Below are 57,671 nucleotides of genomic sequence, written 5' to 3' on the forward strand. Positions count from 1 at the left end.
CGGCAGCAATACCACCTTCTGATACTACTTTGAATAAACCAATATCACCCGTATTTTTTGCGTGAATACCGCCACAAAGTTCAGTAGAAAATTCGCCCATACTCAGCACGCGTACTTCTTCATCATATTTTTCGCCAAACAACGCCATAGCGCCTTTCTGTTTAGCTGATTCAATATCTGTGACATTTGTTTCTATCACATGGTTAACACGCACTTGGCTATTCACCAAACGTTCGACTTCACGCAACTCTTGAGGCTTAACCGCTTCAAGGTGTGAGAAATCAAAACGTAGGCTCTCAGCTCGAACCAATGAACCTTTCTGTGTAACGTGGTCACCTAATACTTGACGCAATGCTGCATGCAATAAATGTGTTGCTGAATGGTTGAGAGTGATCGCAGTACGGCGTTCAGAATCAACCTGAGCAGAAACCGCATCTTCTTTCGCGAATACACCTTCAACAAGCTCACCATGATGAGCAATGGCGCCGCCAAGTTTTTGAGTATCTTCAACCTTGAATAGGCCAGAAGCAACCTTCAAATAACCAGCATCTCCACACTGACCACCTGATTCTGCGTAAAATGGTGTCTGATCTAAAACGATGATCGCTTTATCACCAGCAGAAAGTGACTCTACTCCATCACCCTCAACGAACATTGCCACTACGTTTGACTGTCCGTTTGTTCCACCATAGCCAAGAAATTCAGTTGTAGCATCAACCTTTATCACTTGATTATAATCAGTTTTAAACTGACCCGCTTCACGAGCTCGCTTACGCTGCGCTTCCATCGCTTTATTAAAGCCAACTTCATCGATTGTGTACTCACGTTCACGTGCAACGTCGTTAGTCAGATCCGCTGGAAAACCATAGGTGTCATATAGTTTAAATACGGTTTCACCGTCGAGTTCTTTTCCTTCAAGCGTATTCAACGCATCATTCAATATTGCCATACCGCGCTCAAGAGTACGGCTAAAGTTCTCTTCTTCGATTCGAAGTACTTTCTCTACCAACGCTTGTTGTTTCTTAAGTTCGGTACCCGCGGTTCCCATAACGTCGGCGAGAACACCCACAAGCTTATAGAAAAATACACCTTGCGCGCCGAGTTTATTGCCGTGGCGAACCGCGCGACGAATAATACGACGAAGAACATAGCCACGGCCTTCATTCGATGGCATAACGCCATCAACAATCAAAAAGGCACAAGAACGAATATGGTCTGCAACAACACGTAAAGATTGGTTCGATAGATCTTTATATCCAATCACTTCACTAGACGCTTTGATTAGTGTCTGAAAGATATCCGTTTCATAATTTGAGTGAACACCTTGCATGATTGCCGCAATACGTTCGATACCCATACCAGTATCAACAGAAGGCTTAGGTAAAGGCTCCATAGTCCCGTCGCTCTGACGGTTAAACTGCATGAATACGTTGTTCCAGATCTCGATGAAGCGGTCACCATCTTCTTCAGGGGTGCCTGGTCGACCACCCCAGATATGTTCACCATGGTCATAGAAAATTTCAGTACATGGTCCACAAGGACCTGTATCACCCATTTGCCAAAAGTTATCGGACTCGTAAGGCTTACCACCTTTCTTGTCGCCAATTCGAACAATACGATCAGCAGGTATGCCGATATCTTTATTCCAAATCTCGAATGCTTCATCGTCAGTTTCATAGACAGTAACGAGCAGTTTTTCTTGAGGTAACTGAAGCACTACCGTTAGGAATTCCCACGCGTAACCGATGGCGTCATTTTTGAAATAGTCTCCGAAACTAAAGTTCCCTAACATTTCAAAAAAGGTATGGTGACGGGCAGTAAAACCGACATTCTCTAGGTCATTATGTTTACCACCAGCACGAACACATCGTTGTGCACTTGTCGCTCGCGTATAGGCACGTTTGTCGATACCTAAGAAACAATCTTTAAACTGGTTCATTCCAGCATTGTTAAACAGCAATGTTGGATCATTTGCTGGTACCAATGATGAACTTTCTACAATCTGATGTCCTTTGCTTTCAAAGAACTCTAGAAACGCACGGCGTATCTCGTCGGTGCTCATAAACATGCGACTCTTCCTGAAACTTTCGATATGAATTTAGGACAAATATTGCCCACTAACAGATATTTGGCGAGTATTGTAAATCAAGGTTAGGATTTCGCCTAGTTTTCTTCATCAAAAGAATAACGCAAATCCTACTCAGTATCTGGTCAAATCAAATGTGCTCATCATGCAAAAGTTAATCGGTACCAAGCTCATAATTGAGCCTACTTAGGAACCGAGCGCTTGCTACAACATCGAGTAGGTTTAAAATACATGATTTATATGAACGATATAATATCAAATTTACCAAATTTTTGAATAATGGAGACATGATTACGCTAATCTTAATGATATTTGCCAGCGATAGTCTTTAGGTTTGATTAATGTAAGGCAGATAAGAATCTAAATCGACGATATAGGGACGGAAGTTTTTAATGAGTACACGGGTATGAATTGGTTTTCCATATTGGCACTTTGTGCCTCTGCAAACTCACCTACAGCAGTAGATTGTGATGCAGTTCACCTTGTCTACAAAAATGAAATAGCTGGGATAGCGTTATCAGCGACAGATATTGATGCCATAACACGGACAGCCTATGCAGAGGCTTCTAATCAAGGTTCTATCGGGCTAAGCGCTGTCGTATTTGTCATTCTTAACCGTAAAATCAGTGGACAGTTCTCAAACTCTATTGAGACGATTGTCAATGCAAAAAATCAGTTCGAACCAGTGTCTAAAGTAGGGACTTGGCAGCAACTCCCTGAACCAAGTTCCGATCAATTCGCTCGCATCGAGACCATTTTAGATCTGGCCAAAAATGGTTATTTGTCCGATCCTACCAATGGTGCGCTCTACTTTCAGAATTCTAAAGTCGTATCGGAAAGAGCGCGAAAAGGTAGTGTGTCAAAAGAACTTATTCATTTTGGCAATGCGCCTATTTCCGCTACTATCGATGACCACACTTTCTACGCCTTGATGTGCAATACAACGAAAATGCCCGAAAAGTCAGATGAAAAGCCATCGACATTACGTCAGTGGGAAAATCCGATCCAAAAAGGAATTAAACAGTTACGAGGAGGCACTCAAGATAAAGATTAAATGAAGATCTCTGATTTCTCCATGCTTCTCGGTATTATGTTGTCATACGTCACTTTAGTCTATGCTAGCTCGCCTCAATAATGGATGTCAGCACGATATTGAACTGCTCGTTCAAATTCGATTACTCATAAGCATAACCTTCCGCTTTAATCTGTCACTCTCACTCATAATAAAGCCTCGCATTAGCGAGGCTTTATTCATGATACTTATAGCGTTTAGTTACTTTTACAATTCTTCTTGAGGAACTTGCTTTTCTACGACTTCCTCAACAACTGGCGCTAAAAGAAGTTCTCGTAGTCTAGTATCAATTTCTAGTGCAGTCGCAGGGTTCTCACGCATGTATTTACCTGCGTTAGCCTTACCTTGACCAATTTTATCGCCTTTATAGCTGTACCAAGCTCCTGCTTTTTCAACAATTTTGCTCTTAACACCTAAATCAATCAATTCACCTTCACGGTTGAAACCCTTACCGTAAAGAATCTGTGTTTCAGCTTGTTTGAATGGTGCTGCAATTTTGTTTTTAACAACCTTGATACGTGTTTCATTACCAATAACTTCATCACCATCTTTAATGGCGCCAGTACGGCGGATATCGAGGCGAACAGAGGCATAAAATTTAAGAGCATTACCGCCCGTTGTCGTCTCTGGAGAGCCAAACATAACACCGATCTTCATACGGATTTGGTTGATGAAGATACACATGCAATTTGACTGTTTAAGGTTACCCGTTAACTTACGCATTGCTTGAGAAAGCATACGAGCCTGAAGACCCATGTGGCTGTCACCCATCTCACCTTCAATTTCAGCTTTAGGTGTCAACGCCGCAACGGAATCGACAACAACAACATCAACCGCACCAGAACGAGCCAGTGCATCAACGATTTCTAAGGCTTGCTCACCAGTATCTGGTTGCGACACAAGTAACTCATCAATATTTACACCTAACGCCTTAGCGTAGATTGGGTCTAGGGCATGTTCAGCGTCAATAAATGCACAAGTTTTACCTTGTTTTTGCGCCGCAGAAATTGCTTCGAGTGTTAAGGTTGTTTTTCCTGATGATTCAGGACCATAGACTTCTACGATACGCCCCATAGGAAGCCCACCAGCGCCTAGCGCTATATCCAGAGCTAGAGAACCTGTTGAGATGGTTTCTACGTCCATAGTGCGGTTATCGCCAAGACGCATAATTGAACCTTTACCAAATTGTTTTTCAATCTGACCTAGAGCCGCTGCAAGCGCCTTCTTTTTGTTCTCATCCATTACTTTCTCCGCACTATTTGATTATTCGCGTGTTACTTCTTAATTAAAGCCAATTATACTGTAGATTCATACAGTGTCTATAGCTATGTGAAAGTTTTTTCCTAATTCTATCGTAACTCATGCTCTAATAAAGATGTGCAATAGAACATTAAGGAAACAGATGGATATGGATATTACTTTTCACCAAGTTACGCTTCAAACTACAGGTACCTATTTAGAAATAGAAGATTGGCATATATTTTCTAACCAATCATGGGGCATATTTAGTACTGAAGGTGATATAGGTTCAATACTTGGTGATTTACTCTGCCAAGAACGGCTTGCGGGTACGGGGACTATAGAGGGATTATCACGAAGAATTGCTCAGGTATCACTTGTCGAACAACAACGTTTGTTAGAATCCGAACTCGCCGATGACGATACGGATTTTATAGACAAGATAGACACCGGCACGTCTGTTTATTCTCTTATTTATCAACAATGTCATGATGATGAACAAACCCTTGGACTCATGTTTGAACTTGACCTGACCCATTTAAAAGACACTGGCTTTCGAGTTTTGTCTACCGGAGAAACCCGCCGATTAATGTTGGCGCGCGTTCTTGCGTCTAAACCGGCACTACTTCTGCTCGATGAACCTTATGCTGGCTTAGATGTTGAACACAGAAAGCACCTCACTCGCTATCTTGAGCACCTGAGCACATCAATACAGCTGATTATCGTCGTATCACGAGAAGATGAGATGCCCACTTGGATTGATGAAATGGCTTTATTTTCTTCGGGTAAGCTCTGTGAGATTATGAGTAAGTCAGAATGGGACCGTCACCCCATTATAAGTCAGATAACCGCTCAATCACAAAAACAGAGTGAACAAGTCATAGCACTGATACACAAACACCAACATACTAGTTATTTTGACAACCCACTCTTTGAGCTAGAAGGTGGAAAGGTCGCTTACAGTGATTCTGTCATTTTTACTGATGTAAATTGGCGCATTAATAACGGCGAACATTGGCAAATAAGAGGCCCTAACGGATGCGGGAAGAGCACTTTACTAGGCCTGATTTTTGGTGACCACCCTCAATGTTATAGCAACCTAATTCATATTTTTGGTAAAAAACGAGGATCGGGAGAAACTATCTGGGAGATAAAACAAAACATCGGCATGGTTTCATCTGCACTCCACCTTCAATATCGAGTAGGTTGCACCGCTTTAGAGGTCGTTTTGTCTGGATTCTATGACTCAATTGGCCTGTATAGCCAACCATCAAGAAAGCAGATTGAGATAGCAAAAGAGTGGCTTGAAATTCTACACATGACCACGTTCATTAAGACGCCGTTTAAGCAGTTGGAATATGGGCAACAGCGACTACTATTGATCGCAAGAGCATTAGTAAAACAACCTGCCCTCCTTATTCTCGATGAACCATACCAAGGTTTAGATAATCTTGGGCGAAGACTGGTCATGAATACCTTAGATATGATAGCAAAAGAGAATCTAAGCCAACTTTTGTACGTATCCCATTATCAACAAGACACATTAGAAAACATCCATAACTTCGTAGATTTTGTTCCTGACGAACAGAGTACTGGATATAAGGTTGTCATTACTCAACATTAAAAAGAGTCGCCGCAACGATCGTTACGGCGACTCTTTTTTCAGCTTTAACAGCGATCTATTGCATCTTTGTAAACGAATACACCTTTGTGAAATAGTTTACAAACGCGTTTAAGCTAAGCTTTCTTTTATCTTTGCATGTAACTCTTGTACAGAAGTGACCGTCTGACGGTCATCTGCCGTATGCGCCATACAAGTCGCAAACGCGGCATTAAGCGTGGTTGTGTAGTTTACTTTTTCTTGTAACGCGCCACGACGTAAGACCTTTGAGTCTTCAATCGCTTGGCGACCCGCAGCCGTATTGATGATATAGGTATATTCATTGTTCTTGATTCGGTCAAGAATATGAGGACGCCCTTCATGCACCTTATTTACTAAGCGTGGATTAATACCCGCTTCGCCAAGGATAACGGCTGTGCCGTGGGTCGCATCTAATTGATAACCAAGCTTTGTCAACTTAGAAGCAAGGTCTACAACACGCTGCTTATCATCATTACGTACAGAAAGTAGAGCTCGTCCACCTTCCGGATACTCCTTGCCACAGCCAAGCTCTGCTTTAGCAAACGCTTCGGCAAAGGAGGCACCAACGCCCATTACTTCACCGGTAGAACGCATCTCTGGTCCAAGTAGAGGATCAACACCTGGGAATTTATCAAACGGCAACACAACTTCTTTGACTGAATAATACGGTGGAATAATCTCTTTAGTAAAACCTTGTGATTCTAGAGATTGCCCGGCCATAACACGAGCGGCAATTTTAGCCAGTGGAGCTCCCGTTGCTTTAGATACAAATGGAACTGTTCGAGCCGCGCGAGGGTTTACCTCAATAAGGTAAACTTCGTTATCTTTCACCGCAAACTGGGTATTCATCAAACCACGAACGCCGAGTTCAAAGGCCAATTTCTCTACCTGTTCACGCATCACATCTTGTATTTCTTGGCTTAACGTATAAGCAGGTAATGAACATGCAGAATCACCAGAGTGAACACCCGCTTGCTCTATATGTTCCATAATACCGCCGATAACAACACGCTCACCATCACAAATGGCGTCAACATCGACTTCAACAGCATCATCTAAGAAGCGGTCTAAAAGAACTGGAGATTCATTTGAGACACTTACCGCTTCATTAAAATAACGTCGTAAGTCAATTTCATCGTAGACGATTTCCATTGCACGACCACCCAGTACATAAGACGGACGTACAACGAGTGGGAAACCGATATCTTTCGACTTCTCGATGGCATGTTCCATTGCCGTTACTGTGGCATTTTCAGGTTGCTTAAGCCCTAGACGGTCAACCGCCGTTTGGAAACGTTCACGGTCTTCCGCTCGGTCTATAGCATCAGGACTGGTGCCAATAATTGGCACACCTGCCGCTTCGAGAGCACGAGCAAGTTTCAGTGGCGTTTGACCACCATACTGAACAATGACACCTTTGGGCTTTTCGACACGAACGATTGCAAGCACATCTTCGAGGGTTATGGGTTCAAAGTAAAGTCGGTCTGACGTATCGTAATCGGTTGATACGGTTTCAGGGTTACAGTTAACCATAATGGTCTCATAACCATCTTCTCTAAGCGCAAGAGAAGCATGCACACAGCAGTAGTCAAACTCGATACCCTGACCAATACGGTTAGGACCACCGCCAATAATCATGATCTTTTCTTTATCCGTCGGTCTTGCCTCGCACTCTTCATCATACGTAGAGTACATATATGCGGTATCCGAAGAAAACTCAGCAGCGCAAGTATCGACACGTTTATACACTGGGTGTATATCATGTTGGTAACGTAATCGACGAATTTCGCTTTCAGCAACGCCAAGTAAAGCAGACAAACGAGCATCAGCGAAACCTTTGCGTTTCACTTTACGAAGTAAATCTTTATTCAGTCCAGCAAATCCACCAGCTTTAATTTGCTCTTCGATTTTAACCAACTCTTCAATCTGGGCTAAGAACCAGCGGTCAATCGACGTAAGATTAAATACGCCATCTACCGATAAACCAGCACGGAATGCATCGGCGATATACCAAATACGGTCGCAACCCGCTTCTTTCAATTCATGGCGAATAGTCGTGAGTGCATCAGGAGCATCAAGGTCAACCATTTCATCTAAGCCGTTCACACCAACTTCCAATCCACGAAGCGCTTTTTGCAAAGACTCTTGTTGGTTACGACCTATTGCCATTACCTCACCAACCGACTTCATTTGGGTGGTTAAGCGGTCGTTCGCGCCAGCAAATTTTTCAAAATTGAAACGAGGGATCTTCGTCACGACATAATCGATGGTTGGTTCGAAAGAAGCCGGAGTTGCTCCTCCCGTGATATCGTTCATTAACTCATCTAAGGTATAACCGATTGCAAGCTTAGCGGCTACTTTCGCGATTGGGAACCCCGTTGCTTTTGAAGCAAGAGCAGAAGAGCGAGATACACGAGGGTTCATTTCAATGATAACCATGCGGCCATCTTTAGGGTCAATACCAAACTGTACGTTAGAACCACCCGTTTCAACACCAATCTCACGAAGTACGGCTAAAGAAGCATTTCTCATTAACTGATACTCTTTATCCGTTAATGTCTGAGCCGGAGCAACGGTTATTGAGTCACCTGTATGAATACCCATTGGATCAATGTTCTCAATGGTACAAACAATGATACAGTTGTCATTCTTATCTCGAACCACTTCCATTTCGTATTCTTTCCAACCGATAAGAGATTCATCGATTAAGAGTTCGTTGGTTGGAGAGAGATCCAAACCACGACGGCAAATCTCCTCAAATTCTTCTTTATTATAAGCAATACCGCCGCCCGAACCACCCATGGTAAAAGAAGGGCGGATAATACATGGAAAACCAACCATTTCTTGGACTTTATGAGCTTCGTCCATCGTTTTAGCGGTATCAGCTCTTGGACATTCTAACCCAATAGATTTCATTGCTTTATCAAAGCGAGAACGGTCTTCTGCCTTATCAATCGCGTCAGCTGTCGCGCCTATCATCTCAACACCGAACTCCGCCAGAACTCCGTGTTTTTCTAAATCTAACGCACAGTTAAGTGCCGTCTGACCACCCATAGTAGGCAATACCGCATCTGGACGTTCTTTTTCAATAATGTTGCGAACGACTTCCCAATGAATCGGCTCAATATATGTTGCATCCGCCATGTCAGGGTCAGTCATTATTGTTGCAGGATTCGAGTTAACAAGAACAACTCGATAACCCTCTTCTCTTAGCGCTTTACAAGCTTGTGCGCCAGAATAATCAAATTCGCACGCCTGACCGATAACAATCGGCCCAGCACCTAGGATTAGAACACTTTTGATGTCATTACGTTTTGGCATTCTTCTCGACTCCGTTTATGCGCTGTGCTGCTCAATAAGTTCAATAAAGTGGTCAAACAATGGTGCAGCATCTGCTGGACCAGGGCTTGCTTCTGGGTGACCTTGAAAGCTAAATGCAGGTTTATCTGTACGATGTATACCCTGTAGAGAGCCATCAAAAAGCGAAACGTGTGTTGCTCTAAGGTTTTCAGGCAGTGTTGCTTCGTCAGCAGAAAAACCATGGTTTTGAGAGGTAATCATAACTACGTCTCTATCCAAATCTTTAACTGGATGGTTTGCACCATGGTGCCCAAACTTCATTTTCTTAGTCTTTGCACCTGACGCCAACGCAAGAATTTGATGCCCTAAACAGATACCAAATATTGGTAAACCCTTTTCAAGAAAAACCTTCGTCGCTTCTATCGCGTAAGTACACGGTTCAGGATCACCAGGACCGTTAGATAAGAAAATACCATCAGGATTCATGACTAACACTTCTTCAGCTGATGTTTGTGCAGGAACAACCGTTAAACGACAGCCTCTATCCACCAGCATTCTCAGTATGTTTCGTTTTGCCCCGAAATCGTATGCCACTACGTGGTAAGGAAGTTCACTATCATCTTTCGCTTCAGGTAACCCACCAATCAATTGCCAAGAGCCCTGCTTCCAAGAGAAAGGTTCTTTCGTTGTTACTTCTTTGGCTAAATCCATGCCTTTGAGGCCGGGAAACGCTTTTGCTTTCGCTAAAGCAAGTGACTCATCAAGACTGTCACCGGCAACGATACAACCATGTTGTGCACCTTTCTCTCGTAAAATACGCGTTAATTTACGCGTATCTATATCCGCGATGCCGACGATATTTTGTGATTTCAGATAATCAGACAGAGTCTGTTCACTACGAAAGTTAGAAACGATAAGAGGAAGGTCACGAATCACAAGGCCTTGTGCATGAATCAAAGAAGATTCTTCATCTTCTGAGTTAGTGCCAGTATTGCCAATGTGAGGATAAGTTAAGGTGACGATTTGTTGGGAATAGGAAGGATCAGTGAGGATTTCTTGATACCCCGTCATCGAGGTATTAAAAACGACTTCTCCGACTGCAGAACCTTCTGCCCCAATGGAAACTCCGTTAAAAATTGTCCCATCTTCTAGGACGAGCATTGCTGACTTACTCAAGACAACCTCCAGAATAAAAATGCATAAATTATGTATTAATTTGCAATTCTACCTTCCTTACCGCTGATTACAACAGCATTATGGAATTTAGACAAATTGGCGGTATTCTAGAGATCGGTGTGATATGTGTCAACAACATACCGACAACTACTCTGTCTTTTTTAAACCACATAAGGCAGAAGTTAGCCGGAAGCCTTAAAAAACCAAGTTAAGTCCATGTTTAAATACAAATACATTCGTCAACACTCAAACAAATACAAGTTCAACGCTAGTTTTACTAATTCGACATTTAATTAGAATAGCAAACGTTAACGCCATAGACTTAAGTGTGTTTTTTGGAAGGGATCGTCTATTTATGGACTAGAGACCCAAAAAGACATGGTCAAATCGATGATAAAGGTGAATTTATCATCAGCATAAAATTCAATCACAGGGAGGGAGTTTGAATTGCGCCAACCACTATTGGCGCATAATTATGTAATTAAAGCTCGTTTAGGCCGAGTACATCAGACATGGTATAAAAACCAGCTTGCTTTTGATTCAACCAGATTGCAGCTTTTACAGCACCATTGGCAAAAGTCATTCGATCTGTTGCTTTATGGGTAATCTCGACTCGTTCACCAATATCTGCAAACATAGCCGTATGCTCACCGATAATATCGCCAGCTCGAATAGTTGCGAAGCCGATTTCGTCTTTCGTTCGTTCGCCAGTTATCCCTTCACGTGCATAGACAGCAACATCGCTCAGCTTGTTATCCATAGCGCCCGCGATTGCTTCACCCATTCCAATAGCAGTACCAGAAGGTGCATCTATTTTAAATCGATGGTGAGCTTCCACTATTTCTATATCGCAGTAGTCTCCCATTACTTTTGCTGCTTTTTCTAGCAACTTAAAGACAAGATTGACGCCAACGCTGTAGTTAGGAGCCATAATGATTGAGATATGCTTAGCCGCTTCATCGATGATTTCTTTTTCTTCTTCAGTAAAACCCGTCGTACCAATAACCATCTTTTTATTGTGTCGCTTACAAAGTTCAATATTCGCTAGCGTACTTTTTGGCACGGTAAAGTCGACAATTACATCAAAATCAGATATCGATTTTTCAAGATTATCTACAAGAGAAATATCTAAATGCCCTTCGCCACATAACTCGCCAACATCAACGCCAACAAGTGAGGATTCTGGCCTCTCAGAGGCAGCACCAACTGATGAGTTTAAGTTATGGTGGGTAGCTTTCACTAAATTGCGGCCCATTCGACCCGCTGCTCCTGCAATCGCAATTCGAACCATTGCGTAAATCTCCGTACATTTGAGTGAAATCCAATTTAACTGAAATGAGTAATCGCTTCAAGGTATCTTAAAAATTGATTTTTAAAATCTTGTTTTTAAGGCGACAGTGGAATCATTCACCTTATGGGATACCTAAATTTTATTAATCGCACCTATTTACCCGTATTGTTTCATTACTTTTTTTAGAATAGAGATATTGGCTTCAGGAAAAGCATAATCTTCTAATAATCCTATTTCCACCCATTCTCCTTGCTGACCTTCTTTGCCGTAAGGTTCATTTTCAAATCCCGTCACCGTAAAAAAATCAAACTTCAGAGACTTGTCAGGATAATCATATTCCAAATGCTCAAAGAGTGATTGCTGGGTCACTTCAATGCCAATCTCTTCAAACAATTCTCTGCTCATTGCCTTCTCCGGGGTCTCATCTAACTCGACTTTACCGCCAGGAAACTCCCAAAACCCTCCTTTATGCGCATCTTTATGGCGCTTAGTAATAAAGATTTTATCTTTCTCACCGTTAAGAATGATTGCTGCAACTATGTGTAAGCGTTTCATATCTGACTCTTGTTTTCATTTTAAATATTTTGTGTATAAAAAAGGCCGCTTCACGCGACCTTTCTATCATTTTATAAATTTTTCACTCTATAAAATCAACCAATTTTACCGTGGCATTGCTTATATTTTTTACCTGAACCACATGGGCAAGGTTCATTTCTGCCTACTTTACGTTCTTCACGTACCATTGGTTGCTGCGTTCCGTCACCACCTTCGGAATCATCGCCTAATTGGTTTTCCGCTGACTGATGTTCAAACTGTTGTCTACGGGCAGATTCTTCTGCTTGAGCCTGACGTTGCGCTTCCATACGCTCAACTTCTTCTTGTTGTTGAACACGGACTTTACTCAAGATCATGATCACATCAACTTTAAGCATATCTAGCAAGTTTTCAAACAGTTCGAACGATTCACGTTTGTATTCTTGTTTAGGGTTCTTCTGTGCATAGCCACGCAAGTGAATACCTTGACGAAGATGATCCATTGCCGCAAGGTGTTCTTTCCATAGGTTATCAAGTGTCTGTAACATGACAGATTTTTCAAAGTTACGAAGGACTTGCTCACCCACCGTATCTTCTTTCGATCTATAAACTTCTACTGCTGTATTATGAATACGTTCACGAAGTGCTTCTTCGTAAAGCTTATCGTCTTCATCTAACCAAGTTTGAATTGGCAGATCAAGATCAAAGTCGTTTTTAAGACGATCTTGCAAGCCTTCTATATTCCACATATCTTCAAGTGATTGGTGTGGAATATATTCATCCATGACCGAATCAAATACATCTTGGCGGTTGTGGTCGATCATCTCACTGATATCGTCCACTTCCATAAGCTCGTCACGTAGTTCATAGACGACCTTACGTTGGTCATTGGCAACATCATCGTAGTCGAGAAGCTGCTTACGAATGTCAAAGTTACGGCCTTCTACTTTACGCTGAGCTTTTTCAATAGAACGAGAAAGCATACGACTTTCTATAGCTTCACCTTCATCCATACCGCTTTGTATCAAACCCGCCATACGATCAGAGGTGAAGATACGAAGGAGTGAATCTTCCATTGATAGATAAAAACGAGAAGAACCTGCATCACCTTGACGACCTGAACGGCCGCGCAATTGGTTATCGATACGACGAGATTCGTGACGCTCTGTACCAATGATGTGCAATCCTCCAGACGCAAGCACTTTGTCGTGCTCCATCTGCCAGTTTTCTTTTATTTTTTGAATCTGTTCTTCGCTTGGGTTTTCTATCTTATTCAATTCCGCTTGCCAGCTACCGCCCAATACGATATCTGTACCACGACCCGCCATGTTGGTAGCAATCGTCACGGCTTCAGGAGCCCCTGCAAAGGCAACGATATCCGCTTCTTGCTCGTGGAATTTGGCGTTCAAAACGTTGTGTTTGATTTTAGACTTTTTAAGAGCATTAGAAAGTAGTTCAGATTTCTCGATTGAAACAGTACCAACAAGTATCGGTTGGCCTTTTATCACTCGCTCTTTAATGTCTTCAATGATCGCAGCAAATTTTTCTTCTTCTGTGCGATACACCACATCCGGCATGTCATCACGAACCATAGGTTGATTCGTTGGAATAACAACGGTCTCTAAATTGTAAATAGATTGAAATTCAAACGCTTCTGTATCCGCAGTACCAGTCATACCTGACAGTTTTTCATACAAACGGAAATAGTTCTGGAAAGTAATTGAAGCTAATGTTTGGTTTTCATTCTGAATCTTAACGCCTTCTTTTGCTTCAACCGCCTGATGCAAACCTTCAGACCAGCGGCGTCCCGGCATGGTACGACCCGTATGTTCATCGACTATAATGACTTCATCATCTTTTACGATGTAATCGACATCTCTTTCGAACAATACATGGGCGCGAAGTGCTGCATTGACATGATGAAGTAGGCTAATATTGGTTGGAGAATAGAGGGTATCTCCCTCTTCCATCATGGCATTATTAACGAGAAGTTCTTCTACAAACTCTTGACCTGTTTCAGTCAGGTGAACCTGCTTAGATTTTTCATCAAGCGTGTAGTGACCATCCCCTCGATACTCTTCTGTATCTTCCTGATCTTGCAGTTTAAGAGAAGGAATTAGGGTATTGATTTTTGAATAGAGCTCTGAACTATCTTCAGCCGGACCTGAAATAATGAGTGGTGTACGTGCTTCATCAATAAGGATGGAGTCAACTTCATCGACAACCGCAAAGAAGCGATCTCTTTGTACGCGGTCTTCTTTGCGGAATGCCATGTTATCGCGAAGATAATCAAAGCCAAACTCATTGTTTGTTCCGTAAAGAATATCGCACTGATACGCTTGTTGTTTCTCTGGTGGTGCCATATTGGGAATGTTGACACCAACGGTCATACCTAAGAATTCAAAAAGAGCTCTGTTTGTTTCTGCATCACGGCTTGCAAGGTAATCGTTCACCGTTACGATATGAACGCCTCTTCCAGGTAACGCATTCAAATAGGCTGATAGGGTCGCAGTAAGTGTCTTACCTTCACCAGTACGCATCTCGGCAATCTGCCCTGAGTTGAGGACCATACCACCAATAAGCTGAACATCGAAATGACGCATGCCAAAAACACGTTTAGACGCTTCACGAACCGTCGCAAAAGCTTCCGGAAGGAGCTGGTCTAGTGATTCACCTTTTTCTAGACGCTCACGAAATTCAACGGTTTTAGCTTGTAGCTCTTCATCTGAAAAAGCTTCAAAATCTGGTTCAAAATTATTAATTTGTTTTACAATCTTTCGTAATCGACGCAGAGTTCGATCATTACGACTGCCAACAACTTTAGTCAGTATCTTACTTATCATTTTTTGCTTATCTCATGTTGTTTGGCTTTAAGCCTTTCCAATGCTTTTAGTCTCTTATAGACCGATGAGTCTTATTTAAAACAAGAAAACTGAAACAATACTATATTGTCAGATATTGTGGCTTACCTAATGAAATTCAAGTTATGTTTTAAAAGTTCTCAACATTTTAAGCGATAATTTTTTTTATTCCATTAGCATTTATATTATTTTGACCAAGATTGACTTTTTTGTCCCGTGATGGTCACTAAGCGAACAAGTGTACTGGTTCTTTCATATCAACGCGAATGTGATAGATCATCAAATATGGAAATTAAGATAACAAAAAATTGCCGTGCGGCAATTTTTGTCACTTTCGAAGCCGCCATAAGCTCGCAAAAAATAGAATAAGATCCGAAACACACGACTAAATTAAGATAAAAAAAAACCAGACTTCATGTCTGGTTTTTTCGAAACGAATAATTGTATTTTACTATGCTAGAACCATATTGGGTTCAGCAAATGCAACAGGTGAACCGGCTTCTTCTTCAAATGTCGCCCATTCCCACGCTTCTTGATCAGCAAGAACAGCGCGCAGCAATTGATTATTTAATGCATGACCTGATTTATAGGCACGAAGTTCACCGACAATGCTATGACCACACATATAAAGATCGCCAATAGCATCAAGAACTTTATGGGTGACAAATTCATTGTCAAATCGAAGGCCTTCTTCATTAAGAATACGGTATTCATCTAGCACTATTGCGCAATCGAAGCTGCCACCTAGGCATAAGTTCTGCGATTGCAAATATTCAATATCATGCATAAACCCGAATGTGCGAGCTCGTGAAATATCTTTAATAAATGCGTTTGAGGAAAAATCGAACAGAAGACGTTGTTCGTCAGCATCGATAGCAGGGTGTTCAAATTCAATTTCGAAATCCATACGGAAACCGTTATAAGGAACAAGCTCTGCCCATTTATCACCATCCTCAAAGCGCACGGGTTTCTTAATGCGTATGAATCTTTTTGGTGCATTCAGTGTTTCAATACCCGCTGATTGTAACAAGTACACAAAGGGACTCGCACTACCATCCATAATCGGTATTTCTGGGGCATCAACTTCTACGATGACATTATCGATTCCCATACCTGCTAAAGCAGCATTTAAGTGCTCAACAGTGGAAATTCGTACACCTTCGTCGTTTACAAGCGCAGTACAGAGCATGGTATCACGAACGGAGGCTGGATCTGCTGGGAAATCAACCGCAGGATCTAAATCGGTACGACGATAGATAACACCAGTGTTTGCTGCTGCTGGACGCAAGGTAAGCGTAACTTTACGCCCAGAGTGTAAACCAACTCCAGTCGTTTTTACGATCTCTTTCAGAGTACGTTGTCTGATCATCTACCTTGCCTCTAATTAGTGTTATTCATCACGGTCAGCGTTGAAACTGACCGCGGATACTATCATAAATAAGACTTCTGTCAAATTATGACTATTTCTTAATCGGCTTGACGACGAAGAAATGCTGGTATATCCAAATAGCCACTTTCTTTTTCCGTCTTAGGAGCCGTGCTTTGGTTTGAACTGCCTTGCGACTGACCACTATTTGACGGTGCTGTCGGTTGTGGCTTCACCCCTTCTTTCTTAAGCAAAGGTTGTGCCGTTTTTTCATCCACTTTTGCTGCAACGGGTTGTGAAACCGGTGTTGCCGCCATTGCTGGCTTCGGTTTTGCCGCAGAACCTGCAACTAATGTAATTTCAGGTTTCTTCTCTGCGCCAATGCCTGTTGCTACAACCGTTACGCGGAACTCTTCTGTCATATCTGGGTCTAGAGAGGTACCAATAACAACCGTTGCATTATCCGATGCAAATGCTTTAACTGTATTACCTACTGTTTCGAATTCATCCAGACGCATGTCTAAACCAGCAGTAATGTTAACCAATACTCCACGAGCACCCGCTAAGTCAATATCCTCTAAAAGTGGAGACGATATTGCTGCTTCTGCCGCTTCTTCTGCACGTTCTTCACCGCTTGCAACGCCACTACCCATCATCGCATGACCCATTTCAGACATAACTGTTCTTACATCTGCAAAGTCAACGTTGATCATACCTGGTCGCGTAATAAGCTCTGCGATACCTTGAACGGCATTCTTTAGAACATCGTTAGCATAACCAAACGCTTCTAGTAGTGTTACGCTTCTACCATATACTTTAAGCAATTTTTCATTTGGTATTGTTATCAAAGAGTCAACATGTTTAGAAAGCTCTTCAATACCTTGCTCAGCAAAAGCAAGACGCTTTTTGCCTTCAAAACCAAATGGCTTCGTTACTACGGCAACAGTTAGGATATTTAGTTCCTTTGCAACTTCAGCAATGACTGGTGCTGCACCTGTGCCCGTTCCACCACCCATACCAGCAGCGATAAATACCATATCGGCGCCACTAAGGATTTCTTTAAGTTTTTCTTTGTCTTCAATAGCTGAATCACGGCCAACTTGAGGGTTAGCACCTGCGCCTAGTCCTTTAGTAATGTCACCGCCAATTTGGATAACAGTACTCACACTAGCTTTGCGTAAGGCTTGAGCATCAGTATTAATACTAATAAACTCCACACCTTCGATGGATTCGCGAACCATGTGTTCTAATGCGTTACCGCCACCACCACCAACACCAACGACTTTAATTACAGCATCGTCAGACATTTCCATCATCGGTTCAAACATGTGTTGTCTCCGTTTTTCCTGCTATCAGGTTAAAACTCTTTTTGTATCCAATTACGCATTCTACTAAAGAATGAAGTAAATGAGGAACGTTTTGGTTCACTATATTCACCATCGTCATTCATTTGGCTATCTTTTGCGTAATGAAGTAATCCCACAGCCGTAGAATGATACGGCTCTTTAACATAGTCTGTAAGTCCGCTAACCTCTATAGGCTTACCGACTCTAACTCGATTTGCGCCAAAAATTCGTTCAGCGCATTCAACCAGACCTTCCATTTGCGAAGCACCACCGGTTAATACAATGCCTGCCGCTAGGTGATGCTTGATACCATCTTCTCTTAATTGAGCTTGAACGGTATTAACAGACTGATTGATGAAGCCCATTAATTCAGCATAACGTGCTTCAATAACGCCAGAAAGTTCCTGACGCTTTAAAATTCTTGATGGTCTTCCACCAACACTTGGTACGTTAACCGTGTCATCTTTGCTCACTAACTCGCTCAATGCACAGCCATATTTTACTTTAATCTCTTCAGCGTCGCCAACCGGCGTACCAAAAGCAAAAGCAATATCACTCGTTACTGAGTTACCCGCGTAAGAAAACACTTCAGTGTGTCTCAATGCGCCGCCAGTCCATATGGATACATCCATAGTACCAGCTCCGATATCAACAACACAGACGCCTAACTCTCTTTCGTCTTCAGTAATTACTGCATTACTTGACGCTAACCCAGAAAAAACCAGTTGATCAACCTTCAAGTCGCATCGCTCAACGGCTTTTATAATATTTCTTGCCATATCATTATGGCAAGAAATCAAGTGAACGCTAACTTCCATGCGTACACCAGACAAACCTAACGGGTTTTTAATCCCTTCTTGGTAGTCAATCGTAAACTCTTGAGGTATGACATGTAAAATTCGCTGTTCTTCACCAATTTTAATCGACTTAGCCGTATGAATTGCTCTGTCCATGTCATCTTGGGAAACCTCTTCATCAGCGATTGTCCCCATTCCTTTTTCTATCCGGCTGGCAATATGTCTGCCCGACAATGAGATAAATACGCTGCTAATTTTACACTCAGCCATAAGCTCGGCTTGGTCTACCGCTCTTTGTACTGACTTCACAACGGATTCTAGATCATTTACTCCGCCCTTATCCATTCCACGAGAAGGACTACTACCCGCACCTATAATGTTAACTTGACCGTCGGGTAATAATTCACCAACTAATGCAGATACGCTTGCAGTGCCAATATCTAGACCAACAATAATATTATCGTCTGCATTTTTAGTCATTTAATTTCTCTTGCTCTTCTTCTAATTCATTATCCGGAAACCAGCCAACTGCCGCTCCGGTATCATATCTAAGATCGACATAGCTTACGCGTTGCGACTCATTACCTAACCGATAATAAAGTGACGTAAAACGCGCCACCCGTTCAATCAATGATTCTTTGCCTAGTTCAAGGCGAATACCATTATCTAATATAATTTGCCAAGCATGACGATCGTTAAGCACCAAAGAGGTAATCTTGAGGCCCAAAGGTGCAAACATCGGGCTAACTTGTCGCCATGTATCCAGCACACCGCGGCTACTCCCTTGTGGACCATAGAGCTTGACTCTATCTTCTTTCAGCTCTGCAACGTCAGCATTAAATACATCACCAGACGTATTCAGTAGCGCATTACCATTCCATATAGCAGAAGCCTTGTGTTCTACTAAATATATTTTAACTAAATCCGGCCATTGTTTTCTAATTGACGCCTGAGCAACCCATGGAATTGCAACAATGACTTGTTGTAATACATCTACATCTTGCGACATAAATGTGCCCACATAATCCATACTTCGTAGCGCAAGCTGTACATCTTTACCTGAAACGTATTCAAGTTCACCCTGCAACACTAATTTTGATAAGGGGAGACGTTGTTCATCAAGCATCCAACTTATGGTTGATTGCAACAATAAGCCTAAGGAAAGCAATACTAACAGCAAGAACATGCCACCAACAGCATGCTTTTTTGTTTTACTTAATTGACTGGTGGTATTTAGACCCCCATAGTCAAGATCACTTACCGCTTTATTCATCAAATTTAATTCATTAGCTTTAATAAGTGATATCCATATCAATAGACCTAACTAATAATGCGTATAATTTAACTAACAAATTATACTTAGACTACCCAAAGTATCTACCCTTTGCAGAAGAATATTCGATCTTACTGCCTTAAAAAATAGCATTTGGAACAGATCTAAGACGACTTATTGCTTTGCATGTCGTTTATATCAAGTTTTAGTGCTGCCAAATTCTTGGCTACTTTGCCTACATCACCAGCACCTTGAGTTAAAATCAAATCTCCATCTTGCATTAAATTCGCTAATACCGACGGTAATGTATTCTGGTTTGCAACAAAAACAGGGTCGATTTTCCCTCTCGAACGAATCGTCCTACACAAGGCTCGGCTATCTGCACCGTTAATTGGTTTCTCACCAGCCGAATAAACATCAAGCATGATAAGAAGATCCACATTTTCCAAAACATTTGCAAAGTCGTCATATAGATCTCGGGTACGGCTATAGCGATGTGGCTGGAAAATCATAACCAATCGTTTATCTGTCCAGCCTGCTCGTGCAGCTTGAATCGTAACATCGACTTCACTTGGGTGATGACCATAATCATCAACTAGCATTACATTGCCGTTACCTGTGTTGAATTCACCTAAGTGTTCGAATCGACGACCCGTTCCTTCCGTATCAACCATCGCATTCATAATTGCTTCATCAGAAATATCATCTTCTGTTGCGACGGCAATCGCAGCTGACGCATTTAATGCGTTGTGTCTACCCGGCATATTCAGCGTGATATGCAAAGGCGCTTTTCCCTTGCGTTTTACCGTAAACTTGCCTTGTTGGCCTTCTTGGGAATAATTCTCTATACGGACATCAGCATCGTCAGAGAAACCATAGGTAATCACTTGGCGGCTAATCTGTGGAATAAGTTCGCGTACGACAGGATCATCAATACAAACAATCGCTTGTCCATAAAAGGGAAGATTGTGTAAAAAATCGATAAAGGTCTGTTTGAGGACCTCAAAGTCACCGCCATATGTGTCCATATGGTCAGCTTCTATGTTGGTCACAATACTGACCATTGGTTGAAGATAAAGAAAGGAAGCATCGCTTTCATCTGCTTCTGCAATCAAGATACGGCTTGAACCTAGACGAGCGTTAGTACCGGCACTTTTCACCAAGCCACCATTAACAAAAGTAGGGTCCATTCCTGCTTCAAAATATATCTGAGTAACCAACGCGGTTGTGGTTGTTTTTCCATGTGTACCCGCAACGGCAATACCATGTCGAAAGCGCATAAGTTCGGCAAGCATTTCCGCTCGCTGGACCACTGGTATACGCTTTTGCTTCGCGGCTACAAGTTCTGGATTGTCTTTTGTTATTGCAGTAGAAACAACGACAACACTCGCTTTTGCAATATTCGATTCGGAATGACCAAAGAAAATTTCCGCGCCTTTGCTACTTAATCTCTCAGTCACCTGATTGGCGGCTAGGTCAGAACCAGTAATTTGATAGCCTTCGTTAAGAAGAACTTCAGCAATACCACTCATCCCAGCTCCCCCGATGCCAACAAAATGAATACATTTCACTCTGCGCATTTCAGGGACAACGGCTCTAATTTTTGATAGGTCTTGAGTATGGTCTAGGGTCATTAAATCGTTCTCATTATTCAGTTAAGGCGACTATCGCCTTCGCAACGGTTTTATCTGCATTAAGCTTGGCAGCTCGTCTTGCATTTATTGCCATTGTTAATAGATCATTTCTGTCCAGATTTGATATAATTTCCGTTAAGCTACCAACGCTTAAGTCAGGTTGTTCTATCATTTTTGCCGCACCACACTCTATTAGGTGGTCAGCATTCAAAGCTTGTTGTCGGTCTTTATGCATAAAAGGGATGAAGATAGCACCAATGCCTGCAGCAGACACCTCTGAGACCGTCAAAGCCCCTGATCGACAAACAACAATGTCAGCCCATGCGTAAACAGCGGCAACATCATCAATAAACTCTGTAACCTCCGCTTGCCTTACGCCCATATCCCGATAAGATAACTGGACCTTCTCTTTATTGTTTTTACCTACTTGGTGGCAAATTGTATAGTCATTACCAAGCTTTTTCATTACTTCGGGTAGTGTCGTGTTGAGAATTTGTGCACCTTGACTGCCACCCATAACTAAGATTCTTAATGGTCCTGAACGTGCAGAAAACCGCTCTTCAGGGCTTTCTAGTTCAGTGACGTCTTCTCTTACTGGATTCCCAACTACTTCAGCGTGGCTAAATGCGCCCGGAAAGGCTTGAAATACTTTTTTGGCGATCTTGGATAGCCATTGATTTGTTAATCCGGCAACCGCATTTTGTTCATGCAGGACAACTGGGATGCCAGAAAGCCATGCCGCGATACCACCCGGCCCACTAACGTAACCACCCATACCTAACACAACATCAGGTTGCCATTTCTTAATATGACGTCTGGCTTGCATGATAGCATTCACGATCTGAAACGGCGCTTTGAGTAGCTTACCGACCCCTTGCCCTCGCAGACCTTTTACTTCAATAAAGTCAATCTCAATACCATGTTGAGGCACCAAGTCGGCCTCCATGCGATCAGCCGTACCTAACCAACGGATTTCCCAGCCTTGTTGCTGTAACTGTTTTGCAACCGCTAGCCCTGGAAAAACATGACCGCCAGTACCACCAGCCATAACAAGTAGTCGTTTATTATTCTTCTTCATTATTAATCTGTTCTTTATTCTGTGTGCCTAGCGCCGAGAGGCGACATTCGTGATCGATACGCAATAATATAGATACCGCGATAGACATAATAATTAGACTCGAACCACCGTAACTAATCAGTGGCAACGTTAATCCCTTAGTTGGAACGATTCCCGCTGAAGCACCCACATTAACCATAGATTGAAACGCAAACCAAACACCAATTCCAAAAGCAAGGTAGCCGCCAAATTGCTCATTCGCTTCTAGAGCTTTTTTACCAATTAAAATGGCTTTAACCACTAAAGCGAAAATCAATATTAGAATGATAGTAACACCAACAAATCCTAACTCTTCGGCTATAACTGCAAAAACAAAATCGGTATGAGCTTCCGGAAGATACTCCAACTTTTGAACAGAATTACCTAGTCCTTGTCCAAACCAATTACCACGCCCAAAGGCCATTAGTGATTGAGTTAGTTGGTAACCACTGCCAAACGGGTCATCCCACGGGTCCCAAAAAGAAGTGACTCGGCGCATTCGATAAGGCTCTATAAAAATAAGCAGTGCGACACCACCAATCCCAACCATCATTAACGCAATAAATTGCCATAACTTCGCTCCTGCTATAAATAACATTGCGAACAAAGTAACCAGCATAACAACGACGGTACCGAGATCCGGTTGTCCTAAGAGCAACACGGCAAGCACACCAAAAATGATAAGCGGTTTCATAAACCCGCTAAAAAAGGTGCGTCTTATCTCATCACCTTTTCGAACAAAATACCCAGCCATAAATATAAATAAAGAGAGTTTTGCTACCTCAGCTGGCTGTAAATTAAATATGCCAAGAGAAATCCATCTCGAGGCACCATTCACCGACTTTCCAGCTATTAATACGATAACCAAAAGCACAATTGAGGCGGAAAGCAACAGCGTGCTATACCTAAGCCATTTTTCTAAAGGGATCTGCAATACCACAGCGGAAACCGACAGCGCTAGGCAGAGAAAAACACCATGGCGGAACATAAAATGAAAAGGCTGCTCGGTCAAACGCGTGCTAATTGGAAATGACGCAGAGGTCACCATCACCAGTCCCACAAGCATTAAGCAAAGAGAAATCCAGACCAATTGACGATCAAATAAAACCTCAGGAGCGTTAGAGCGTCCTAAGTTTCTTATTTTCTCTCTAATAAACCTTAATTTCGACACCAATCACTCTTCCTAAGCGTATTGTTTCGCTAACTGGGTAAACGCATCCCCTCTAGCCATAAAATTCTTATACTGATCTAGGCTCGCGCAAGCAGGAGAGAGCATCACCATATCGCCACTCTCTAATTTCGGTACCATCGCCTCAATAATCTCATCGATACTATTCCAACGAGTAGCAGATGAATGTAACACCATCAATTGATCGCCATCTTGACCAAAACAGTAGAGTTTCACTTTCAACTTGGCTAATTCTGGAGCAAGCTCTGAAAAGTCCGCTCCCTTTCCAATGCCACCGACTAACAGATGAAGCGTCCCTTGAATATCTAACCCTGAAAGCGCAGCTAATGTGCTGGCAACGTTTGTTGCTTTAGAATCATTAACCCACTGAATATTTCGATTATCCATCACTACTTGGCATCTATGTGTCAAACCATTGTAAGACTTAAGTGCTGGTAACACTTTTTTATATTCAATACCTACACAGTCTAACAGGGCAAGAACAGTCAATACGTTCACCACGTTGTGTTTCCCGACCAAAGACAATTCACTCACAGGCATAATAGCAACTGAGCCGTTAGACAACCAATCAACGTCATCAATGGACAAGATAGTAAATCGCCCAGATTCCAGTCCAAAACTAATCAGATTTTGCTCTGGAACAAGATGATCTGGATACGTTTGACTATCACCTTCATTCACCACTAAATTCTTGGCATGATCAAATATTCTTAATTTTGCATCTCTGTACGAGGCCATACCTTCATAGCGATCCATATGATCCTCGGACAGATTAAGAAATGCAGCAGCAATAAGATCTAAATTAGAGGTCGTTTCTAACTGAAAGCTCGATAATTCAAGTATATATAAATCATATGGTTCATTAAGTAGATCTAAAGCTGGAACACCAATGTTGCCACCAACGCCGACCTTCATACCCGAGGCTTGTGCAAGCACACCCGCCAGATCTGTTACTGTACTTTTACCATTTGAACCTGTAATAGCAATAACTGGAGCTTCAACAGACCAAGCAAACAGTTCAATATCTCCAACGACTAGTATGCCTTTATTAATCACTTGCTGTATTTCAGGTGTCGACAACGCGATCCCAGGATTAACAACCACTAGCTCCGCAGCAAGTAACCAATCAATATTCCAACTTGCTGTATGCAGTTCAATATTGCGGGTAAGTTTATCTTTGCCTGGAGGGTTTATTCTTGTGTCTATTACCTTAATATTTAGAGCTTTATTCAGTTTCAATAGGTGCTTAACGACAGAGAGCCCGGTAATACCGAGCCCTACAACAACGACGTTTTTAATTCCTTTCCAACGATCCATTTTTTATCGAACCTTCAGTGTAGCCAAACCAACTAAAACTAAAACAATGGATATAATCCAAAAACGAACGATAACACGCGGCTCAGGCCAGCCTTTAAGTTCATAGTGATGATGTATTGGTGCCATTCTAAAGACTCTTTGACCACGTAATTTGTAGGAGCCAACTTGCAAAATAACAGACAAGGTTTCCATTACAAAAACGCCACCCATGATGACAAGGATGAACTCTTGGCGAACCAACACAGCAATGGTACCTAACGCCCCCCCTAATGCTAGTGAACCAACATCACCCATAAATACTTGTGCTGGGTAGGTATTGAACCAAAGAAAACCTAAACCAGCACCAACCATCGCTGTACATACTATGACTAACTCACTGGCTAATGGAATATGGGGTATATGTAAGTATTGAGAAAAATTAACATTACCTGTTGCCCAAGCGATGGCGGCAAATCCACCAGACACCAGCACCGTAGGCATAATTGCCAAGCCATCTAGACCATCAGTAAGGTTCACAGCATTACTGGTGCCAACAATCACGAAATAGGTCAAAACAATATAAAGCAACCCTAATTGAGGCATAACATCTTTAAAAAATGGAACAACAAGCTGGGTAGCAGATGTATCTTTGCCGTGCGCATAAAGTGCAAAAGCAACAACCAAAGCAATCGCAGATTGCCAAAAATACTTCCATCTCGCGATTAAACCTGCCGGGTCTTTCCTTACTACCTTGCGGTAATCGTCGACAAACCCTACCGCGCCATAACCTAAAAGTACTGATATCACAGCCCAAACATAGATATTGGAGAGATCGGCCCATAAAAGAACGGTGATGATAATGGAGGCCAAAATCATTATGCCGCCCATCGTTGGTGTACCACGTTTGCTGAAATGAGATTCAGGCCCATCATTTCTAACTATTTGACCTATCTGTAACAGCTGTAACCGCGTTATCAACCTAGGTCCCATCCACAAAGAGAGACTAAGGGCGGTGATGACACTTAAGATTGATCTAAACGATAGATATTCAAATAATCGAAAGAACGAGAAATATGGCTGTAGTAATTCTGCAAGCCAGATGATCATTTATGCTTCTCCTTTAAAGCTTCGGCCACAACACTCATATGTGCGCCGTTTGCTCCTTTTATCAACACAGTATGAACGTGCTTTGGTGTTTTGTGCAACTGCTGCCACATATAATCAATCAACTCACTGTGTGTAGAAAAATGTAGGCCTTGGCAAATATCGCTAATCGCTTTTGCTTCATCACCAAAGGTCAGCACATTCTCAAAATTAAATTGAGCTGCATATTCTCCGAGTTGACGATGAAATTCAAGACTTTCTTGACCTAATTCAGCCATATAACCGAGAACAAGCCAACGAGTGCCCGTATAGGAAGAAAGCAGCTTAACGGCGGCTCTCATCGCAGGAACACTCGCATTATAGCTATCATCAATTAACCTAATTGCATCACTTAGTTGGATGATTTCTACGCGGCCTTTCACGTTCACTACCGTCGCCAAACCCTTAGCCACATCGGTAAGTGAAGAGCCCAACTCCATCGCTAACGCTGTTGCGGCTAAAGCGTTGGGTACATTATGTTCACCAACAACCGAAAGCTGAACGTCAATCTCCCCCGCGGGAGTATGCATTGTAAAACTCGCATACCCTTGGCTGTTTAATTGACAGTTTTTCGCATAATAATTTGCCGAGATATTCGACATAGAAAAAGAGATAATACGCTTATTTGAGAGCACCTGTTCCCATAGTTTCTCTCCCTGACTATCTAAATTAACGATGGCGATATCACCAGCAGAAAGACCGTGATATATCTCGCCCTTCGCCTTCTTAACACCATCTATAGAACCAAAGCCTTCTAAATGCGCTGCAGCTACATTATTGACTAGTGCAACACTTGGCCTAACCAGCTCGGTGGTATAGGCAATTTCACCAAGATGATTGGCGCCTAATTCAATAACTGCATAGTCAAAATCTGGCTGAGAACGTAACAATGTCAATGGGACACCAATGTCGTTATTAAAGTTTCCAGCGGTAGCTAGAACCTTACCTTTTAAACTTAAGATGGAAGAAGCCATTTCCTTAACGGTCGTTTTTCCACAACTCCCTGTAATCGCAACGGTTTTAATGTCGCATTTTTTATGAACCCAAGACGCCAATCTACCTAACGCTAACCGGGTATCATGAACAATTATTTGAGGCAGTTCTACAGGTAGTTTTCTTTCCACTAAAAGCGCGCTGGCTCCGCTCTCCTTTGCTTTCTGACAAAAATTATGTGCATCAAAATTTTCACCCATTAATGCAATAAATAACGATCCTGGATGAATGGTTCTAGTATCCGTAGATACAGAATTTATGAGCGTATCTCCCCCTATTACTTCTGTATTTAGGGCTTCAGCAATGGCACTTAATGAGATAGCAATCATTGATTTATTCCTAATATCTTCAAAGCAGATTCACGATCAGAATAATGTATGGTTTCATTCTCGAGCACTTGATAATCTTCATGCCCTTTACCTGCTAAAAGAATGATGTCGTTATTATTGGCGTCGTCACTTGCCAATAGCAACGCCTGATATCGATCATGCTCTGTCTGAACAAGACGAGGGGTGATTAGCCCAGCTAGCATGTCTTTAAATATACTTTTAGGATCTTCATTACGTGGATTATCGTCAGTTAAAATCACATGGTCGGCTAAACGTTCCGCTATCTCGGCCATCATAGGTCGCTTGCCAATATCTCTATCTCCACCACAACCAAAAATAACCCATAGTTGGCCTACACAGTGCACTCGAAGCGCCATCAATGCCTTTTCTAAGGCATCTGGAGTATGTGCATAATCAACCACTATTTTGGCTTTATTTTCAGCTTGAAAAAGCTCCATCCTTCCAATGACGGGTTGCAGCTCTTTAGCACAATCTAATAACGTTTGCTTGTCAAAACCCAACGACAATAATGTGGCTAAACTGAGTAATACATTAGAGGCGTTGAACTCACCTATCAATGGTACGGTAAACTCACCGTCACCCCAGCTACCATCAATAGATAATCGGATCCCAGAGTCAGAATACTCAACACTTTTCGCCCATAAAGAAAGCGTATGATGTGGCTGATTTTCAATAGAAACGGCAACGGCTTGCGGAAGTTGAGTCAACCAATGAGCGCCAACTTTGTCGTCAGCATTGATGATTGCTTTGTTACAATGGTGTTGTGTGAAAAGCGCCAGTTTAGCCTCTGCGTACGCTTCCATCGTCCCATGGTAATCGAGATGGTCCCTACTTAGATTGGTAAAGACGCCAGCTGAAAAAGGTAAGGCCTTTACTCGTCCTTGAACCAATCCATGGGAGGAGACTTCAAGTGCAACATAATCGGCTCCTACTTCGGAAAGTTGCGCTAATGTTCTTTGGATATCAATCGCACTGCCTGTCGTATTTTCTGATACTTGCAGGTTTTCTAGAAAACCATTCCCCGTCGTACCCATCACCGCCGCACGTTTTTCTACTAATTCGATCCACTGGGCAATAAGCTGAGTAATGGTTGTTTTCCCATTCGTCCCAGTCACAGCAATCAGTTTTGAATTACACAAATAAATCCGGCTAGATAATTCAGATAAATGAAGATTAAGTTGTTTAATGTAGATAACTGGACAATCGTTATGATACTCCACCGTACCATGAACATGCTCTTGGCAAGCCTGAGCGATCACAGCATTAGCGCCTTTTTCGACCGCTTTATCAATAAACGCTCTACCGTCGATTGCATGCCCTAAGATCGCAACAAAGGTATCACCTTTGCAGATTTTACGACTATCTAACACCAAGTTGACAACTTCTATTTCTTGCAGAAAGTTATTCTTATCATCTAACACTTTACTCGCTGACTCTTTATTCTCTTCCTCATGACTCTCTAACCAAGGAGATAAAAGCGACAGTAAACTTTGCTTGTTAAGCATAAAGTTTGTCCTTCAATATTTAGTCTAAATTTTACAACGAAACCCTACCGCTTATTTGGCATCCGGAGCCACGTTTAGAATTTGCAGCGTTGACCTCATTACATCCGAGAACACTGGTCCTGCAACAGTACCACCATAGTATTGATCGCCCTGAGGTTCATTAACGACAACAACCATGGCAACTCTGGGGTTACTGACAGGAGCGACACCCGCAACGATTGCCACATACTCATCACTGTAACCACCAGCGATTGCTTTTCTAGAGGTACCAGTTTTTGCCGCAATTCGGTAACCTGACACGGCCGCTCGAGTGGCGGTGCCACCTTGTTGTGTCACGCCTTCGAGCATTTCTAATACCCTCATCGAATGCTCTTCACTTATCACACGCTGAGAGTGTTCAAATTTATTGTCGTTAACGATATGAAGCGCTCGGTACAGGCCATGGCTGCCAAGCGTAGCATAGGCATGAGCTAGTTGAATGGGAGTAACGGCAATACCGTAGCCGAATGCTAATGTGGCGATCTCAAATTTCGACCAACGGCGGCGATCAGGAAAAAGCCCCTCGGTTTCACCGATAAGATCAACACCACTCACCGATCCAAAACCGACAGAACTATACATTCCCAATAAGGCATCCAATGGCATATCTAACGCCAGTTTTGCGACACCTATATTACTTGATTTTTTCAGTATAGTAGCAAGGTTCGCTTTACCAACTTTAGAGCTATCCCTCACGCGACTGCCGCCAATCTGCATAAGACCGTTACCGGTATCAACAACCGTTTCATAGTCTGCGGTACCATTTTCTAGCGCAGCCAAAACGACAAATGGCTTCATGGTAGAACCCGGCTCCATAGAATCCGTAATGGTTCGATTTCGCATCTTAAAGCTTTGCAACTGACCTTTATTGTTGGGATTATAGGATGGTGCATTCACCATAGCCAAGACCCCACCAGTATCAACATCCAAAATAATAATTGAGCCTGACGTAGCACGGTAATCTGCAACCGCCTGTTTGATCGCTTGATAGGATATAGCTTGAAGGCGTTGGTCTATGGTTAGCTGTATTGGTTTACCTTGTTTTCGCTCATTGAGAGCAATATTCTCAACCACCCTACCGTGTCTGTCTTTTCGTATAGTTTTCTTACCCGCCTCACCCGTCAAGTATGAATCGTAACTACGTTCAACACCCTCTAAGCCATGGTCATCAATACCAGTAACACCAATAACGTGAGCACTCACTTCACCAGTGGGATAATAACGACGAGATTCTTTATTTAAGCCAACTCCCGTCAACTTAAGTTCACTTATATAATTTGCCATCGCTGAGCTTACTTGCCGTTGCAAATAGATAAAGCGCCTTTTCTTGTTACCCTCTATTTTTTTCAGTAACACGTCGCGTTTAATCCCGAGCACATCAGCTAAGGCATACCATCGGTTTAATTCTTCAAAGCCACCCGCTTTAAAAATGGCGACAGGATCGGCCCAAACCGCTTGTACAGGCACGCTTACCGCTAGCTGTTCACCATTTTTATCGGATATGATGCCTCGGGCTGAGGGAATGGATTTAACACGGACTGAACGTAAGTCACCTTGTCTAATCAGATCATCTGGCTTAATGACCTGAATATAAGCCACTCGCGCTACAAGAGCAGAAAACACGATAAACACAAAGGCGATAACGATATAAAAACGCCAAGGTATCAGAAGCACCTCTTCTTTTTTTTCAATACGTTTGTTTATTGGCTTTTTATTAGCAGAACTTTTTGCTCGCTTTACCACTTTTTTTGTTTTCATTTGGAAGAAATCACCACTTCTTTATCCGCATCAGGACGCTTCATTTCTAGATCTTCAACCGCCATTTTTTGAACCCGGCTATGTTCCGCAAGTGCATTTTCTTCCAATATTAAATTTCGCCATTCATTATCGAGGCGTTCCCGCTCTTCGTAAGCCTGATCTTTCTCTGTTATAGAGCGTCGAGTTTCATGGGTATTGAATACCACCCCCATGGCGGTGATAAATATCGCCACCAGCAAAATAAAGGGTACTACTCCAATCCTGAATATATCGAATACAATAAGCTTGGCAAGATTAGGCTTGTTCTCCATTATAATTTCTCTGCAATCCTTAGCATTGAACTACGAGAACGGTTATTTATTTCTACTTCTTGAGTCGATGGTTTAATCGCCTTGCTGACCGTTTTAAGTGCGGCACTACCCAATTTTTTTATTTGGTCTTCAGTCAGTGGGATCCCGTGAGGAACTTCAGGTCCTCGACTCTCTTTTCTCATAAAGCGTTTAACCATTCGATCTTCTAGAGAATGAAAACTGATAACAGAAAGCCTTCCCTCTGGAGCCAAAACGCTCAGTGCGCCTTTAAGTGCGGTATCAATTTCTTCAAGCTCACTATTTATATAGATTCTAATTGCCTGAAAGCTTCGTGTTGCAGGATGTTTCTTTTTCTCTCTTGACGGAGAGGCATCTGAAATAAGTTTAGCCAAATGGCTAGTACGACTTAGCGGTTCTTTTTCATCATCTTCACGATGCGCAATAATGGCGCGGGCAATGCGCTTTGCAAATCTCTCTTCACCAAACTCTTTTAATACCCAGGATATATCATCGACATCGGCTTGCATTAACCACTGAGACGCAGGGATACCTGTCGTCGGATCCATTCTCATATCTAACGGACCATCTTTCATAAAGCTAAAACCACGTTCAGCGTCATCTAACTGCGGTGAAGACACACCCAGATCAAGCAAAACTCCATCGACCTTACCTGTAAGGCCGAAATCTTCAGCATAATCGGCCATCTTAGAAAAAGGCCCATGAATGATGGTAAAGCGCGGGTCATCGATTTTATTCGCTTCCGCTATAGCCGTTGGATCTCGGTCAATACTAAAAAGACGGCCATTTTCACCTAGTTTCGACAAAATAGTGCGACTATGCCCTCCACGACCAAATGTACCATCGATATATACGCCGTCTGGTTTAATCGCTAAACCATCGATAGATTCATTAAGCAATACAGAAATATGTTGGAATGGTTCGGTCATGGCAGGTGCTCGTTTCCTTGGGGCTTCAGTTTGAAGTGTTAACGTTATAGTGTACCGAATTGCTCTGTTCTAGCCAGTAACAATGCGTTTATTAAGGTAAATTTTCTGCAATAAATCACTATATATGGATAACTCACTATTGAGTCGTGAGTCTAACGGTGAAAAACAGACTTTTCAGAACAGTTTTTCACCTTGATATCTAATGCCTGCTAATAGTATAGCTAACGACAACAAAGGCCAGAGTATAACAACGATCGCCTTTATCCCGCAAACAGATACAGTCATGAGCCTCATTCCAATGATGCATGTCATAGAGGTTGTAAGGAGCGATGTAAGTTTGTTTATATTGAGCTCAGAGGTTAGAATTAGAGCTCTGCCGAGGAGATATTTTTTGAGTTCAAAATACACGTTTTATGCATGGGACAAATCCCTTGAATCTGCCGATGAAAAATTGGTGTTATTGAAGTTGGCAGATATGGCCAATAATGAAGGCATGGTCTCGTTTGAACTAAATGACATTGCCCAAGAATGTCTCTCCAACGAATTTAAGTTAGCGAACACTCTTACTTCAATCGCCAATCAAGGTTTCCTAGAAAAAACCCAAGTAGAGAGAAGAATGGGCCGTGAGGTTCATTGGTTTAAATTGCTTCTTTCGGATAATTCAACGACCGTTCAATTGCCCGTTTATACTCCGACGGATATGGTTCAAAACGCCCCTGCAACAATTAAACCGATGGAGCAATCTAGCGCGCCTAGTTGGACTGGTCGATTTTTTGGCCTTTACAATATTCCAATGGTAAGTCGTGACCCTATTTGGCAGAAATTTGCTCGAGAAAACAACACTCAAACCACAAACTTAATTAGACTGGAACGTGACTTTGAAGGCTGGCTTGATCAGGCTAAGCAAGCGGGCGATTTAAAAACGTTTGTTGGCGATGTTAAACCTATCCAAAAACGGAGCAAAGTAGCGAAACCGAAACATAGCGGTAGTAATTACCTATCTACACATGACCTAGATGAATATGATATTCCGGAGTGGGCACAACAAACGCTGATGCATGCAGGTCTTCAGATTGATCCTAAGCTTTTTTGGGAAAAATTTGTGGTTTACTATAAGTCTAGAGCCAATGAGTATATCTCCATTACCCAGTTATTAAATAAGCTGCGATACTGGATAGTGAACGAAAAGCAGTCTGTTGAAAATCGTAAGCAGTCAGAAGAACGCCGCCAGCTTACCTATCAAAACAATAATCAGCGGAAAAACTTAAGTCCCTCAGAAGAGTTTAGAGAGTACCTAAGAGCACAAGGCAAGAAACCAAATTTTTAGCCATCAATTATTGGTACCACGACACCAAGTTAGCGGCTAAGGCTAGTTAACCCAAGCCAGTTTACGGACGAGAATATGAACAAATCAAAAAAACCTGAAAATATGGATTTTTCCTCGATGGAAAAAAAACTGCGTGAACTCGGTATTGATAATGGCATTAGTCATCTTAGCAAAGCTAAAAATACCGCTATTTCGTCTGATTCAGGCAAGCAACATCAGGTTACTCCATCTAAAAAAACACCGGGTAAAGCTCGTCAAGTACCAAGTCAACTCGCGATTCAAGACGAAAGCGATAGAGTACCTAGCGATTGGTGCAACTACATATTTGGTACACTTCTAAGTATTTATGAATCGACATGGATAAAATCTTATGGCGGACGCCCCACTGGCCGCTTTCTTGATTTCGCTGATAGTCTCAGTGAAGAAGAGTTAATGCGCATTATTCAACACTGTCGCGAACGCCTTCAAGGAGGTGAAACTTGGCCACCTATTATGGGTGAATTAACCATATTAAAAGGCCAATTAACCGTTTCAGAGCTCATGGACGCTCAGATGAGGGTCATCAATAAAGAACCTCAAAGTCAGATAGAAAAATGGATAATTCAGAACAAAGGCTTCGAATTGCGTCGACTCTCACAAACCCAACTAGCAAAACGATTTAAAGAATTCTACTTAGAGGCAATGAAGCTTCAGGAAAAAGGTAAGCTTAGAACCGAGATGCCTAAAGCTCTTGCCGCTAATTCGGTTAGAAACCTAAACGATGAGAAACAAGAAGAATATCGACAAGAGCACGGCAACCAAATCAATCCCCGAATCCAGGCAATATTGGATAGTAAAAAATCACAAGAGCAGTAATATAATTCGTAAAAGTAAGACCTCGCAAAATACCGCGAGGTAATGACTATTCGTCTATTTCCGAGCTCAACCAACCTACCCGCTCCTATCACAACCTCTTTACGCTATTTTCTAGATGAACCTAACCTGAATAAGCTGTTCAACAATCGTTAACGAATAGGGGTGTACCTTTGTTTCCATAGTCATTAATAATATCTATGGAGTTAACAATGAGCTCAATCAGCATCGTCATCATTACACTTAATGAAGAAAAACGAATTGGTCATTTATTAGAAGACCTTGGCAAGCAATGTCATCAAGGTTTCGAGGTCATTTTGGTCGACTCAAACAGTGACGATACGACCAGAGAAATCGCAAGTTCATACGAAGAAATCCTACCCGACCTTACCATCCACAAGATGGAAACCAGAGGTGTGAGCCTTGGTAGGAATACTGGTGCATCATTAGCGAAGCACAATCGGTTGCTTTTTTTGGACGCAGACGTAAGGCTACCACCCGATTTTTTAAGTCGCACATTATATCAGCTAAAGACCAAAAAACTGGAGGTGGCAGGATTCTATATGGGTGCCAAGAACCTACCAATGATATATAAACTAGGCTACTACTGCTTTAATTTTGGTTTATTCATCACACAGTTTTTTTTCCCGACAGCGGTAGGGGCATGCCTTTTCGCAACAAAACGCGTACATCAAGAGATCGGAGGGTTTGATGAGCAAATTACACTCTGTGAAGATTGTGAGTACGTAAAAAAAGCTAGTAAAACATGGCGTTACCGCCTTCTACCTTTAACATTTCATTTTGACCCCCGTAGACTAGATCAAGATGGAGCTTTCAAAACGGGCTTAACCTATTTGAAAGCCAACCTACGTCGTTTTTTCTTTGGCGAAATGCGTAATAATGAAATGGAATACAAATTCGGCCATTACAAAGAAAGTGCATAACGTCAGGACAGTACAATGTTTGAAGGAACAACCCTGTTTATTGGCGCATTACTAGATGCGGTAATCGGACCCAATCTACTTGTGCCCGGTGAGCCTTTCATGTTGGCAGCGGGCTATCAACTTCACCAAGGAATTTGGTCAGGCGTGATCGCTGTTTTACTCGGAGGCTTTATTGGCGACCAAATTAGTTTTTTTATTGGTCATCAAGTAGGAGCGCCTGTTCAAAAAAAACTAATACGATGCGTTCCTAAGACTCGCCGTGCTTTTGCCCGCTGTCGACGCTTGATGTATAAAAAAGGGAATGCCATATTGGTATTTGCTCGCTTGCTTGGACCTATCGCTTGGGTCGTGCCATTTATGGCCGGAAGCAACAGAATCACTTGGCCACGTTTTACTTTATTTTCATTGATTGGTTTATTGTTAGGTGTTGGACAATTTGTCCTTTGGGGTTACCTTGCAGCGTATGGGTTAGAGACGTTATCCATACTACAAGATGTACAAATATTTATTGCTGAACATAAATACAGCATACTCGTATTGTTGTTGTTCATTGGTACTCTATACTTCGGCTATAAAAGAAAATGGCGATTTTTGGCTATCAAGTCGTTTTCTATCTTGTCCGCGGCATTACTGTTTACAAATTACAGTCACTTTTTTTGGTTTTCAGATGATTTAAGTCTATCGGACAAAATCATTGAGCCACCAGAAAAAATTGAATTGACCAAATTTGACTACAAAGCTTATCCAGGAAAATCCTCATACTTTAATGCCCAGGCCATCAATATTGTCTACATAGGGTCCTCTCCAAAATCAATGATGCTGTCGTTGGGTTGGATAGAAAACAAAACTTTCTCACGTAATGAAATCGAATGGACAGATTACCTCGAACTGCTTAAAGCCCAAACACCACCTGTATCAGATCTATTTTGGCAAGGTTCACCACAACTCATGGCTTTTCAGTTACCCGGCGATTTAATGAAGCGCAATCATATTCGATGGTGGCTCGCTGGCATCGATAGTAAAACGAATCAAACCATATGGGTTGGAGCGGCTAGCTATGACAACGGATTAAAAATCACGCCTTACTCTGGAATCATCACGGTGTTACATAAAATAGAACCGAATGTTGATCAGGAGCGTGACGCCATTGCAATGCGAATACGTCAAGTCTCGGAGCGATGGGGGGCGGATTATATCAAGCCTATAGCAGCAACGGTTCTTGACGAAAAACATGATTACTACTCAGATGGTCGAGTCGTGATTATTACAGATAAGTCTTCAAATACTAATTCGTAATTTTTGAATGGTTAAATTAGATAAAATCAGAAGGTAGGTATCAATTCGGATTGTTTCACAAAGACCTCGCATTTACTGCGAGGCCTTGTGAATACAAATGGTTGGAGTCGACCTGTAAGCCGGGTTCTGTATCCGCTTTCGCGGTGATAGCCATTCGTCTAGGCCAGCAATCACTCACTGGCTCAAGCAACCTACCCGCTCCCTAACACGAGCCGCGCTATGTGGAAGCCTATTTGGTCTTGCTCCGGGTGGAGTTTACCTTGCTACGAACTGTTGCCAGACGCACGGTGCGCTCTTACCGCACCCTTTCACCCTTACCTGTGCTCGTCTCTTCTTTCGAAAAGAAAAGCCATCGGCGGTTTTCTCTCTGCTGCACTTGTCGTGGGCTTGCGCCCCCCAGGCGTTACCTGGCACCCTGCTCTATGGAGCCCGGACTTTCCTCCCCTTCGTCAGTCTCCACAGGATAAACCGTAGGACATCAACGAAGCGGCGACTACCCAGTCAACTCCGGCGCGGATTGTAGCGGAAGCCACTAGAGATGTCGAGCTTATAGCACAGCAAATTCTTAATCGATTGAATTTTAAGAATCCAAATTATGAACTGAAATTCTCCAAACCCCATTTGTACAGTATATTTTTCTTCAATCCATGGGTCTCAGCCACGATAGCAGCAGCCTTCTTCAAAGGCAGTTCTGCCACGAGTAATGTCAACAATCTCAATGCTTCTGCAGGAATTTCATCTTTAACATCTTCTCGATAACCATGGATAAGCAGAACCATCTCACCTCTTTTACGATTATCGTCTTCTTCGATCCACGGTATAAGGTCCCCTAAAGGCATCCCTTGAATTGTTTCAAAGGTTTTCGTCAGTTCACGGGCCAATACCACTATACGTTCTGGTCCTAATACCGTAAGCATATCTTGGAGGGAATCCATTATACGGTGAGGTGATTCATAAAAAATGCAGGTACGCTCAGCCCGCTCTATTTCCATAAACTTGTCTTGACGACCTTTACTTTTTGCGGGAAGAAACCCCTCAAAACTGAACCTGTCAGAAGGCAGACCCGATGCACTTAACGCCGTAACAAAAGCACATGCCCCTGGTAGAGGAACAACTTTTACACCAGCCTGACGACATTTATTGACTAAATGATACCCTGGGTCACTAATTAATGGTGTACCAGCATCAGAAACAAGCGCAATTGACTGTCCTTGCAATAATCTATCAACTAATACTTGCGCTTTTTGTTGTTCGTTATGATCATGTAGGGCATAGGTCTTCGTTGAGATGTTAAAATGGGAAAGTAACCTGCCTGTATGTCGAGTATCTTCCGCGGCAATGACATCCACACGGGACAAGACCTCAATGGCACGCTGAGTTATATCTCCCAAATTTCCAATTGGGGTGGGTACAATGTAGAGAGTTGGGATCTCTGACGGGAAAGTTTTGTTATCTGTCATTTGTTTACCATCACTTCAGCGATTAATATAGAGATAATTTTACACATAGTTGAATAATAACTTATGGCTAGAAAGAACCAGCAACGAATCAGTGTACCACGCCTTGTAACTCCAATTGCACTAGCAATTGTCCTTGCAGCGTGTACTTCTCAACCAAACGCACCGGAAAAGATTGATATTACCTTAGATCCTACGTTGTCGGCTCAAGCCTATATCGTCAAGGCGGACTCTATCCAAGGCAGCATTCAAAACGACTGGCTAATTATGGCATTGAAAGCAGCGTTAGCAGAAGGGAACACAGAACAAGCCGGCTTCTTAATAACTAGACTTGAAAAACAACAGTTATCCGAGGTACAACAGGCTGAATGGCAACTTGCTAGAGCCAACCACTTTATTTTAATAAAGCAACCAAACGAAGCGTTACAGCAGCTTAACTTCACTCAATGGTGGACACTCCCTCAAGAGCAGTGGAAAGATTACCACGCTACACGCGCTCAATTGTTTTCCCAACTTCAAGACTATATTAATGCCAGTCGCGAAACTATCTTACTTGGCAAGTATACAAAACCAACAGAACAAGCTGTGATTTCCGAGCAAGTATGGCGAAATCTTTCTCAATACTCTCAGTTTGAAGTCAGCAGGCTGTCTGCACAAGAAGACGAACAAGACTTAGCAGCATGGCTACAGCTCACTGTTTATATGAAAACACTAGACACAGATGTTGGTCAGCTTAAAAATGCGCTAGAGACTTGGATGCTTGAAAACCCAGACCATTTAGCCGCTCTTTATATACCAACGGATGTTCAAATCATACTTGATCTCGAAATCATTCAACCTAAAAGCACTGCTTTATTGTTGCCTTTATCTGGCAAATATGAAAAGCAGGCTAAGTTAGTGCGCGACGGCTTTTTGATGGCACTAATGAATGATTCAAATAGAGCAGACGATGCTATTCTTACGGTCATTGATACGAATAAAGTAACAAACGAAGCGTTAGCTCAAACTTTGGACAATAAGAATATTGATTTCATCGTTGGCCCTCTGATGAAGAAAAAAATAGAAGAAGTGACAGAAACTCAAGCTCTTCGTGAACAAAAAACCCCTATGCTGGCCCTGAATATCCCCGATGAGTTAGATACGACATTAAACACTTGCTACTTAACTTTGTCTCCCGAACAAGAAGTAGAGCAAGCAGCAAAACATCTCTTTGCTCAAGGCTTTCAATACCCGTTAATCTTAGCACCTAAAGGTACTTTAGGGACTCGCGTAGCAACCGCGTTTCAAAATGAATGGAAGAAATACAGCAACAACCTAGCCGTAGTAAGCTACTTTGGAACTAAGGCTCAGTTGCAAAAAAACATAAATTCTGTTTTTGGTATTAATGCAAGCCAAAGCCGAATCGTTCAAATGGAAAACTTAACAGGTATGGAGTTGGAACATCAAGCGAGAAGTCGAAGAGACATCGATTCTGTGTATATTGTCGCAAATAGCTCTGAACTTACCCTCATCAAACCATTTATTGAGGTTGCGATTAACCCGGAAGCCAAGCCACCTAAGTTATTTGCAAATTCTAGAAGCAATAACCATGGAAAGCGGCAGTTTGAAGACCTATCCGGTGTTATCTTCAGTGATATTCCTATGCTAATAGAGAATGATACGGATCTAATATCACAAATAGATGAACTGTGGCCAAATCAGAGTAACGGTCAAAAGCGTTTACAGGCACTAGGAATGGACGCATATAAATTGATCAATGAATTACCTCAAATGAAGGTAGTACAAGATCACAAAGTACAAGGTAAAACAGGTACACTGAGCATAGATGAACAATGCGTCGTACAACGGGAGATCAGTTGGGCGGAGCATGACGCTCTTTAATAGAAGAGAGATCGGGAACAAGTATGAGGCCTTGGCGAATCAATACCTGAGTCGCCAAGGCTTAAATTTAATAGAACATAATTTCACCACCAAATTTGGCGAAATTGACCTAATAATGCGAGACAAAGACACAACCGTCTTTGTTGAGGTGAAATACCGAAAACATAGCAAATTTGGCGACGCCGCTGAGTTCGTCAACCACTCTAAGCGCCTTAAACTCATCAAGACTGCTTACGTGTGGTTAAGTCGCCAAAATCGCTCACCTCATTCGACTAGTTTTAGATTTGATGTTGTTGCTATTCATCAAGATGGAACAGACATTAATTGGATAAAGAACGCTATAACGCAGGATTAACATAACCATGCAAGAAAGTATCAAAGCAAGTTTTACCGAGAGTATTCAGATCCAAATCGCCGCTGCTGAGGCGTTACCAGATGCGATCACTCATGCAGCGCAGGCCATGGTTACAAGCCTACTCAACGGCAATAAAATTCTTTGTTGCGGTAATGGCGGTTCTGCAGCCAATGCCCAGCAATTCGTTTCCTGCATGGTCAATCGCTTTGAAACAGAAAGACCAAGCTTACCTGCAATGGCTCTTACTGCGGATAATACAACCTTAACGGCTGTCGCAAATGATTATGACTACCAACAAATTTTTTCCAATCAGGTTAGAGCCTTTGGCCAAGCTGGTGACCTATTGTTGGCGATATCCACCAGTGGTAATAGTCAAAATATAGTTAAAGCGATGGAAGCGGCAGTAACACGCGATATGACGATCATTGCGCTAACAGGAAAGGATGGTGGCGAGATGGCCGGTTTACTTGGTGAGCATGATGTGGAAATTCGAATCCCCTCACATAGAACGGCGCGTATTCATGAAGTACATATGGTGACACTCCACTGCCTGTGTGATTTGATTGACCAAGTACTTTTCCCTGCTCACGAGGAATAACAATATGAAAAAAATGCGTTTTTTGCTGGTTCCACTCATCGCTATTCTGCTTTCTGGTTGCGCAGGTTTATTTATTGCAGGAGCAGCAACAGCGGTATATGTTGTCACTGATCCGAGAGACAGCCGCGAATTGGCAACGGATCAAAATATCTCTTTGCAAGTCGGCGCTCTTGGCAACAAAGCACCGTATCAATTTAACATCCGTATCACCGCAAATACATTTAAAGGCAAAGTGCTTCTGATGGGACAAGCAGTATCTCAAGAATTAATGAACGCTGTCGAAGCAGACGTTCGTAAAATCAAAGGGGTTAAAGTTGTCTACAATCAAATGAAAGTAAAACCTTTACTTTCCATCGGTGCGATAAGTAACGATACGTGGATAACCACTAAGGTCAAGTCAGCTATTATCGCTGACAGCGAACTAAGAGAAATAAAAATCACGGTTTACACAGAGGATACTGAAGTCTTCTTAACGGGCTCTATGTCGCCGTATCATGCTGATAAAGCCGTTGATATTGCTAGAAACATTTCAGGAGTGAGTAAGGTTGTACGAGCATTCTATTATGGTGAAGAACCTGATGCTAAAGACGTTCAGAAAGAACAGCAACAGGAGATAAAAGCGGAGGTGGTTAATGTTACCGAATCTCAGGTTGATACTGCAGTATTTGAAGAGGACGTACCTTTTATAGAACCAACCGAAGAGTAATCGGTACTAACTTGCTTACTTACTTACTTACTTAGGATAATTAGATACACCAGAGTCAAAAAAGCCGTTTCATATGAAACGGCTTTTTAATTATTTAACAACTCTCAAGCTTGGTCGCTTTTTAGGTGCAGGCGGGTCATTATCTGGTTCGTTATCCCCATCAAAAGATTCAGCTAGACCGATAATTGGTCCACTTTCATCGATCTCAAAAGGTTCGTCAACAATGCCTTCTTCGATAATTCCTGTATATGCATCTTCAGGTTCAAACATAGTACCTGCGCCATTTTCTCTGGCGTATATAGCTTGGACCGCATATAAAGGAACGATAACAGAATGAGGCTTTCCACCAAATCTAGCACTGAAGGTAACCGCTTCGTTACTCATTTCTAAATTACCAACTGCTCGTGGTGCCACATTCAATATAATCTGGCCATCTTGAACGAACTGGTCTGGTACACGCACACCCGGGAGATCCGCCTCCACGACTAAATGAGGAGTCAAATCATTATCAACCAACCACTCATAAAACGCCCTTAACATATAAGGGCGGCGAGGAGTCATATTGCTGCTATCCATATATTTCGAATCAGCCTTTACTATTGAACCAAACGCATCTCGCGTTCAGCTTCCGTTAAAGAAGCTAAAAATGAATCACGTTCAAATACACGACTCATGTATATTTTAAGCTCTTTAGAACCAGGACCAGTTAACTCGATATCGTAGGTTGGTAGACGCCACAATAATGGAGCCAAATAGCAATCAATAAGGCTAAATTCTTCACTCATGAAGTATTCGTATTCAGCAAAAACAGGTCCAAGAGTCAGTAAATCATTACGTAACTTCTGACGAGCCGATTCAGCTTGCTCAGGGCTACCAGCAACGATTTTTTTCGCTAATGAATACCAATTACGCTCAATACGGTAGATCATTAGACGGCTATTACCACGCGCCACTGGATACACAGGCATCAGCGGTGGGTGAGGAAAGCGTTCGTCTAGATATTCCATAATGATCTTCGAGTCATAAAGTGCTAACTCGCGATCAATTAGAGTTGGTACTGACTTATACGGGTTAAGCTCAATGAGTTCATTAGGCAAATTGGCATCATCAACCAATTCGACTTCAACACTTACCCCTTTTTCAGCTAAAACGATACGAACCTGATGACTATAAAGGTCAGATGCGCTTGAAAAAAGAGTCATTACAGAACGTTTATTGGCAGCTACAGCCATCGAGAACTCCAGTACACTTACAAACAGAAAAAAGAATGGAGACTATTGTCTCCATTACATGAAAATTAGCACGGTATGATAGCACAATTAGTGCACGTCGCGCCAATACTCTTTCTTAAGTAGAACCACGACAATGGTAAACAGAACAAGGAATCCCATCACCCACCAACCTAGAGCTTCACGCTCTAACTTCACTGGGTCACCTGAATATTCAAGGAAGTTTACAATATCGCGTACAGCGCTATCGTATTCACTTGTACTCATTTCACCGCTGCCATCTGTCTCGACTCCAACAACAGATGTTTTCTCGACACCATCAATGCTATGCGTCTCAACTATTGCTGTTGGGATGCCTTGAAGCTCTTCAAGTACATGTGGCATACCTACGCTTGGAAAAACAATGTTGTTCACACCAAACGGACGAGATGGGTCAGCATAAAACGAACGTAAGTAGGTATACAACCAATCCGCACCACGCACACGAGCAACAAGTGATAGGTCTGGAGGTGGAGCACCAAACCATTTAGCCGCTGAATCATCAGGAATGGCATTCTCCATTAATTGACCTATTTTCGCTTCAGGATCAAACACCATATTTTGTTTCATCAGATCCAATGGAATATCAAGATCTGTAGCAACACGTTGATAACGCTGATATTGTGTTGAGTGACACCCAAAACAGTAATTCATAAATAACTTAGCGCCATTTTGTAGAGACGCTTTATCGCTAATGTCGTTATTTGCTTTATCTAAATGAACACTGCCACCGCTCGCTAGAGCCAAAGATGGTAACAATGCAAAAAGTACTACAATCCACTTCTTCATTTGAATGTCACCCTTTCTGGTAATGGTTTCGTCGCTTCACGTTTACTGTAAATGAACAGCAATACAAAGAACATGAAATATCCTAATGAGAATAAGCGAGCCAAGAACGTATACAAATCTGTAACAGGCAACGCACCTAAGACACCAAGGGCTATAAAGCTCACCGTGAACTGAGCAATGTTAAGTAAGTGGAACTTACTACGATAGCGATATGAACGCACCTTGCAACGGTCTAACCATGGTAGCAAGAACAACACAATAATAGCGCCGCCCATTGCGACAACACCTAATAGCTTGTCAGGTACAGCACGAAGAATCGCGTAGAACGGTGTGAAATACCATACTGGGGCAATATGCTCTGGTGTTTTAAGTGGATTCGCAGCCTCAAAGTTAGGTGGCTCAAGGAAATAGCCGCCCATTTCAGGGTTAAAGAACAGCACATAACAAAACAGGAATAAGAACCCAGCAATACCAATAAAGTCTTTTACCGTTCCATAAGGATGGAATGGAATGGAATCGATAATGTCGTATTTCTTTGTGTAATATTCATGGAATTTAAATGAACTTTCGTAATCGTCGCCCATAGTTCCTTTAGGCAATTTTGTTTCGATACCATCTGGATTATTTGAACCTACTTCGTGTAGTGCTAAAAGATGCAATACAATCAAAAGAAGCAGAACAATCGGTAGTGCAACAACGTGAAGTGCAAAGAAGCGATTCAATGTTACCCCAGAGATCACATAATCACCGCGAATCCACAATGTTAAATCATCACCTATAACGGGTATTGCACCAAATAGGGAAATAATGACCTGCGCTCCCCAATAAGACATTTGCCCCCAAGGAAGTAGGTATCCCATAAAGGCTTCTGCCATCAGCACGAGGAAGATTAACATACCGAAGATCCACACTAATTCACGCGGCTTTTGGTATGAACCATAAATAAGCCCGCGGAACATATGCAGATAAATAACAATAAAGAACGCTGAGGCACCAGTAGAGTGCATATAACGCAACAGCCATCCGTAGTCGACATCACGCATGATATATTCTACAGAAGCGAACGCACCATCACCTGATGGTTCGTAGCTCATTGTTAACCATATACCGGTAACAAGTTGATTAACCAGCACGAGCATGGCTAATGAACCAAATAAGTACCAGAAGTTAAAGTTTTTAGGCATCGGATATTCTGACAAATGCTTTTTATACGCATTTATTGAAGGCAGACGCTTTTCAAACCATTCAGCTAATCCTTGCATTAGGCTTCTCCCTCTTCATCAACACCGATAATAATTCTGGTATCCGTCAAATACATATGCTTCGGAATAACCAAATTATAGGGTGCAGGTACACCTTGGAATACTCGTCCAGCCATATCGAACTTAGAGCCGTGACATGGGCAGAAAAATCCAGAACTCACCCCTTGAACTTGCTCACTAAAACTGTCAGGTAAATAGGTTGGTGAACAACCAAGGTGGGTACATATTCCAACCGCTATGAAATACTCGGGCTTAATTGAGCGATACTCATTCTGAGCATAAGAAGGTTGTTGCTCTTCATTTGAAGAAGGATCACTAAGTTGACTGTCAGCATCTTTCAATGCAGACACAACAGATTCAGCTCGACGAACGACCCAAACAGGTTTACCACGCCATTCTACGCGGACCATTTGGCCTTCTTCGAGTTTACTTATGTCGACTTCAACGGGCGCACCCGCTGCTTTCGCTTTTTCACTTGGGTTCCAAGATTTAATAAAAGGAACAGCTACGGCTGCAGCTCCCAAACCACCAACAACAGCTGTTGTTGCAGTTAAGAAGCGCCTACGTCCACTGTTTAAAGGCGCATTGCTCATATCCAGCATATCTCCCATTTGCCCAACTTTATCATTATGCTTTGAGTAGGGCATGGCTAACAGAAATTAAAATTATTGTATTTATAACGGTGCATGATAAGTAAATTTACACCTTTTGTTAACATTTATAACAAAAATTCGCTCATTGGTTCACAAAAAACTGAATAGATTCAAGATCTAGCTATGAATTAATATCACGTTAGTGTTTTGTCTCACAGTTGTTGTATTTAACCTGAGCTTTCAATAGTGGGTATTATTCCCCTAAATGAATCAAAGCTAACACTTCAATGCCGAATGCTTTGTCATTATCACGGCACATTTATAAAGTTATCGGGAGCTATCACAAACAAACTTAACGCCGAGAAGAATGATAAGTGCGTGATTCTATCTTTCGTTAAGGTTATTGAATTGAACTTTGAATAATGGACCAATGACGTCTTAAACGAATATTTAATACGAAATAACTGAATTTTTGATACAAAAAAGCTCGGTATAAAACCGAGCTTTTGGTGCCACAATCCGGCCGAAGCCTGAACGTAATATCCCGAAGGAAGATTAACGCTTTGAGAACTGTGGGCGACGACGTGCTTTACGTAGACCGACTTTCTTACGCTCAACTTTACGTGCATCACGAGTAACATAACCCGCAGCGCGTAGAGTAGGACGTAATGTTTCATCGAGCTCCATAAGAGCACGAGTAATGCCGTGACGGATCGCGCCAGCTTGACCAGAAATACCACCACCTTTAACAGTGATGTAAAGATCCAGTTTTTCTAACATATCAACTAACTCAAGTGGTTGACGAACAACCATACGAGAAGTTTCACGACCAAAGTAAACATCAAGGCTACGCTTGTTGATTACGATGTTACCACTGCCTGGTTTAATGAAAACGCGAGCAGCTGAGCTTTTGCGACGACCAGTGCCGTAGTATTGATTCTCTGCCATTGTCATAATCCCCGATTAGATGTCTAATACTGTTGGTTGTTGAGCAATATGGTTATGCTCAGTACCAGCGTAAACTTTTAGCTTACGGTACATAGCACGGCCAAGAGGACCACGTGGCAACATACCTTTAACAGCAAGTTCAAGAACCATCTCTGGTTTCTTATCAATCAATTTTTCGAAAGTAATTGATTTTAGACCACCAGGGAACTCAGAGTGACGGTAATACACTTTACCTTTAGCTTTGTTACCAGTTACGGCAACTTTCTCAGCATTGATAACGATGATGTAATCACCAGTATCTACGTGAGGTGTGTATTCAGCTTTATGCTTGCCACGAAGGCGAGACGCAATTTCACTTGCAAGACGACCAAGAGTTTTACCTTCAGCGTCTACAACATACCAGTCACGTTTTACTGTAGCTGGTTTAGCAACGAAAGTTTTCATGCTAATAATAACCCGTTAATTAAATATTACACACAAGGAGTAGTTATACTCCCACTGTCTAAGAGCCCATATCATCACCCCTTCGAGTGTTGGCACTCTCGGCCATATTTTGGAAAAAATAGACCTGCAGTAACGGTGGGTCGCAGGATTATAGAGAAGTGTGAGGAAAAAATCATCTTTTTTGTGACTAAACATCAAAAAAAGCACAGAACAATCTTAACAGCCTTTTAAGCTAAATGTTCTTTGGCCAAATAATCATGGCTTTGCATCTCAACTAAACGAGATAAACAACGTCTAAATTCGAACGCCAGTTGGCCTGAAGAGTAGAGATTATCCATATCTACCTCAGCAGAGATTATCAGTTTGACGTTTCTTTCATAAAACTCATCCACTAACGCAATAAATCGTCTCGCGGCATCATCAAGTTGAGCATTCATTGGAACCATACCGGACAACAACACGGTGTGATAAATACGTGACATCTCAATATAATCATTCTGGCTTCGACTTGTCTGACACAACTGCTCAAACGTAACGAAAAGCACACCATCACAAGCTCGTCTGACCGGGATATTCCTATGATTAATTTCAATTTCAAAAAGGGTATTTTTGCAGTCGGTCGTCAACTGCCCATAATATCTATTCAGATTATTTTCAGCCACATCATCAAGAGGATAATGGTAGATTTCCGCCTGCTCTAAGGTTCTTAATCGATAATCCACACCACTATCGACGTTCACAATTTGACAATGTTTTTCAATCAAATCAATTGCAGGTAGGAAGCGAGCTCGTTGCAATCCATTTCGGTACAAATCTTGAGGTGGGATATTTGAGGTCGCCACTAAAACAATCCCTCTTTTAAACAACGCCTGAAATAGTGTACCTAAAATCATCGCATCAGTAATATCTGAAACAAAAAACTCGTCGAAACAGATAATATCGGTGTCAGATTTAAATATGTCCGCAACCTTCTCAAGTGGATCCGAAGTTTCAGATAGATTTTTCATCTCATCGTGGACACGTAGCATAAAACGATGAAAATGCACCCTCATTATTCTAGAGTCTGACATTGTCTCGCAAAAAGTATCCATCAGATAGGTCTTTCCTCGACCTACGCCTCCCCACATATAAATACCTTGCGGCAGTATTGGCGGCTCGTTCTTTTTTCCGATTAAACGTTGCAGTCTGCTCAATTGCGGTTTTGGGCTTCCCAAGTAATCTTTATAAAGATGAAAAAGTTGGTCAAGCTGTTGTACTGCGTTGCTTTGCGCAGAATCTTTTTGAAAACCGAACTCATCAATATCCTTTCTATACTTCTCTATTGGCGTCATCTACTTCGCTACCTAAAACTATTACTTGTTATACAAAACGCTAATCTATTACGTATCTTCTTTATCCAATCGCATACTCATAGTAACATGAGAAATAAGCGTGCGTAATTCGTATGTAAACAATATGTTATCCCCGACTATTTAGAAAGGAGCTGTTATGCCTTGGATTTACGGACTTGTAGGCCTTCTCGTAGGGGCGATTTTGGGTATTGTCATTTCGCGAATCAAAACCCCTCAGTACAAAAAACATCAACAAATGAAAAAGGAACTCGCGACAACCAAGTTCGAACTGGAGCAACAACGACAGGAACTGACTGACCATTTTTCACAAACGGCGGAACTACTTGATGTATTAGGAAAAGATTACACCAAGCTGTATCAGCATATGGCGAATACATCTTCGGAATTGCTGGCTAATGTACCAGAGCAAGACCAACCTTTTGCCAATAAGCTCACTCAAACTGTATCGAACTCAGAACAAGAGACCAATATACAACCTAAAGATTACGCTAAGGGTGCAACGGGATTACTGACACCAGAGAAGAAAGAAATAATTGAGGCCCCAGAAGCCGTCAAAGCGTCTAATTAAACGTCGTCTAATCTTCACGGTAATTTTATTTCGTGTTTAATTTGAACTAGAGTCAAGTTTTTGAGTCATAAACTCCATAACAATAAAGAGGAGTAAACGATGAAAAAATCTATGCTTGCCTTAAGTGTATTGGCTCTAAGTTTAAACACTGTCATCACCCCAGCACCTGCTTTTGCAGCACTTCCCCTCAGTGTAGGGAATGAACAATTACCGAGTCTTGCTCCAATGTTAGAACATGTTACTCCGGCCGTTGTTAGTATTGCTGTAGAGGGAAAACAGACGTCGAAACAGCAACTACCGGAATCCTTTCGGTTTTTCTTCGGCCCCGATTTCCCGTCAGAGCAACTTCAAGAGCGTCCGTTTAGAGGATTAGGTTCAGGTGTCATTGTTGACGCGAAAAAAGGTTATATCGTTACCAATTACCATGTCATTAATGGCGCTGACGAAATTAAAGTCAAACTGCATGACGGTAGAGAGTATGACGCCGAACTTGTCGGTGGTGACCAGATGTCCGATATCGCACTGCTAAAACTAGAATCAACCAAAAACCTCACGCAGATCAAGGTTGCCGATTCAGATAAACTTCGAGTTGGTGATTTTAGTGTCGCGATAGGTAACCCGTTTGGCCTCGGTCAAACCGTTACATCAGGTATCGTATCGGCTCTTGGCAGAAGCGGATTGAACATTGAAAATTTCGAAAACTTCATTCAGACCGACGCCGCAATTAACAGCGGTAATTCTGGTGGTGCATTGGTTAACCTACGTGGCGAGCTTATCGGTATCAATACGGCAATTTTGGGTCCTAATGGTGGCAATATAGGTATCGGCTTTGCGATTCCTTCCAATATGGTTATTAATCTCACTGATCAAATTTTAGAGTTTGGAGAGGTTAAACGCGGCATGTTGGGCGTTCAAGGTGGGGAAGTAACGTCAGAGTTAGCTGAAGCACTGGGTTATGAGGCGAGCAAAGGCGCATTTATTAGCCAGGTCGTTCCGGATAGTGCCGCCGACAAAGCGGGTTTAGAAGCCGGAGATATCATTGTCAAAATCAATGGCAAAGAAATTAAAACCTTTAGTGGGCTTAGGGCGAAGGTTGCTACGCTTGGGGCAGGAAAAGAGATTACCCTTAGTGTTATTCGCGACGGTAAAGAGAAAAAATTCGACGTAACGCTCGGAGAAGCCTCTGATAGCAAAACCAAGGCAGAAACTTTACACGACGGTCTTAAAGGTGCTGAACTTGCTAACACAACGGCAGATGACACGGTTGAAGGCATAAAAGTAAGTTCGGTTGAGAAAGGGTCTTCTGCAGAGGCGTTCCAACTTCAACTTGGTGATATCATCGTCGGTGTAAACCGTCAACGAGTGCACAACCTTGGTGAATTAAGAACCGTATTAGAGAAAAAACCAAACGTACTCGCACTCAACGTTCAACGTGGCGATCGTACCATATACTTAGTCGTTCGATAACGAAGTACGCTTCGTCAATCCTAGTGGGAAGGTTGCTTTGTAATCTTCCCTTTCTTTTACAAACACCTATCTGTATCCTTATCTTTTACGAGTTATCGTACCTATACTTAAATATCGTGGTTTTGCTTTTACAGCATTAGGGGATACATGCTGAATTTTTTGTTACGTTCTGTTGGTTTAGGCTTAGTAACTGCGTTGATTGTTTTACTCGCCGTACCCTCGTTAAGATCGAATATTATTCCAGAAAACATTGTTGATAACGTTGGGGCTTTTCAAGAGCTTCGAGTCTCATTCAGTGATGCAGTTCTCAGAGCGGCACCTGCTGTCGTCAATATCTATAGCCGAAAATACACGGCGGAAGATCGCTCTACATTAAAAACTCAAGGCCTTGGGTCGGGCGTTATTGTTAGCGACAAAGGCTACATCATTACTAACTTTCACGTGATAGCAAAAGCCGATCAGATTATCGTCGCACTGCAAGATGGCCGAATAGCGAACGCGCAACTTGTTGGCAAAGACCGTCGTACCGATATCGCCATATTGCGTATTGAAATGACAGAGTTACCAACGATACCGCTTAATTCAGATTATGACGCTCATGTGGGTGATATTGTATTGGCGATAGGTAACCCTTATAATCTGGGTCAAACTACCACCTTCGGTATTATCTCAGCGACTGGTCGTTCTTCTATCAGCGCCGATGGCAGACAAGCCTTCATTCAAACCGATGCAGCAATCAACCAAGGTAATTCTGGTGGTGCTTTGGTTAATACCTATGGTGAGTTGGTTGGTATTAATACCGCATCGTTCCAACAGGCAACCGACCTGGAAACCTACGGAATCTCCTTTGCAATCCCTTACGCCTTGGCAGATCGCATCATGCAAAAAATTATTGCTGATGGACGAGTTATTCGAGGTTACATCGGTGCTGATGGCCAGGATGTTAATACGATGACATCACGGTTATTAGGTGGCGATTACGTTGGAGCTATTATAATCTTGGGCATCGCACCCGGAGGTCCCGCGGCAGATGCGGGTTTACTGAAGAACGATGTTCTTCTTAGTATCAATGAACAAACCATCCATGGCCGTCAAAGTGTAATGGACATCGTGGCCGATCTTCGACCAGGAACCACCGTTAATGTGACCATCCTTAGAGATGGCAAAACGCTCTCTGTTCCGATTATAGTTGGCGAGTCAACCGACCCAGAATAACGGTGTAATACCTATGCGTCGGTCATCGTTCTCTTCACGAAAAGACACCAACAAAAAGCCCAACTCATCGAGTTGGGCTTTTTTAATTTTCATCTGTCGACTAAGGGTTATTCTTCAGGGTTAGCTGTTTCTATTGTTGGCCCTATTTCAATTTCGATATTGGTCACCCGTTGAAGGCCTCTTGGCAACAAATTCCCTCTGCGTCCCCTTTCCCCTTTGAAGTTTTCAAGATCGGCAGGTTTCAGACCCAATTTACGTTTCCCAGCATGAAGCGTCACTTTTGCCCCCTTAGGTAAAGCGATTAAATGAGACACAATCTCTTCTCGTACTTTCGCTTTCGCCGCAGGAATATTGATTATCTTGTTACCTTTACCTTTGCCCAACTGAGGTAGGTCTTTGATAGGGAAGATCAACATTCTACCTTGGTTGGTTATTGCTAATATGTCATCTTCATCAAGGTTGTTCACGGGTTTCGGCGTCAACACCTCAGAATTCGTCGGTAGACTAACCAATGCCTTACCACTGCGATTCTTAGAAAGCAGATCGGCGCCTTTACAAACAAAGCCATACCCAGCATCGGAACCAACGAGCCAAAGCTGTTCGTTTTCGCCCATAATAACCTGACGGATAGATGTTCCTTCGGCGACATTTAAACGCCCTGTAATTGGTTCACCTTGACTTCTAGCCGATGGTAACGAATGTGATTCCAACGAATAACTACGACCATCTGAGCCTAAAAACACCGCCTGTTGACTACTCTTACCGCATGCTTGTGCAAGATAACTATCGCCCGATTTATAGTTCAAATTCGCGGCATCAACGTCATGGCCTTTCGCATGTCGTATCCAACCTTTGTCGGATAGCACCACAGTAATAGGCTCGCTCGGTACAAGATCTCTTTCTGTTAATGCTTTCGCTTCAGCACGCTCGATCAATGGAGAGCGTCTGTCATCGCCATATTTTTCTGCATCCGCTTGAATCTCTTTTTTAAGCAGTGTGTTCATACGTCGTTCAGAACCGAGTAACAGTTGTAACTTGTCGCGCTCTTTTTCTAGTTCGGATTGTTCACCACGTATCTTCATCTCTTCTAGCTTAGCGAGATTACGAAGTTTTATATCTAAAATAGCGTCGGCTTGAATATCCGTGATGGAAAAACGTTCCATCAAGACCACTTTAGGGTGGTCTTCAGTACGAATTATATCTATCACTTCATCAAGGTTTAGATAGGCAACCAACAAACCTTCTAGGATGTGCAGTCGAGCAAGAATTTTGTCCAAACGATACTGCAATCTGCGACGCACTGTTAAACGACGGAACTCTATCCATTCAGACAGTATCTGCACTAACCCTTTAACTTGTGGACGATTGTCTAAACCAATCATGTTCAAGTTTACCCGGAAGTTTTTTTCTAGATCTGTTGAGGCGAAAAGATGATTCATCAGTTGATCACAATCAACTCGATTTGAGCGAGGTACAATGACGATTCGTGTCGGATTTTCATGGTCAGACTCATCTCTGAGATCATCCACCATTGGCAATTTTTTGGCTCGCATTTGAGCTGCTATTTGTTCCAACAGTTTGGAACCAGAAACTTGATGAGGTAACGCTGTAATGACGATATCGGAAGCTTCTTTATGCCAAACCGCGCGCATCTTAATGCTCCCACGGCCTGTCTTATATATTTTTTGAATATCGCTACTAGGAGAGATGATTTCCGCTTCTGTCGGGTAATCAGGTCCTTTTACGTAATCCATTATTTCTGGTAATTCAGCTTTTGGGTTTTCTAATATGTGTATAGCCGCATTGGCTACTTCACGAACGTTATGAGGCGGAATATCTGTCGCCATTCCCACCGCAATACCGGTGATACCATTAAGCAAAATATGTGGTAATCGAGCAGGCAGCATTAATGGTTCTTTCATTGTGCCATCAAAGTTTGGCTGCCACTCCACGGTACCTTGACCTAGCTCACCTAATAAAACTTCTGCGAATTTAGATAATTTTGACTCAGTATAACGCATCGCCGCAAAGGATTTTGGATCATCTGGTGCCCCCCAGTTACCCTGCCCATCAACTAATGGATATCGGTAAGTAAAGGGTTGCGCCATCAATACCATCGCTTCGTAACACGCTGAGTCCCCGTGAGGGTGGTACTTACCGAGTACGTCACCTACAGTACGAGCTGATTTTTTATATTTGGCGGAAGCAGATAGCCCTAACTCGGACATAGCAAAAATAATACGTCTTTGAACCGGTTTTAATCCATCACCAATATAAGGCAATGCTCGATCCATAATCACGTACATAGAATAATTCAGATACGCATCTTCCGTAAACTTGCGCATCGGCATTTGCTCAATACCTTCATAGGTTATTTCATTGGACATCTTTCTAAACCTCTGCTAAATCGCCGTTGCTTTGCAACCAAGTACGGCGGTCATCCGCTCTCTTTTTACCTAGTAACATGTCTAACATTTCGTTGGTAAGTTCATCATCATCAATGGTAAGTTGCACCAAACGACGAGTATTCGGATCCATTGTAGTTTCACGAAGTTGCAGTGGGTTCATCTCACCCAGACCTTTAAATCGTTGCACGTTTATCTTCGCTTTTTTCTTACTTAATCGTTCTAAAATGCCCTCTTTTTCTTGCTCATCGAGTGCGTAGAAAACCTCTTTGCCACAGTCAATTCGAAACAGTGGAGGCATGGCAACATAAACGTGGCCATGAGCAACCAAGGATCTAAAATGACGAGTAAATAGGGCACAAAGCAACGTTGCAATGTGAAGTCCATCGGAATCCGCATCAGCTAAGATACAAACCTTGCCATAGCGCAACGTTTCAAGGCTATCCGTATCCGGGTCTATACCCAACGCTACGGAAATATCGTGAACCTCTTGAGACGCTAAAACCTGATCTGCTGAGACTTCCCACGTATTCAATATTTTACCTCTAAGCGGCATGATAGCTTGGAACTCACGATCTCTCGCCTGTTTTGCTGAACCACCAGCTGAGTCCCCTTCCACAAAAAATATCTCAGTACGACTTAAATCTTGTACAGAACAATCGGTAAGTTTGCCCGGCAACGCAGGGCCTGAAGCCACCTTCTTACGTACCACTTTTTTGCTGGCACGCATACGTCGATGCGCATTCGAGATGCACATTTCAGCCATTAATTCAGCCAATTGAGGGCGCTCATTGAGCCATAGACTAAAGGAGTCTTTAACCACACCAGAAACAAAAGCCGCACATTGACGAGACGACAAACGCTCTTTTGTTTGCCCTGCAAACTGAGGGTCTTGCATTTTGATTGACAACACATATGAACAGCGGTCAAAAACATCATCACCGGTTAACTTTACACCACGTGGAAGCAGGTTACGGAATTCACAAAATTCACGCATTGCATCCAACAACCCTTGGCGTAATCCGTTTACATGAGTACCACCAAGAGGCGTCGGTATCAGGTTCACATAACTTTCTGTGATGAGGTCGCCGCCTTCAGGTTGCCAGATCAAGGCCCAACTCGCCCCCTCTGTTTCTGCTTTAAATTCACCCGTGAGTGGTGATTCAGGTAGTAAGGTATAACCTTTGACACCTTCAACAAGATAGTCTTTAAGACCATCTTCATACAGCCATTGATGTACCTTTCCGCTAATTTTATCTGTAAATTCAATCTCTAATCCGGGACAAAGCACAGCCTTCGCACGAAGATTATTGATAAGTCGAGTAGCAGAAAAATTACCTGAATCAAAATATTTTGGTTCAGGCCAAAAATGCACGCTAGTACCACTATTTCGGCGACCACACGTCCCAGTAACCGCTAGATCAGACACCTTATCACCATGTTCGAAGGCAATCTCATACACCTGACCATCACGCCGAACGGTAACATCCACTCGCTTAGAGAGTGCATTAACAACCGAGATACCAACACCGTGTAAACCACCGGAGAATTGATAACTTTTGTTAGAAAACTTACCACCTGCGTGAAGCTTACAAAATATCAACTCTACGCCAGATATTTTCTCTTCGGGGTGAATGTCCACAGGCATGCCTCGCCCATCATCAATAACTTCTAATGATTGGTCAGCATGAAGAATAACTTGCACTTTGGATGCATGGCCAGCCAGTGCCTCATCGACACTATTATCGATAACTTCCTGACCTAAGTGGTTAGGGCGCACGGTATCTGTATACATCCCTGGTCGGCGACGTACCGGCTCTAGGCCATTAAGAACTTCAATGGCCCCAGCATTATATTGTTCAGTCATAATACGGAAATAGTCTTATAAGTTTAGGGGTACTTTGTCGTGAAAACACCACGTTTTGAATTCAATTCGTAACATACCGCTACTAACGGTGTTTTAGATATAAAAACGTTGGGTTCACGCAGAGTAAATACAAGGGAACATAGTCTGGAACAAGGGCTCCGTTGTCAAGCGCATTGCTCACGGGTTAGAAATTTTATGACATTTCCCGCATGAATATAGGTAATTAGAGCTCTAAAAATGCAATTATTTGTTCTGGATATCGGTCAAAGCCAACGAAACTATGATCGCCACCTTTTTCTACTGTTTGCTTGGAACCAGAAAATTTCTCTACAGCCTGACGAAAATCTAAAACTTCATCATCTTCTTGTTGAAGTAACCAAAATTGTTCTGGTTTCGCGAGTGTCAACACATCTAATTCTCTTAGTTGCTCAACATGTTTATCTTGCAGTACATACGTCTCGTTTGTATACGGGTTAGTCTGTTCGCCTAAATAGTCTTGCAATAGTTCATAAGGTCTTACCGCAGGGTTTACAACAACAGCGGGAAAACCATAAAGACTATTCAACCAAGTGGACATATACCCACCAAGAGAGCTGCCAACCAAACCAATGCGGTAATCGTCTTTGTATCGTCTAATGAGTTCTAACAACAGCTGTTTAGCTTGCTCCGGAAAACAAGGCATTTGAGGCGTAACAACGTTTATATCTGGTCGATTAATCTCGCAATACTGTTTTATAATATTTGCTTTCAGCGATTGAGGGGAACTATTAAAACCATGGATATATAGCAATAATGAAGGTTTCATCAATATCCTCCTGCACTGAAATCTGGAATAAACTGACCATTTCGCAGCCGTCCAACATTCGTTTCTAACGAGCCATCGTCGAACAACTCTAATGTTCTCCACCCTGGTGTAAGGCTATCCAGTAAAAAATCTTTAGAATTTGGTTTGAACTGTACACAGGTTGAAGGCGTCGTCATCACTCGAACACCAGATACTAACTGATTAAAATCTTGATGTACGTGTCCGCCCAATATCGCTTTGACATTACTATGTTTAGACACAACTGCCCATAACATATCTGCATCATGTAGCGAATGTTGATCTAACCACTCACTACCGACAAAAACAGGGTGATGGTGGATCAGTACTACCGTATGCAAATGTGCATTATTGGCCAGTTTCTCGTCTAGATACTTGAGCTGTAAATCGGAGAGTCGACCATGAGGAACACCTTCAACTTGGCTATCAAGCAAAACAACTTGCCAATGCTCACCAGCAAGCACATGAGTATCGGCATGAACTTGAGCGGAAGGAATAATACTGTCCATGCTCAACTTATAATCGTGATTACCAGGCAACCAAAAGCAAGGCTTACCTAGATAAGTAATACCTTGTTCGAACCGTTGATATGAACGAATTGAATGATCCTGAGAAATGTCGCCTGTCACCAGTACCGCGTCAAACTCAATATCTTGCGTCTTTATTTCCTCAATAACCGCATGAAAACTGTCAAGAGTATTCACACCTAACAAACACCCGTCTGCTTCAGAAAACAGATGGGTATCAGTAACCTGCAAAAATTTCATGCTGTTATTTAAGGTTGCTGATATCTTCAAAATAGTAAACCTAACTTCTTTCCTTTGAATTAAACTTTATTCTTGTTAATTTTTTATGATTATGAATTAAAACGCTTTTTATTGCCTCTATTTCGTGTGCAAAACCGCGACAAACTTGACACTAAAAAAGAGGAACGCGGCTTATGCCATGTTTTAAACAAAAAGATAGCCAGTCACTTAAAAATTGATTTAACTGAAACTTCTCATCTTTTT

48 protein-coding genes and 1 other RNA gene (2 of these 49 running past the window's edge) are annotated in these 57,671 nt (G+C 42.3%); 13 read left to right on the forward strand and 36 right to left on the reverse strand.

Going from position 1 to position 57,671, the window contains the following annotated elements:
* On the reverse strand, nt 1-2,068 hold the 5' portion of the coding sequence (alaS, locus tag L3V77_RS14510) for an alanine--tRNA ligase (RefSeq protein ID WP_275134762.1). The gene continues 515 nt to the left of window position 1, outside the view; 2,068 of the gene's 2,583 nt are visible here — the first part of the coding sequence; its start codon is at nt 2,066-2,068; the stop codon falls past the left edge of the window.
* A gap of 424 nt (nt 2,069-2,492) precedes the next feature.
* Between alaS and L3V77_RS14515 the strand changes: the two genes are divergently transcribed.
* Nucleotides 2,493-3,140: a cell wall hydrolase gene (locus L3V77_RS14515; protein WP_275134763.1), complete on the forward strand. Its 648-nt coding sequence runs from the start codon at nt 2,493-2,495 to the stop codon at nt 3,138-3,140.
* A gap of 225 nt (nt 3,141-3,365) precedes the next feature.
* Here L3V77_RS14515 and recA read toward each other — a convergent pair whose 3' ends face one another.
* On the reverse strand, nt 3,366-4,400 hold the full coding sequence (gene recA, locus L3V77_RS14520; RefSeq protein WP_275134764.1) for a recombinase RecA: 1,035 nt from the start codon (nt 4,398-4,400) through the stop codon (nt 3,366-3,368).
* 166 nt (nt 4,401-4,566) lie between these two features.
* On the opposite strand from recA, the gene L3V77_RS14525 reads away from it, so the two are divergent.
* Nucleotides 4,567-6,021, forward strand: coding sequence for an ATP-binding cassette domain-containing protein (locus L3V77_RS14525; RefSeq protein ID WP_275134765.1), 1,455 nt, complete (start codon nt 4,567-4,569; stop codon nt 6,019-6,021).
* 108 nt (nt 6,022-6,129) lie between these two features.
* Here L3V77_RS14525 and carB read toward each other — a convergent pair whose 3' ends face one another.
* From carB to rsmH, 19 genes are all read right to left on the reverse strand, one after another.
* Nucleotides 6,130-9,360 carry a carbamoyl-phosphate synthase large subunit gene (gene carB / locus L3V77_RS14530; RefSeq protein WP_275134766.1) on the reverse strand — a complete coding sequence of 1,077 codons (3,231 nt, stop codon included), beginning with the start codon at nt 9,358-9,360 and terminating at the stop codon, nt 6,130-6,132.
* A 15-nt stretch (nt 9,361-9,375) separates the two neighbouring features.
* Complete coding sequence (gene carA / locus L3V77_RS14535) at nt 9,376-10,515, reverse strand: glutamine-hydrolyzing carbamoyl-phosphate synthase small subunit (protein ID WP_275134767.1); 1,140 nt, start codon at nt 10,513-10,515, stop codon at nt 9,376-9,378.
* Between the two features lie 481 nt (nt 10,516-10,996).
* Nucleotides 10,997-11,806 (reverse strand): 4-hydroxy-tetrahydrodipicolinate reductase, encoded by an 810-nt coding sequence (gene dapB, locus L3V77_RS14540; protein ID WP_275134768.1) that lies wholly within the window; start codon nt 11,804-11,806, stop codon nt 10,997-10,999.
* Between the two features lie 156 nt (nt 11,807-11,962).
* The gene (gene mutT / locus L3V77_RS14545) at nt 11,963-12,361 is read right to left on the reverse strand and encodes an 8-oxo-dGTP diphosphatase MutT (protein WP_275134769.1); all 399 of its coding nucleotides are present in this window, start codon (nt 12,359-12,361) and stop codon (nt 11,963-11,965) included.
* A 95-nt stretch (nt 12,362-12,456) separates the two neighbouring features.
* On the reverse strand, nt 12,457-15,183 hold the full coding sequence (secA, locus tag L3V77_RS14550; RefSeq protein WP_275134770.1) for a preprotein translocase subunit SecA: 2,727 nt from the start codon (nt 15,181-15,183) through the stop codon (nt 12,457-12,459).
* A gap of 469 nt (nt 15,184-15,652) precedes the next feature.
* The gene (gene lpxC / locus L3V77_RS14555; protein WP_275134771.1) at nt 15,653-16,570 is read right to left on the reverse strand and encodes a UDP-3-O-acyl-N-acetylglucosamine deacetylase; all 918 of its coding nucleotides are present in this window, start codon (nt 16,568-16,570) and stop codon (nt 15,653-15,655) included.
* 98 nt (nt 16,571-16,668) lie between these two features.
* Nucleotides 16,669-17,895 carry a cell division protein FtsZ gene (gene ftsZ, locus L3V77_RS14560; protein ID WP_275134772.1) on the reverse strand — a complete coding sequence of 409 codons (1,227 nt, stop codon included), beginning with the start codon at nt 17,893-17,895 and terminating at the stop codon, nt 16,669-16,671.
* 29 nt (nt 17,896-17,924) lie between these two features.
* Nucleotides 17,925-19,190 (reverse strand): cell division protein FtsA, encoded by a 1,266-nt coding sequence (gene ftsA, locus L3V77_RS14565; protein ID WP_275134773.1) that lies wholly within the window; start codon nt 19,188-19,190, stop codon nt 17,925-17,927.
* Nucleotides 19,183-19,983, reverse strand: a complete 801-nt coding sequence (locus tag L3V77_RS14570) for a cell division protein FtsQ/DivIB (RefSeq protein ID WP_275134774.1) — start codon at nt 19,981-19,983, stop codon at nt 19,183-19,185. Before L3V77_RS14570 ends, ftsA begins: the two co-directional genes overlap by 8 nt.
* Nucleotides 19,984-20,147: 164 nt before the next feature.
* The gene (murC, locus tag L3V77_RS14575) at nt 20,148-21,617 is read right to left on the reverse strand and encodes a UDP-N-acetylmuramate--L-alanine ligase (RefSeq protein ID WP_275134775.1); all 1,470 of its coding nucleotides are present in this window, start codon (nt 21,615-21,617) and stop codon (nt 20,148-20,150) included.
* Nucleotides 21,618-21,630: 13 nt separating this feature from the next.
* The gene (gene murG / locus L3V77_RS14580) at nt 21,631-22,695 is read right to left on the reverse strand and encodes an undecaprenyldiphospho-muramoylpentapeptide beta-N-acetylglucosaminyltransferase (RefSeq protein ID WP_275134776.1); all 1,065 of its coding nucleotides are present in this window, start codon (nt 22,693-22,695) and stop codon (nt 21,631-21,633) included.
* On the reverse strand, nt 22,682-23,884 hold the full coding sequence (gene ftsW / locus L3V77_RS14585) for a cell division protein FtsW (RefSeq protein WP_275134777.1): 1,203 nt from the start codon (nt 23,882-23,884) through the stop codon (nt 22,682-22,684). Before ftsW ends, murG begins: the two co-directional genes overlap by 14 nt.
* A gap of 12 nt (nt 23,885-23,896) precedes the next feature.
* Entirely contained in the window at nt 23,897-25,219 is a 1,323-nt protein-coding gene (gene murD, locus L3V77_RS14590) for a UDP-N-acetylmuramoyl-L-alanine--D-glutamate ligase (protein WP_275134778.1), read from the reverse strand.
* A 3-nt stretch (nt 25,220-25,222) separates the two neighbouring features.
* A complete protein-coding gene (mraY, locus tag L3V77_RS14595) occupies nt 25,223-26,305 on the reverse strand; it encodes a phospho-N-acetylmuramoyl-pentapeptide-transferase (RefSeq protein WP_275134779.1) in 1,083 nt (360 codons plus the stop codon).
* A complete protein-coding gene (murF, locus tag L3V77_RS14600) occupies nt 26,302-27,663 on the reverse strand; it encodes a UDP-N-acetylmuramoyl-tripeptide--D-alanyl-D-alanine ligase (protein ID WP_275134780.1) in 1,362 nt (453 codons plus the stop codon). Before murF ends, mraY begins: the two co-directional genes overlap by 4 nt.
* Nucleotides 27,660-29,189, reverse strand: a complete 1,530-nt coding sequence (gene murE, locus L3V77_RS14605) for a UDP-N-acetylmuramoyl-L-alanyl-D-glutamate--2,6-diaminopimelate ligase (protein ID WP_275134781.1) — start codon at nt 29,187-29,189, stop codon at nt 27,660-27,662. Before murE ends, murF begins: the two co-directional genes overlap by 4 nt.
* A gap of 51 nt (nt 29,190-29,240) precedes the next feature.
* Nucleotides 29,241-30,986 (reverse strand): penicillin-binding transpeptidase domain-containing protein, encoded by a 1,746-nt coding sequence (locus L3V77_RS14610; protein ID WP_275134782.1) that lies wholly within the window; start codon nt 30,984-30,986, stop codon nt 29,241-29,243.
* On the reverse strand, nt 30,983-31,303 hold the full coding sequence (gene ftsL, locus L3V77_RS14615; RefSeq protein WP_195705126.1) for a cell division protein FtsL: 321 nt from the start codon (nt 31,301-31,303) through the stop codon (nt 30,983-30,985). The genes L3V77_RS14610 and ftsL overlap by 4 nt, the downstream gene beginning before the upstream one ends.
* Complete coding sequence (gene rsmH, locus L3V77_RS14620) at nt 31,297-32,244, reverse strand: 16S rRNA (cytosine(1402)-N(4))-methyltransferase RsmH (protein ID WP_275134783.1); 948 nt, start codon at nt 32,242-32,244, stop codon at nt 31,297-31,299. Before rsmH ends, ftsL begins: the two co-directional genes overlap by 7 nt.
* Nucleotides 32,245-32,635: 391 nt before the next feature.
* On the opposite strand from rsmH, the gene L3V77_RS14625 reads away from it, so the two are divergent.
* From L3V77_RS14625 to L3V77_RS14640, 4 genes are all read left to right on the forward strand, one after another.
* A complete protein-coding gene (locus L3V77_RS14625) occupies nt 32,636-33,571 on the forward strand; it encodes a hypothetical protein (protein ID WP_275134784.1) in 936 nt (311 codons plus the stop codon).
* A 75-nt stretch (nt 33,572-33,646) separates the two neighbouring features.
* Nucleotides 33,647-34,426: a hypothetical protein gene (locus L3V77_RS14630; RefSeq protein ID WP_275134785.1), complete on the forward strand. Its 780-nt coding sequence runs from the start codon at nt 33,647-33,649 to the stop codon at nt 34,424-34,426.
* Nucleotides 34,427-34,635: 209 nt separating this feature from the next.
* On the forward strand, nt 34,636-35,367 hold the full coding sequence (locus L3V77_RS14635; protein WP_275134786.1) for a glycosyltransferase: 732 nt from the start codon (nt 34,636-34,638) through the stop codon (nt 35,365-35,367).
* A gap of 15 nt (nt 35,368-35,382) precedes the next feature.
* A complete protein-coding gene (locus tag L3V77_RS14640; protein WP_275134787.1) occupies nt 35,383-36,663 on the forward strand; it encodes an LssY C-terminal domain-containing protein in 1,281 nt (426 codons plus the stop codon).
* 99 nt (nt 36,664-36,762) lie between these two features.
* Here L3V77_RS14640 and rnpB read toward each other — a convergent pair.
* Together rnpB and rsmI are read right to left on the reverse strand one after the other, a co-directional pair.
* An RNA gene (gene rnpB / locus L3V77_RS14645) (RNase P RNA component class A) lies at nt 36,763-37,172 on the reverse strand.
* Between the two features lie 84 nt (nt 37,173-37,256).
* Complete coding sequence (gene rsmI, locus L3V77_RS14650; RefSeq protein ID WP_275134788.1) at nt 37,257-38,123, reverse strand: 16S rRNA (cytidine(1402)-2'-O)-methyltransferase; 867 nt, start codon at nt 38,121-38,123, stop codon at nt 37,257-37,259.
* 63 nt (nt 38,124-38,186) lie between these two features.
* Between rsmI and L3V77_RS14655 the strand changes: the two genes are divergently transcribed.
* Genes L3V77_RS14655 through L3V77_RS14670 form a run of 4 tightly spaced genes read left to right on the forward strand, consistent with a single transcriptional unit; the run spans nt 38,187 to nt 41,660 of the window.
* A complete protein-coding gene (locus tag L3V77_RS14655; RefSeq protein ID WP_275134789.1) occupies nt 38,187-40,001 on the forward strand; it encodes a penicillin-binding protein activator in 1,815 nt (604 codons plus the stop codon).
* Nucleotides 39,988-40,356: a YraN family protein gene (locus L3V77_RS14660; RefSeq protein ID WP_275134790.1), complete on the forward strand. Its 369-nt coding sequence runs from the start codon at nt 39,988-39,990 to the stop codon at nt 40,354-40,356. Before L3V77_RS14655 ends, L3V77_RS14660 begins: the two co-directional genes overlap by 14 nt.
* 7 nt (nt 40,357-40,363) lie before the next feature.
* The gene (locus L3V77_RS14665) at nt 40,364-40,954 is read left to right on the forward strand and encodes a phosphoheptose isomerase (protein WP_195704314.1); all 591 of its coding nucleotides are present in this window, start codon (nt 40,364-40,366) and stop codon (nt 40,952-40,954) included.
* Nucleotides 40,955-40,958: 4 nt separating this feature from the next.
* Nucleotides 40,959-41,660, forward strand: a complete 702-nt coding sequence (locus tag L3V77_RS14670; protein ID WP_275134791.1) for a BON domain-containing protein — start codon at nt 40,959-40,961, stop codon at nt 41,658-41,660.
* Between the two features lie 90 nt (nt 41,661-41,750).
* On the opposite strand, the gene sspB is transcribed toward L3V77_RS14670, so the two are convergent.
* From sspB to zapE, 8 genes are all read right to left on the reverse strand, one after another.
* Nucleotides 41,751-42,221, reverse strand: coding sequence for a ClpXP protease specificity-enhancing factor (sspB, locus tag L3V77_RS14675; RefSeq protein ID WP_275134792.1), 471 nt, complete (start codon nt 42,219-42,221; stop codon nt 41,751-41,753).
* A gap of 35 nt (nt 42,222-42,256) precedes the next feature.
* Nucleotides 42,257-42,892: a stringent starvation protein SspA gene (gene sspA / locus L3V77_RS14680; protein ID WP_275134793.1), complete on the reverse strand. Its 636-nt coding sequence runs from the start codon at nt 42,890-42,892 to the stop codon at nt 42,257-42,259.
* An 87-nt stretch (nt 42,893-42,979) separates the two neighbouring features.
* Nucleotides 42,980-43,717, reverse strand: a complete 738-nt coding sequence (locus L3V77_RS14685; protein WP_275134794.1) for a cytochrome c1 — start codon at nt 43,715-43,717, stop codon at nt 42,980-42,982.
* Nucleotides 43,714-44,979 carry a cytochrome bc complex cytochrome b subunit gene (locus L3V77_RS14690; protein ID WP_275134795.1) on the reverse strand — a complete coding sequence of 422 codons (1,266 nt, stop codon included), beginning with the start codon at nt 44,977-44,979 and terminating at the stop codon, nt 43,714-43,716. The genes L3V77_RS14685 and L3V77_RS14690 overlap by 4 nt, the downstream gene beginning before the upstream one ends.
* Nucleotides 44,979-45,572 (reverse strand): ubiquinol-cytochrome c reductase iron-sulfur subunit, encoded by a 594-nt coding sequence (gene petA / locus L3V77_RS14695; protein WP_195705127.1) that lies wholly within the window; start codon nt 45,570-45,572, stop codon nt 44,979-44,981. The genes L3V77_RS14690 and petA overlap by 1 nt, the downstream gene beginning before the upstream one ends.
* Before the next feature lie 555 nt (nt 45,573-46,127).
* The gene (gene rpsI / locus L3V77_RS14700) at nt 46,128-46,520 is read right to left on the reverse strand and encodes a 30S ribosomal protein S9 (protein ID WP_195704320.1); all 393 of its coding nucleotides are present in this window, start codon (nt 46,518-46,520) and stop codon (nt 46,128-46,130) included.
* A gap of 15 nt (nt 46,521-46,535) precedes the next feature.
* Complete coding sequence (gene rplM, locus L3V77_RS14705) at nt 46,536-46,964, reverse strand: 50S ribosomal protein L13 (protein WP_195704321.1); 429 nt, start codon at nt 46,962-46,964, stop codon at nt 46,536-46,538.
* 227 nt (nt 46,965-47,191) lie between these two features.
* Nucleotides 47,192-48,295 carry a cell division protein ZapE gene (zapE, locus tag L3V77_RS14710; protein ID WP_275134796.1) on the reverse strand — a complete coding sequence of 368 codons (1,104 nt, stop codon included), beginning with the start codon at nt 48,293-48,295 and terminating at the stop codon, nt 47,192-47,194.
* A gap of 157 nt (nt 48,296-48,452) precedes the next feature.
* Between zapE and zapG the strand changes: the two genes are divergently transcribed.
* From zapG to degS, 3 genes are all read left to right on the forward strand, one after another.
* Entirely contained in the window at nt 48,453-48,884 is a 432-nt protein-coding gene (gene zapG / locus L3V77_RS14715; protein WP_275134797.1) for a Z-ring associated protein ZapG, read from the forward strand.
* 99 nt (nt 48,885-48,983) lie between these two features.
* Entirely contained in the window at nt 48,984-50,351 is a 1,368-nt protein-coding gene (locus L3V77_RS14720) for a DegQ family serine endoprotease (RefSeq protein ID WP_275134798.1), read from the forward strand.
* A 147-nt stretch (nt 50,352-50,498) separates the two neighbouring features.
* Nucleotides 50,499-51,566 (forward strand): outer membrane-stress sensor serine endopeptidase DegS, encoded by a 1,068-nt coding sequence (degS, locus tag L3V77_RS14725; RefSeq protein ID WP_275134799.1) that lies wholly within the window; start codon nt 50,499-50,501, stop codon nt 51,564-51,566.
* Between the two features lie 107 nt (nt 51,567-51,673).
* Here the strand turns inward: degS and parC are convergent, their stop codons facing one another.
* From parC to L3V77_RS14750, 5 genes are all read right to left on the reverse strand, one after another.
* A complete protein-coding gene (parC, locus tag L3V77_RS14730; protein ID WP_275134800.1) occupies nt 51,674-53,953 on the reverse strand; it encodes a DNA topoisomerase IV subunit A in 2,280 nt (759 codons plus the stop codon).
* A 4-nt stretch (nt 53,954-53,957) separates the two neighbouring features.
* Nucleotides 53,958-55,838, reverse strand: coding sequence for a DNA topoisomerase IV subunit B (gene parE / locus L3V77_RS14735; protein ID WP_275134801.1), 1,881 nt, complete (start codon nt 55,836-55,838; stop codon nt 53,958-53,960).
* A gap of 223 nt (nt 55,839-56,061) precedes the next feature.
* Nucleotides 56,062-56,646: an esterase YqiA gene (yqiA, locus tag L3V77_RS14740; RefSeq protein WP_275134802.1), complete on the reverse strand. Its 585-nt coding sequence runs from the start codon at nt 56,644-56,646 to the stop codon at nt 56,062-56,064.
* The gene (gene cpdA, locus L3V77_RS14745) at nt 56,643-57,458 is read right to left on the reverse strand and encodes a 3',5'-cyclic-AMP phosphodiesterase (protein WP_275134803.1); all 816 of its coding nucleotides are present in this window, start codon (nt 57,456-57,458) and stop codon (nt 56,643-56,645) included. The genes yqiA and cpdA overlap by 4 nt, the downstream gene beginning before the upstream one ends.
* A gap of 121 nt (nt 57,459-57,579) precedes the next feature.
* Nucleotides 57,580-57,671 carry the 3' portion of a DUF1249 family protein gene (locus tag L3V77_RS14750; RefSeq protein ID WP_195704331.1) on the reverse strand. Its footprint extends 346 nt past the window's final position, so 92 of the gene's 438 nt are visible here — the last part of the coding sequence; its start codon lies off the right edge, out of view — the gene reads right to left on this strand; the stop codon is at nt 57,580-57,582.

This window comes from Vibrio sp. DW001, assembly GCF_029016285.1.
GTDB lineage: Bacteria > Pseudomonadota > Gammaproteobacteria > Enterobacterales > Vibrionaceae > Vibrio.

What these genes read in the sequence shown, in the direction of transcription:
- zapE (WP_275134796.1), bottom strand. Translation starts at nt 48,295, where the DNA reads ATGACGCCAATAGAGAAGTATAGAAAGGATATTGATGAGTTCGGTTTT.
- L3V77_RS14525 (WP_275134765.1), top strand. Translation starts at nt 4,567, where the DNA reads ATGGATATTACTTTTCACCAAGTTACGCTTCAAACTACAGGTACCTAT.
- parE (WP_275134801.1), bottom strand. Translation starts at nt 55,838, where the DNA reads ATGACTGAACAATATAATGCTGGGGCCATTGAAGTTCTTAATGGCCTA.
- L3V77_RS14685 (WP_275134794.1), bottom strand. Translation starts at nt 43,717, where the DNA reads ATGAAGAAGTGGATTGTAGTACTTTTTGCATTGTTACCATCTTTGGCT.
- lpxC (WP_275134771.1), bottom strand. Translation starts at nt 16,570, where the DNA reads ATGATCAGACAACGTACTCTGAAAGAGATCGTAAAAACGACTGGAGTT.
- rsmI (WP_275134788.1), bottom strand. Translation starts at nt 38,123, where the DNA reads ATGACAGATAACAAAACTTTCCCGTCAGAGATCCCAACTCTCTACATT.
- murC (WP_275134775.1), bottom strand. Translation starts at nt 21,617, where the DNA reads ATGACCCTAGACCATACTCAAGACCTATCAAAAATTAGAGCCGTTGTC.
- L3V77_RS14690 (WP_275134795.1), bottom strand. Translation starts at nt 44,979, where the DNA reads ATGCAAGGATTAGCTGAATGGTTTGAAAAGCGTCTGCCTTCAATAAAT.
- L3V77_RS14610 (WP_275134782.1), bottom strand. Translation starts at nt 30,986, where the DNA reads ATGAAAACAAAAAAAGTGGTAAAGCGAGCAAAAAGTTCTGCTAATAAA.
- rsmH (WP_275134783.1), bottom strand. Translation starts at nt 32,244, where the DNA reads ATGACCGAACCATTCCAACATATTTCTGTATTGCTTAATGAATCTATC.
- murD (WP_275134778.1), bottom strand. Translation starts at nt 25,219, where the DNA reads ATGGATCGTTGGAAAGGAATTAAAAACGTCGTTGTTGTAGGGCTCGGT.
- L3V77_RS14515 (WP_275134763.1), top strand. Translation starts at nt 2,493, where the DNA reads ATGAATTGGTTTTCCATATTGGCACTTTGTGCCTCTGCAAACTCACCT.
- L3V77_RS14635 (WP_275134786.1), top strand. Translation starts at nt 34,636, where the DNA reads ATGAGCTCAATCAGCATCGTCATCATTACACTTAATGAAGAAAAACGA.
- secA (WP_275134770.1), bottom strand. Translation starts at nt 15,183, where the DNA reads ATGATAAGTAAGATACTGACTAAAGTTGTTGGCAGTCGTAATGATCGA.
- mraY (WP_275134779.1), bottom strand. Translation starts at nt 26,305, where the DNA reads ATGATCATCTGGCTTGCAGAATTACTACAGCCATATTTCTCGTTCTTT.
- petA (WP_195705127.1), bottom strand. Translation starts at nt 45,572, where the DNA reads ATGAGCAATGCGCCTTTAAACAGTGGACGTAGGCGCTTCTTAACTGCA.
- L3V77_RS14570 (WP_275134774.1), bottom strand. Translation starts at nt 19,983, where the DNA reads ATGAATAAAGCGGTAAGTGATCTTGACTATGGGGGTCTAAATACCACC.
- murE (WP_275134781.1), bottom strand. Translation starts at nt 29,189, where the DNA reads ATGCTTAACAAGCAAAGTTTACTGTCGCTTTTATCTCCTTGGTTAGAG.
- sspA (WP_275134793.1), bottom strand. Translation starts at nt 42,892, where the DNA reads ATGGCTGTAGCTGCCAATAAACGTTCTGTAATGACTCTTTTTTCAAGC.
- carB (WP_275134766.1), bottom strand. Translation starts at nt 9,360, where the DNA reads ATGCCAAAACGTAATGACATCAAAAGTGTTCTAATCCTAGGTGCTGGG.
- L3V77_RS14670 (WP_275134791.1), top strand. Translation starts at nt 40,959, where the DNA reads ATGAAAAAAATGCGTTTTTTGCTGGTTCCACTCATCGCTATTCTGCTT.
- L3V77_RS14660 (WP_275134790.1), top strand. Translation starts at nt 39,988, where the DNA reads ATGACGCTCTTTAATAGAAGAGAGATCGGGAACAAGTATGAGGCCTTG.
- rplM (WP_195704321.1), bottom strand. Translation starts at nt 46,964, where the DNA reads ATGAAAACTTTCGTTGCTAAACCAGCTACAGTAAAACGTGACTGGTAT.
- parC (WP_275134800.1), bottom strand. Translation starts at nt 53,953, where the DNA reads ATGTCCAATGAAATAACCTATGAAGGTATTGAGCAAATGCCGATGCGC.
- zapG (WP_275134797.1), top strand. Translation starts at nt 48,453, where the DNA reads ATGCCTTGGATTTACGGACTTGTAGGCCTTCTCGTAGGGGCGATTTTG.
- murF (WP_275134780.1), bottom strand. Translation starts at nt 27,663, where the DNA reads ATGATTGCTATCTCATTAAGTGCCATTGCTGAAGCCCTAAATACAGAA.
- ftsZ (WP_275134772.1), bottom strand. Translation starts at nt 17,895, where the DNA reads ATGTTTGAACCGATGATGGAAATGTCTGACGATGCTGTAATTAAAGTC.
- mutT (WP_275134769.1), bottom strand. Translation starts at nt 12,361, where the DNA reads ATGAAACGCTTACACATAGTTGCAGCAATCATTCTTAACGGTGAGAAA.
- murG (WP_275134776.1), bottom strand. Translation starts at nt 22,695, where the DNA reads ATGAAGAAGAATAATAAACGACTACTTGTTATGGCTGGTGGTACTGGC.
- L3V77_RS14640 (WP_275134787.1), top strand. Translation starts at nt 35,383, where the DNA reads ATGTTTGAAGGAACAACCCTGTTTATTGGCGCATTACTAGATGCGGTA.
- L3V77_RS14655 (WP_275134789.1), top strand. Translation starts at nt 38,187, where the DNA reads ATGGCTAGAAAGAACCAGCAACGAATCAGTGTACCACGCCTTGTAACT.
- degS (WP_275134799.1), top strand. Translation starts at nt 50,499, where the DNA reads ATGCTGAATTTTTTGTTACGTTCTGTTGGTTTAGGCTTAGTAACTGCG.
- ftsA (WP_275134773.1), bottom strand. Translation starts at nt 19,190, where the DNA reads ATGACTAAAAATGCAGACGATAATATTATTGTTGGTCTAGATATTGGC.
- L3V77_RS14720 (WP_275134798.1), top strand. Translation starts at nt 48,984, where the DNA reads ATGAAAAAATCTATGCTTGCCTTAAGTGTATTGGCTCTAAGTTTAAAC.
- recA (WP_275134764.1), bottom strand. Translation starts at nt 4,400, where the DNA reads ATGGATGAGAACAAAAAGAAGGCGCTTGCAGCGGCTCTAGGTCAGATT.
- sspB (WP_275134792.1), bottom strand. Translation starts at nt 42,221, where the DNA reads ATGACTCCTCGCCGCCCTTATATGTTAAGGGCGTTTTATGAGTGGTTG.
- rpsI (WP_195704320.1), bottom strand. Translation starts at nt 46,520, where the DNA reads ATGGCAGAGAATCAATACTACGGCACTGGTCGTCGCAAAAGCTCAGCT.
- L3V77_RS14630 (WP_275134785.1), top strand. Translation starts at nt 33,647, where the DNA reads ATGAACAAATCAAAAAAACCTGAAAATATGGATTTTTCCTCGATGGAA.
- L3V77_RS14665 (WP_195704314.1), top strand. Translation starts at nt 40,364, where the DNA reads ATGCAAGAAAGTATCAAAGCAAGTTTTACCGAGAGTATTCAGATCCAA.
- dapB (WP_275134768.1), bottom strand. Translation starts at nt 11,806, where the DNA reads ATGGTTCGAATTGCGATTGCAGGAGCAGCGGGTCGAATGGGCCGCAAT.